The following is a 49,645-nucleotide window of genomic DNA, read 5'->3' as shown; positions in this document are numbered from 1 at the left end:
GCGTGCTGGGGGAGCGATGGCCCAACCGAGACCACGTCTTCACCACCATCCTCAACGCCACCACCGACACCAACGCCAACGTACGGATCACGGCGCTGCGCGTGCTGGGGGAGCGATGGCCCAACCGAGACCACGTCTTCACCACCATCCTCAACGCCACCACCGACACCAACGCCCACGTACGGGAAACTACTGCACGTACTCTCACCTGGCAGTATCAGGAAACAAGTTGTTCTGTCCTCATGGAGTTGGCCGCCGATGAGGTGTCTGATGATCTCCGAGCTGGCCTCGTCAGTATGATCACGCTCGCATGGCCAAATGAGCCCGACATTTCAGCTTTCCTAAGGAACAGAGCCGTCAATGACGCTTCGGAAAAGGTACGCACCTCCGCTGAAAAGGGAATCGCCTTCCTGCACCTGCGCTCGGATCTGGTTGCCGAACAGGAAGTCCCAACGGCTGGCTGACGTTTCTTGATCCGTTCCGCGCGAATACGTGTAAAATTGTTCTTTATGGTCTGATCCGGTCCCGTTCGATGATGCTCTCGGGACGCCGGACGGTTTTGCCGACGTCGTAGCGGGTGGCTGGCTGCTGGTTCTTCGAGCCGAGGGGTCTGCCGGGGCCCGGGTGCGATGGTTTCGGCGCACGGGCCGGGCAAGGCAAGGCTGGGCGGAGGTTTCTGAACCCTCGGCGGACCCGGGCCTGGGTGAGCTTGTTCGGTTTCACCGGTGGCTCCCAGGGGCGGCGGAAGTCCTCGGCAAAACGGTGGCCTATCGAAAACTGGCAGGGGGCTGCAACACCCACAGCGGCAAATCCGAAATACTCTACCGGATGGACCCGCAGATCGCCGAGTGGTGGCTCATCCTGGTCGACTGACGACACAGCGGGCTCCAAGTCGCCGTCAGTGGATGTGTGATCCGCTGGAATCGAATCGCTTCGAGTCAGTGCGCTTCCTGCGGTTCACCGCAGACGGTACATACGTCAGGCTGCATGATTCCGTCGTGGAAGTCGTGGTGGAAGCCGCCCGGCCCCTCGTAGTCGCGCATCGCTTTGCTCGCACAGTCCCGGGTGTCCGCGACCCGGCACCGGCCACAGCAGTCGTGACTCGTGATGAAATTCTTCGCCTTCTTGCTGCACGCATTGTGGCCGCAGCTCCGGTACCCGCCGGAGCCGCTGTTCCAGTGGGTGCCGAAGCTGCCTGGGTCGTCGCGAAATCTGCTGAGGGCCGCCTCGTCCGACTCACCGGCGGCACGCGGCCGTGCGTTTACGACGAATTGACCGACTACTACGGCTACGCCCAGAACGGCCCACGGCCATCTGCTACTCATGTGTTCCCCCTTGTGGTCGGTTCAGCGGCATCGGAATCGGCTGTCGCGCCGGCCGGAACGAGTACCAGGCGCGGCAGGGGCGACCTATGCATTTGGCTTGACCCAACCCACGGGGGCGTTGTCGGCGTACTGCTCGCGGTCGCGTTCGGGCAGCGGTGTGTTCTTCGGCGGGATCAGCGCCCGAGCAGGCTTCTCGGGCTGCGCCTGCACGGCCTTCACCCACGACGAGCGCTCCGGCTTTGGCAGCCGAGGCGGCTCCACCAAACCCGCCATGATGCGGGCCGCATCATGGCGGGCCGCAGCCTTCGCCGCAGCCTTCCGGGCCCGCTTCACTTCCGGTGTCTCCTTCGGCATGGCCACAGGTTATGGGCTCGCGAACCGTGGCGCGGCAGGCTTGGGAGAACCCGCCTGGGCTGTCTCACGGTTGATTTCGGTTCCGACATCGGCCGACATCGGACTCATGTCGAGGACCTGTGGCCAGCTGCTAACCCCGCCGGGTGCTGACCCCCTCGAAGGGCGAGGATCGAGGCGATGCCCCAGGCGGGGTCGGTTACGGCGCAGGCGATGCCGCGGGGGGCGGCCCAGGTGAGGCGGGCTCCGAAGGTGCAGGTGACGAAGGAGATGGTGCGCCGGCGGCCAGCCATGTGGTGTAGAGCGTGTCGGCAATGACGGGGAGCCCTGCGGTGTGGGTGTCCAGATAGGCCAGTACGGGTCCGTCGATGACCGCTTCATCCCGTGGCTGTCCCACGTCGTGTCCTGGATGGCGTGCTGGAGGCTGGTCCCGAGGCTTCCCAGGAGGGCGATCGTGAAGAGTACGGCGGGCAGTACGAAGAGGATTTTGCCCCAGATCACTGCCGCCCCCGCCCCTGTGCCAGTGCGGTGCTGAGTTCCTGCCTGCGGTCGTACGCCCGGCCGGGATCGGACAGTGCGATCAGCTGGGTTGGTTCCGTTCGGCCGGGGCGGGGCGGGGACGCGGAGAAGTCGGCAGCGAGGTTGCCAATGGCCTGTTGCACCGCTGCCGTCACGTGGCCGTCCTGGCCGACCACCGTGTACACGCCGACGGCACTGGTGAGGGGGACCAGCAGCACCAGCCACCACGTGCCTGCTGCCTGGGTGCTGAGGCCCATGCCGGTGGCGGTCAGCAGCGCCCCCAGGCAGCGTCCGCCGCGCACGGCCTGAGCCCGGGAGCTGATGGTCAATGTCTCGCCGAAGTCGCTTTGCTGGATCAGGGAGCGCGCGAACCCCCACAGTTTCGCCAGCGGCTCCCAGGGGTCTGCCACCAGCAGCAGTCCTGCCAGAGCCAGCAGCGTCGGCAGGGCGCGTTGATCCAGCGCCACCCAGCCCACCGCCGCGCCATAGCCAGATAGTCCAAACTACCGATACAAGCGGCAGCTGCCATCGGCGTGCCCTCGCACCCGATCCCCTTCCGTTCCTTCCGTGCCTGAGCTCTTTGAACCCGGTCAGCTCCGCTTGCTGAAGCGGGTGGCGCGCAGGTCTTCACGTAGGGCCGTGCGGAGCTGCGGGAGCGTGGTGCGGGCGCCCAGCGTGGTTAGGAATTCGGGGACGCTCCAGCGGATCAGGGTGCCTTGCCGGGCGAGGTAGAAGCCGATGTCGTGGATGTCGTATTGGTTGTCGTAGTCCAGGAGGAGGTAGCCGGCGAGCTGCTGTACTTCTTCTCTGCCCAGGCGGTGGGGTCGGGTGACGGCCTTGCAGTCGATGAGAAAGCCGCCGGTGATGAAGTCGGCGTCGGCGTGGACGTCGGTGCTGCCGGTGAACGTCGGTCCGCATACACGTTGGTGGGCGGGGAGGTCGCGCAGGGGTGCGAAGGACTTCTCGGCGAGGTTCATCTGCTCGTCGATGTCTTCGAGGACGTAGGCCGGTACAGCGCGGGTCAGGCCGTTAATGGTGGTGTGCTCGTCGACCAGGGTGAGGAGGTTGCGTTTGCGGGGGAAGGTGCCGTTGCGGTAGATCGCTTCAAAGAAGCTGGTAACGAAGCAGAGCCTGGTCAGTTCGTCGTCGTCGAGTCGGCGGCTGGCGTCTGACAGGTGGGCGCGGAGGCGTCCCAGAATGCTGCTGCCGATCATGTAGAGGTTCTGGCGTACCGCGGTGCTGGGTGCTCCGTCGATGGGATGGCTGCTGCCGATGATGTCGACGCCGGCCTGCGCGGCGGGCCCCGGGTCGGAGCCGAGGACCAGGCGCAGCCGGTAGTCGATGGTGTGGCCGAGGGCGGCGTAGTCGGGGCGGCGTTCGTTCAGGGGCTGAACGGGGTGCGGGAGGCCTTGGATGTGCTGGAGGTAGGAAGCGATGAGGCGTTCAGGGTGGGGCAGGTGCCGGGCCAGAAACGAGGACATCGGGGAGCGCGGGTATTTGAGCTGGCCGGTCAGGGGCAGGCGTGCCAGCGGAAGGCCTTCGGGGGTGGTGTGGGCTGTCGCGGTGGTGAAGCGGGTCTGCAGCCGTTTGATGCCGACGGTGTCGAGTTGGGTGCGGGCCCGGGTGACGGCCACGTAGACGAGGCGTGCGAGGGCAGGGTGCACGGCCCCGGTGTCGTCGGGCGGGGTGAAGCCGGGGCCGATGCGGACGCGGTTCCATTCGCGGCCCTTGGCCTTGTGGACGGTGGAGACGACGACGCGGGCTTGTTCCTCGTCGCTCATCTGCTGGACCGTGCGGATGATCTGGTGGGGGCCGTAGGTGTCGACGATGTCGACGATCGCTTTGAGGTCTGCGGCGGCGGAGTCGTGCTCGGCGTACTCCTGGACCTCGCCCCAGGAGGAGAAGAGGGCGAGGTCGTGGTGCGAGGTGCGGCGCCCGGCCTGCAGGTCGATGGCCGCCTTCGCGATGCTCAGCAGGGGCTTTCCGCCGCCGACCAGGGCGACGGGCACCTTCCGGTCCAGGAAGCGCAGGACTTCCGCGAGGGCGTCGGCGTTGCCCCGGCACAGGACCGCGTCGGGGACGTCCACCTCGGTCAGCTCGGACGGTTCCGCGGCGTGACCGGTGAGCTGCATGCTCGAGGTGGCCGCGCGGAGCCAGTGGTTGGCGACATCTGCGATGGGCGGGCCGAAGCGGAAGGACTGGGTGAGCTCCATCCTCGTGCCGGGGAAGCTGCTCATGATGTCCTTGGCGTGACGCCATTCGTAGATCTGCTGGGAGGGGTCCCCGACGCAGACGCGCTGGGCCTGTTGCGCGAGGAAGATCTCTTCGAGGACCGGGTTGGTGTCCTGTGCCTCGTCCAGCAGGATGTAGTCGGCGCGCAGCCGGGGGCGGGTGAGCGCCCACATCTTCAGGTAGTGATCATGCTTGAAGGGCAGGGTGCCGTTCGGGGAGCAGATGTCGTCCCAGGCCCACCGGGCCCGGGGCAGTAGTCCTTGCACGACGTATTGCTGGCCCGCCTCGTCGAGCCCGTGGACCGTGCCCAGGTGGCGGGCGGTGACCTGTTCGTCGGTGGAGTAGCAGAAGTGCTTGACCATCTCCATCACGAGGTGGGCCAAGGTCGTGACTTTCAGACGGCGGCTGCCGACGGCCAGGTCCCGGTCCAAGTTGAGGAGCTGCGCCGTGCGCCACAAGGGCATGTGCCGTGTGGCTTCCAGGCGGGCCTGGAAGCGGCTTCCGACCGCACGGTAGGCCAGTGCGTGCGAGGTGCTGCAGTGGACGTTGGACCCGAACCGGGCCTTGGCCTCCAGCGCGATGGGCTTGTTGAACGCGATGTACATGCCGCGCCGGGGTGACGCGGCACCCATCATCACCAGCGTCGACGTCTTCCCCGTACCCGCGCCTGCCACCAGAGCGAGATCATGGCCGGCGGTAAAGGCGTCTCGTGCTGCCGCCTGCTCCTCGGTCGCCTTCACTTTCGTCCCCTTCGCGCGTTTGCTACCCGCTCACTCCGCCAGCCAGCACAGGCCGCCCGGGCAGAGTCTGGTCAGGCGCAGCATGACCGAAGGCACTGACAACCTGCAGCTAGATGGGGAATGACTGTTTGGAAACGCAAACAGATGACCGAAATATGGCCTGTCGCCGGGCCGCCCCGGCGCACGGACACGGCGGTCGGGGCGGTCTCGGTGGCCACGCCCAAGCGCCTGGCCGGCACCGGTCTGAACGGATCAGGGACCCACTGAAGAAAGCTTTTTGACCCACTCAGGGAACTTCCTCAGGCGCCTGCCCCCAACGCTGATGAACGGCACGACGGCGGCGCAGGATCTTCTCGCACTGCCAGCACAGCCACCCTTTCTGCGGGGAGAGGACGGACGTGTTCGTACAGGACGGGCTCGCGCACTTCGTGCGTTCGCCCGGCCCGTCGTGGATGACGAGGGGGGTGTCCTCGGTGTTCAGGTCGTAGCCGGTGGGCCGCTCAGTCAGGACGAACGCGTCGTGACGCAGCGGGTGGAAGGGAACGAACTCGTTTTCGGTGTGGTCCGGCTGGGCGGAGTTGAAGTGATCGTGGCAACGCTGGTTCCACCAGCGGAGGGAGACGTTGAAGTCGGGCAGATGCCACACCCAGATGCTGCCCCCGGTGAGGTTGAGGACCATTTGGCCCAGGCGGCCGGTGGCCTGCTCCTGGTTGATGGCGACCCGTTCCCAGCGTCCTTCGCTCAGATCGGCGACGCCACCCTCGCACCGGCGCCCAGTGTGCTCGTCCCTTGCGATGCATTGCAGGTCATCGATCGCGCACGGGCCGATCCGCAGCAGGCTGTGATAGCCGACCACGTGGCGCACCTGGCGCACCTCCTCTGGCCCGGGGCTCTCGACCTCTTCCTCTGCCACCGGCTCCTCCGGCTCGACAAAGGGTTCGAACTCGCCCCGCTCGATCGCCGTGCGCATCCGGACTCCGAGTCGGCGGACGAGGTCCAGAATGGGGGGCGGGAGGTCGGGATGGTCGACTGCGGGGCAAATGGCGGGGTGAGGGATCCGGCAGTACCCGTTGGACGCGTCAGTGCCCGGGTAGGCCACCCCGCGGTTGATGTGCCAGCGCAGACTCGCCGGCACGCGGCGACTGGGGAACTCGTTGGTCAGCGGGATCCGCAAGGCGTCGTAGCGCTGGAACCACTCGACGGGTGTGCCGCAGTACTTGCAGAGGGAGGCTCCAGACCGCCGAAGGATCTGCGTCTGGTTCGAGCGGTGGAGATGCATGGACATGGGTGCGCTGCGCTCCCGGCTCGCCGTTGTGCCTGCATCACGACAACGAGGTCTGCTGATGCAGGACACGGCAAGAAGGAAGCGGGGTGAGCGCTGGCCGGGCAGCGCCTCCGGAGTCAGAGAGAGGTCAGGCGCCAGGCCCGTACGGACGGGCTCTCAGGAACTGCTTCCTCTGCCAGTTGCAGCGGGCCGTGAGGCTTGGACACCCGCTCGGCAAGCCACGCCTCCAGATGCTCCGCGTGCGGCCTCTCCCCGAACCGGGTTCGGGGTACATACGGCATAAGCACTGAGGTCGCCAGGAGCTCGGCTGCGGTAGCCGGCTCTGTGAGAGCGCGGTGGTCTTTCCACTCCTGAAAGAAGACAGTCCACACATGGTCGGGGTTGACGTCGTGTTCCTCTCCCACCGGATCTGGCGAAGGCGCTGCCGGATCCGGTGCCTTGGGACAGTTGAGGCTATTGCGTTCATCGCGCCAGGCCCACGACTCCTCTGAGCCGTGGGCGTCCAAGCGCTTCTCGAGGTACACGCCGCAGTAACGGCACAGCCGAGCACGAAGGACCTGTGGGCTGCACCGCGGACAGTCCTTCTGGTCGATCCGCCGCCTTCCGGGGCTGTGACACTTCCCGCACCAGTCTGCCGGCCGAGGCTGGTGGTCCCCGGGATAGATCGGATCCGCCTGCCGGGCGGTCACGGCCGCCCGGGCGGTGGCGATGCTGGCGTAAGCCACAGCCGCAGAAAACCGACCGGCTTCAGCATGCTGCTCGGCTACGTCGAGGAACTCCTCCGGTGCCACCTGTGCCTCCTGGCAATAATCAGCGGCCGCTCAGTCGTTGGCGGCACACGAGTAACTGATCGACCGGGCTACAGGTTCTTCCGCCGACAGAAACTGTCCAGGACACCGCGCGTCTTCGCTGCCATTCCCGTGTACACGCACTGTTCTCGCCGAGTCCTGCGACGTTGGAAAGCGCCTGGTCGCCCGGAAGCTGGGGCGCCGGTCCGCTCTAACCCTCCCGGTGGCGCTGTCCCCGGTTTCAGCTGACGTCGCGTGAGTCCGACGGCAGGAGCGGTCGTGCGACACCAGTCGGAACCCCTGTGGCTGCACGATCGGACACGCGGGTCTCTCGCTGACGATCTCCACCCCTAGCAGCCCGGAGGAACTGCGGGGTGGAGATCGTCAGCGAGAGACCCCTTTAAGGGCCTTGTGGACCGGTGAGCGGATGTCCCTCAGGCCAGCTGCATGTCAAGGAAGCGGCTGTAGTGCAGCTGAGCGGCTGCGGAGACCGTAGCCCGAGGTCCGAACCGGTTCTTCTCAATCACGAGATCGACCTCGCCGGCGCGCGGGGATTCGGGTTCGTCCATGTCGGGGCGCTCGACTTTGATCATGACGGATGCGTCGTTCTTGATGGCCCGTGATTCGCGGACCATGCCGTCGTCGTTGAGCTGGGAGAGGGCGATGACGTGGCAGTCGAGGTCGACCGAGAGGTTTTTGAGGCCGCGTGAGACGGCTGCGACGGCTTGTTCGCGGGTGTTGTTGCGGTTCTGTTCGACTTCGACGAGCTGGAGGTAGTCGACGACCAGGACGTCGAGGCCGTCCTTGCGTGCGCAGGCGCGGGCGGCGGACTCGATGTCGCGCAGGGAGGCGTGGTCGGGGCGGTGGATGCGCAGCGGCAGCGTCCGGAACAGCTCGCGGCCGAGGCGTTCCACTTTCTTCCAGTCTTCGGGGGTGAGGGCGTCCATGCGGGTCAGGTGGTGCAGGGGGAGCGTGCCCTCGGCGGCGACGATCTTGTGCATGAGTTCCGTGCTGCTCATCTCGAGGGAGGAGAACATCACGGTGGCGCCGTTCTTGGCGGCGGCGACGGCGGCGTTCAGGGCGAGGGTGGATTTGCCGACGCCGGACTGGGCGGCGATGACGGTGACGTTCTGGGGGTGCATGCCGGAGGTCATGGCGTCCAGGTCGGTGATGCCGTAGGACAGGCCGAGCTGCCGTCCGTTCTGGATCTCTTCGAGTTCGGCGACGTAGTCGAGGTAGAGGTCGTCGACGAGTGGCGGGGCGTCCCGGAGGCCGGGGGTGCCGGCGACGATCGCGGTCAGTTCCTGCTCGACGAGGCTGCGGACGTTGTCTTCGTCGCCTTCCTCGCTGTAGGCGTACTGCAGGATCTTGTGGGCCGACTCGATCGCGGCCCGGCGGTAGGCCTTGGCCCGGACGATCTCCGCGTAGCGGGGCCCGTTCGCGGCCGTGGGGACAGCCTGGATGCAGGCGTGCAGGTACGGGGCCCCGCCGACCTTGGCGAGTTCCCCGCGTTCTGCGAGTTCCGCGGCGACGGTGAGGACGTCGACGGGCTCTCCGGCCTGGTGCAGGTCGCAGATCGCGCGGTGGATCACCGTGTGGGCCGGCTTGTAGTACTCCTGCGCGACGATGCCCGTCTCCAGGGTCTCCGCGAAGTAGCGCTCGGAGGCGCCCATGCTGGTCATCAGGGTGCCGAGGGTCGCCTGCTCGGCTTCCAGGCTCTGCGGGGGCGTGCGGAGGAATCCGGCCTGGTCGGTGTGCGGGCGGGGTTCGTCGGCGTGGGCGGCGGGGCGCTGTGCGGGCAGGTCATGGGTGCTGGACACTGGTGGTCTCCTGTTCGGTCAAGCGTTCAGGGGATTCGCGGGCCGCTCCCATGCCGGGGGGCGGCCCGCACTGCTCGGGTCAGGCCGGCACGGCCATGGCGCAGGGGACGCAACGGCTTCCGGCGCGGTAGCGCGGGTGCTTGGGGCACATGTCGCCCGGACCGGGCTTCGCGGTGTTGCGGGTGCGGTCGGGCAGGGTCGCGATCCGGCGGTTCTCCAGCAGCCACTCGTAGTTCTGGCCGCCGCCCGGGTTCGACATCAGCTGCTTGCGCAGCCGCTCGTCGAATGCCCAGCCGCGCTCGGCCGCCCTCGCCGCGAGCAGCGGGGCCAGGCGTTCGGCGGCTTCAGGCCCCAGCGCCCAGGGCCCGGTCAGCGTCAGCAGGAAACCGCGGGCCTGCTCGGTCTGCTCGGGCGTCACGTCCGGCACCTGGTGGGCCGCCGCGTCAGCGCGGTCGTGCCGGGCGTCCTCGAGGGCGAGCTGCTGCCCCGGCACCCGCCCGACCGCCGTCTTGGCCCGTTCCTGCTCCAGGGCCTTGCGGGCGGCCTGGTAGCGGGGCAGGTCCTCGATCCGGTCCGCCAGCACCGCCTGCGTACTGCGCCGGGCCTGGGACCGCCGCGTCAGTTGCTGGACGAGATCCGCACCCAGCTCCCACCCCTGCTCGGTCACCGCCTCTACGAGCAGCGGAGCCAGCGACGCCGCGGTCTTGCGCCCGCACGCCCACCGCCCCGGGAGCTCCGCGAGGAACTCGGCAGCGGCCGTGACCGCTGCTGCGTCTGTTGCGGGAGCGCCCGCCGCGACGGCGGTGACGGAGGAGGACTTACGGGAGGAGGAATCCTCCTCCTCCCTACGGGGGGGAGTGGGGGGGGCGACGTTTCCGCTTGGCCTGTCAGGAGAAGCGGTCTGACCTGCGGAAACGTGCTGGTTTCCGCTTGGCCTGTCAGCGCGTGCCCTGTCAGCGCGTGCCCTGACAGGAGAAGCGGTGTGACCTGCGGAAACGTGGTTACTGTTCAGTAGGTTCGCTACCGCTTCGCCTGACAGGCCAAGCGGATCAATAGAGGTCGATTCGGACAGGCTCGGGGGCGTCCAGTTCGGGTTCGAGGAAGGGAACTCGTAGAAGGTGTAGGACACCCTGCCGAAGTTGCCGCCGTTCTCCTGGGTGCGGTGCAGGAAGCCGACGTCCCGCAGCCGCGCAACCGACTGGTAGACCGCTTTGCTCCCGATCAGGCCCTTGCCGTTGGCCGCGCAAATCCCCTCACCGCGCAGTTCCTCCACCAGGTCGTCGACGCTGAAGCTCTTGCCGTCCTCGCACATGAAGTGGATGTGCGCCAGGACCAGGAAGTCCAGCCCGTGCGTCAGGCCGGTGCCGTACAGCATGTGCCGGTACAGCGGTACGGACGGCCGCAGCGCCGGCGCGCGCCCTTCGATCCGCGCCGCACCCGGCTCCTCTGCCAGGTCCGCGGTCATCGGGCACCATCCGAGGCGAGCGGGGCATCGACGGCCTGGACGAAGGTGCCGGCGGCGGCACTCGTCTGACATCCCGAAGGCGTGAAATTCGTGCGCATCTGCCGACCCTGCACCAGGTCACCTGTGGATAGATTTTGCCCGCCCAGGACGAGCGCTCCCGCGCGATGTGCAGGAACCGTGGTGGGTGCCCCGCGCAGCGGGCGAGGGCCGGCGGGCGCGGCCGGGGCGGTGGTAACAGCGGTATTGGTCTTCACGTCTGCTACAGGTGTCGGCGCGGGCGTCGGTGTGACAGTCCGGCCGGAAAAAGTCTCCGGCGCCGCGGCCGGGGGCCGACGGCGGGGGTGGAACGGGCGGTGCATGTGGGTGGATCTCCCCTGATAGGGGAGCCGTGACCAGCAGATGTGACCTGACAGGGGACTCAGATGGTGGCGATCCGCGAGCGGAAACGCTTAACCTGGGTAGAGGTGACCACGCGGACCGAGAGGTCCACGGGCATCACCCCGGCGAGGTCACCTCACCGGACACGACTCAGAGCTTGGTAGGCCTGCGAGTCGACTCATGAAGCCGTCCCCTCTGCCAGGAGGGGGCGGCTTCGTCGTTAAGGGGCGGTAGCGACGTTCCTCACTACTTGATCCCTTTCTGTTCGTAGGGGGTCTGCGTACCGCACGATGCTCGAAGCTCGCTGTCCGAGCCATCCAGACATGCGATGGGGCGGCGCCTCAGTACGTACGTGCTGGAATCCCTCTGCCAAGTAGAAGTCTTGCAGCTTCGTGTTGGTGCGCCAACAATCCAACCGAATCCACGGCTTCTCTCGCTGTCGGGCTTGGCTCCCGACCCAGTCCAGCAGTCGGCCGCCAAGATTTTTACCTCTGACGGACCGAGCTGTGATGAGTTTTGCGACGTACAGCGCTTCGTCAGGTCGGTCGCTGGCGTTCCAGAAATCCCGATCAGCTGACGCGAGGGTAACTGTGGCGACGGCGAGGCCTTGCTCCTCTACGACCCACGTACGCCCAGCTGCTATGTCCGCCTTCCACTTTTCCAGCGCGGGCCCTCGAGTCTTTGGGTCATGCCACTGATCAATCCCTGCGCTGGCGAGCCATCGTTCAGCCTCGGTTCGCAGCTTCATAAGAGCCTCGGCGTCGAAAGGGTTAGCACGGCGGATCATCATCCGGAGACATCCATTTCATAAACAAGGACATGGCGGTCTCCAGGGGCGATAGTTCGCATCACGCGCACCGGAGCATGCTCGCCATAGCCGATTCGAACGTGCTCTGCCACGGGAGTGCCCGGCGGAAGGTGCAGCTGTTCGGACTCCTCAGGGGTGGGCATTCGGATGCTGATCTCATCCCTGATGCGCTGTTGGGGATGTCCGATGGTCGCCAGGATCCCTCCCGGCACCGCCACGTCTCCCTCTTCTTCCAGAAGCGTCCCGGATGCGATTGATCCCGGGAACCAGCTGGTGCTCAATTGAAGCGGGCGATCATCCACTGTGCGGAGGCGTGTACGCGTGACGACAGCCTCGCCCTGGCGGATCTGAAGCCAGTTGGCGACCTCGGCTGAGGCTGCCTCGGTACTTACGGTGACCTGCTGGGCGGGGACTCGGCCGGCCATTTTGATGGCAGCGGACCAGTCGTCCATAGCTCGCGAGTCACGTCGCTGGCCACGTTCGAAGTGGGTCAAGTTCCAGGTGATTGGCCTGTCTGACCGCACGCGGCGCCGGCCGCCCTGCTCTCCCACGACCAGGCCCTCAAGCTTGAGTAGATCGATGCCGGCGCTCACCGTCTTCGTCGTGACGCCATACACCTCGGAGAGTTCACGGCTGGTCGGGAGAGCGGACCCGGGGGGCAGCTGACCGGTGCGGATCTGTTCTCGCAGGTCATCCGCGATTCCTCTTGCCGTGGCCCGGCGCTCAGTGTTCGGCGTCATAGCGAGCACAGTACCCCTAGACGCGACTTGGGTACACAACTGGGGCCACTTGGGCGTCGTGTCGTCAACTTCCGTACCTAACTATTGACCTGACGGTGGATAAGTGGTGTACCGTCATGCCTGTCGGCCAAAGTTAGGTACCAAAGTCGATGATTTCATAGCGCCTGGAAGGCCCTGGTGAAACGGGGCCGAAGGAAGCGCCTGTTGTTTGAGAACTGCACAGCGTGATCCACCACCGCAGTCCCGGCCATGAGTTCACCGGCCGGGGGTGAGTGGAGACCCGTCGCGAGGCGCCATCACCACGGGTGGTGGCAGCCCACGCGCAGACCCCGGGCGCAGCTTCATCTGCGGCCAGGACGTAACCCGTCCAGGTGCGTATCACCGGTGGTCAATGCGGAGGGTGGGCACCCTCGCGACGCTAAAGAACCGTGGCGGCAGACATCGCCCTGGATGGGTCTTCCAGGAGGCAGGACGCGATTCCGCTCATGTTTGAGATCTGGGGTCATGGCTGGGGAGCCGTGACCGCCGCGCCACCACCCACTACGTGTAGCCCTGCGCTACCTGTGGCCGCCGTCCTTCACCTCGTGTGCGGGACGGCGACTCGCAGGGGGCCAGCAGGGCCCCAACGCGACGAACCCCCGGGGGCCTAATCCCGGGGGTTCGTCTTCGCAGCTCACCCTCTCTCGAAGGGCAAACGCGCATGCACAGGATGACATCCACTCAGGCCCGGCACACGCGCCGGGCCGTACTCCAGACCGCGGTCGACGCCGGCGCACGCTGCGCCACCGCCGACCCGGACCTGTTCTTCCGCGGCGACGACGAGCCGGCCACCGACTGGCAGGCCCGCCGTGCGGACGCGGTCCGGCTGTGCGTCGGCTGCCCCGCCCGGACCGCCTGCATGGAGCTCGCGCTGCGGGACGGCGACGGGCGGGCGACCCGGGACGACATGGTCCGCGCCGGTCTGACCGGCCCGGAACTCGCCGCCGCCCGTGACCGCCAGGCCGTGCGCCTGGCGGCCGCGGTCGACGCGGACCGGGACACCGAGGGCCAGGAGCTCGACCGCCTCGTGGTCAAGCTGAGGGCCGAGGCGATCACCAGCCCGGACAGTGTCCGGTACGGGGCGGTCCGCAGCACCGCGCTGCGGACCGCCGCCCAGACCGACCGCCTGCGCACCCTCGCCGCGCAGATCCGCCAGATCCGCACCGCCCGCCGGGCGCGTGCGGGTTGGGAGGTCGCGGCATGACCATCACCCTCACCTCCCCCGCCCTGGCTCCGCGCGCCGGTGGCTACGGCGACATGGAGCGCGACGACAACGGGCGCGGCTATGAGCGCGACGAGACCGACACCGGCTTCCGCCAGCTCGTCCACCACCTGGTCGCCGACGGCGACGACCGGGCCCGTACCGGCGGGCGCCGCGCGCGCCGCACCCTGGCCGAGATGGCCCCCGGCTACCAGCGTCAGCCGGTCCTACTCCTCACCCGCCCGCTCCCGATGCGGTCGGCGAACGACGCGTGCCCGCTCTGCGGCCGCTGGAACGGGTGCCCCTGCTTCGCCCCGGCCCCGGCCGGGGCGCGGGTGGACCGGTCGGTGTCGATGGCGGCGTGCTCCCAGTGCGGGGGCACCGGCCAGCGGATGGTGACGGTCTGCCACGTCGGCGCGGACGGCACGCCCTACCAGAGTGTCGAGATGCAGCCGTGCAGCACGTGCAGCGGCACCGGCCAGGTGGGCTGACGCCTGCATCCCCCGATACGCCGGGCCCGGGCCACGCAGCACCGCGCGGCCCGGGCCATCACCAGTCTGGGCCTGGCCCACCCACTCACCCTCGTCCTGCTCGCGGCCGCCGCCACGGCGGCCGCAAGGGCGTGGGACGCCGGCCACCCGGTCACCGAGACCCACCCCCGCACCACCAGCGAACGCGACGCCCGCCACCCGACCCGATCGGAGAACAGCCCATGCGCTTGCCCCTGAGCCTCGATCAGTTCCGTACCGACCACGGCGACCCGTCCGGTTGGTGCGCCGCCGAGATCGACGCCTACACCGCGATCGGCGACATGGCCCCGCCGGCCCCGCTCCCCCACACCCATACGGAGATGCAGGCCATCGCCGCCGACCACCTGCGCTCCGCCGCGATGTCGCTCGCGGGCCCGGTCCCGACGACCTGACTTTCGTTCCCGCCCGGCGGGAGCGGCAGACAGTTTCGAGTCCGCCCCGCAGCGCTTCGTCAGACCGGCCGCCCGCCTCCTGGGCGGCCGGCTCTTTCGTGCGCCCGGAGCGGGTAGAGCGGGTGTCCGCTTCGCAAGCAACCACCGCACTGACCGCAGCTTCGGGAACACGCCCCGCGCGTTTCGGGAGCAGCGGCCGCCGTTTCGATCCCGCCCAGAACGCCCCTTCCGGAGGCACCCATGACGATCACCGAAGTGCCGCAGAGCGCGGCCCCCACCCCCCCTGTTTCGCACCCGCCGATCGCGGCTTCGGACGCACCCGGAATGGTTTCGGGAGCGGCCCGGGGCGTTTCGCGACCGGACAAGCGGAAGACGATCAAGCCCACCCGTGACCGGCTGATGACCGCCCTGTCGCTCGTCGCCGCGATCGGCGGCACGCTGGTCGGCGTCATCGGCTTCGCGATGTCCTACAGCACCCTGGCGAAAGTCGCCCTGAGCTGGGGGTTCGGCAAGGAATTGGCCCCCTGGTTCCCGGTCGGCGTGGACGCGTCGATCATCGCGTTCCTCGCGCTGGACCTGTACCTGATCCGCAAGAGCACTCCGTGGCCGCTCCTGCGGGTGGCCGCGCATGCCATGACCGGCGCCACGATCTGGTTCAACGCCAGCTCACAGGGCCAGATCAGCGCCGACCCGGTCAAGGCCGCGTCGCACGGCATCATGCCGGTCCTGTTCGTGATCGGTGTGGAGGCCGCCCGCCGCCTGATCATCCAGAAGGCCAGGCTGGAAGCGGGCACGGCCACCGACCGGATCCCGCTGCACCGCTGGGTCCTCTCCCCGATCGCCACGCCGCGGTTCTACCGCCGGATGCGGCTGCACAACATCAGCTCGTACCCGGAGATGATCCGGCGCCAGCAGGACCTCATCGGCTACGAGCAGTGGCTCAAGCGCAAGTACGACGGCGATCTGAGCAAGGCGACCGAGGACGAGCGGCTGCCGATGAAGATGGCCGCCTACGGCTACACGGTCACCGAGGCCCTGGAGATGCCTGAGCAGCAGGAACGTGACGCTGAGGCCCGCGCGGAGGAAGCCGAGCGCCGGCGCCTGGACGCGGAGACGCGCCAGGAGCTCGCCCGGAAGAAGGCGGAGGCCGACCGGCTGGAGGCAGACGGTCAGCTCGAGGCCGTCCGCGCCCGGGTGGAGGGCGAGACCGGCCAGGCCCGTGCGCACGCCCGAGCCCGGATCAGCGCCGCAGAGCGGGCCGCCGAGCTGGAGGAAGCGGCACTGGAGACGGCCGTCATCGCCGAGGCCCGCGCCCGCGAGGCGGAGGCGGAGCGCAGGGAAGCCCAGGAGCGCCAGGCCAAGGCCGCCGCGGATCTCCGCGCGGCGGAGCTGGAGCGCGAGGCGGCGGAGAACCGGAGGCTCGCGGCGGAGTCCGACAGGGGCGCCGCGGCGGAGGCTCAGGCAATCGAGACGGCAGAGATCGCGGAGGCCCGCCAGCGTGCGGCTGAAGCCGATCGGGCCGCTGCCGAAACCGAGAGGGCCGCTGCCGAAACCCGCCGCCGCGCCGCCGAAGCCGACCGGCTCACGGCGCAGGAGAACGAGCGCAAGGCGACCGCCGACGCCAACGTCCAGGTCGCCCGGAAGCGTGAGGCCGAAACCGAGTACGCCGCTGCCGAAGCCCGACTGGCTGCTGCCGAAGTCGAGCGGCGCGCGGTCGAAATCGAGGACGCCGCGAAGCTCAGCCCCCGCGAGCGGGCGGTCCGTAAGGTCGCCCGGATGCTTCTGGCCGCCGGCGGCGACGCCGACCAGGTGCTGCTCGCCGACATCCAGCGCGAGACGGCGGTGTCCTCCACCGACACCGCCTCGAAGTACCGCCAGGAAGCGGCCGAGCTCCTCGCCGGCGGCTACCGCCCCTGACCCACCGTCCGGCACACACCAGTGAGGGCCAGCCCGCGCGAATCGGGCTGGCCCTCGCTGCGACTGCCGGAAGCAGTCACGCCCACCAGTACAGCAGAACCCGCCGCCTCTGGAGGCCCGCTCGTGAACAGCAACGACCGAACCCCCGCTCCCGCTCCGCTGCGCGACGTGGCGCAGAACGCGGAGGCCACCGCCCGCTACCTCGCCGACATGCAGCGCGTCCTGCTCGACATGGGCGCCAACCTGGAGATCCTCCAGCGCGAGACCCGCGTCCACTGCCGCGGCGTCGGCGTGGAGGGCGACCGCTGGTATCACGCCCGGCTGCGGGCCCTGCCCGTCGAGAAGGCCCTCAAGGACGTCCTGAAGTCCCTGAACGCGCTCACCGACGGCCTGGAAAAGAGCGCCTACAAGCGCCGCTCCCACGACGAAGCGGTCGTGAATACCGGAAAGGCCCGGAGGGAAAAGGAGCTCGAAAAAGCCCGGAAGAGCAACCCGCAGCCGATCCAGGCCGCACCGAATTACGGCGACACCGGTGACACCGGCCGGAATCCCGGCTATGGTGGTCCCACGTCGATTTACGACCTCGGTAGGAAGTCGGCGTGACCAGGCCTCTCCTGAAAGCCGAACTCAAGGCGCAACGGTCCCGAGAATATCTTCTCACTCAGCGGACCGCGTTCATTGAGAAACACGGCGAGGACCTCGGCGCTTTCTACTTCCTCGTCATGCTGGTCCAGACGCACGGCAGGAAAGCGCTCAAGCGCGGCGACACCGCCGCCCTCCGGGCGCTGGCACACGACCTGCACGCCCTGTACCTCAAGCACACCGCGTAACCACCGGACGAGTCCACGAGGGCCGCCGCTCACCGAGCGGCGGCCCTCGGCTCGTCCCCAACGCCCAGGCGCCCACACACCCACACGCCCAGGCGCGCACACGCGTACGCGAGGCAGTCACTCGTTGTCAAGCCCCCGGGAGGGAGCATCTCGTGTCGACCGATGACACCGACGCCCAGCTCATCGCTTTTCCCACCTCGGCCGACGTCCTCAGTCAGCCGCCCGAACTCCCCGACCCCGCCCGCCTTTTCCCTCCGGTCCGGGAGGAGGCCGTAATTCCTCCGGAGTCCCCGGAGGGAACCACCATGGAACTCCCGGCCATCCCCCGCCCCATGGACCCGGAAATGGCGCTCCTGTCCGACGGAATTCCCGCCCCGGAAGTCGGCGATGAATTCACCGGCGGCGGTGAAAGCGAATATGTGCAGCGGCGGTCTCTCGCTGAAAGGCTCGGGGACTGGCTCGAATACCGGATCGCTCTCGGGCATGCACGGCTGGAGAGTGAGGCTCCTTTCCGGGAGGCGGAGATCGCCAGGAAAGTGGGGCTGCTGAATGCGCGAACGGCCCGTGAGGTCGGGCTGCTGGAGCAGCAGAACAAGCTGAGGGCGGCCCAGTTGAAGGCGCGCGCCGACAAGGCGGGTGCCCGCGGCAAGGGCGACGCGGGCGGATCGAAGGCCGGCGGCGGCCGGGGCGGGTCCGGCCTGGGCGCCGACAAGGGCGGCCGCAAGAACCCCTCACCGGGCCCGGCCGGGCCGCGGCAGCAGCCCAAGCCGCAGCAGCACAACAGACAGCAGTCGCCCGCGCCGAAGCAGCCCGCTCCGGCTCCCAAGCCCAGGCCGACGTCTCCCGCGCCCAGGCCCCGAGGGCCGGCGCCCAACAAGCAGCAGCCCAAGCCGCAGGGGCCGGGACCGAAGCAGCCCGTCCAGAACCCGAAGCAGCCGGCGCCCCGGCAGTCCAGGACGGACGACAAGGCCCGGCCGAAGAACGGACCGCTGGACCGGAAGGGGCCGAGCGGCAGGAAGGACGGGCCCGGCGGCCGGAAGGTCGATCTCTCCAAGGGCGACCGGACGAAGAAGACGCCCGGCGGCCCCAGTGGCGGCGGGGGCGGGGGCGGGAAGAGTCCGGCTCCGGGCCCGAAGGGAAAAGCGGACGGCAAGATCCGGTACGACGAGCCGAAGAAGTTTCCCCCCGGGGTGCGGCACGGCAGCGCGAAGGCGTACGACGAGCACCAGTGCCGTTGCCGCCGCTGCGTGGACGCCGCTCACCGGGGCGGGAAGCGCGCCCAGGAGAAGGGTGCGGACACGCCGGGGCCCGGCACCGGGAAGGCCCCTGGGAACGGTCCTCAGCCGCCCTCTGACGCTCCGAAAGCGGGGCCGGGCCCGACGGGTCCGGGCGGCTCCGCGAAGGGCGCTGAACAGCCGTCAGGCGGCCCGAAGAACGGGTCTGGCCCTGGCCCGGGCGGTGCGTCGTCCGGCGGTCCGGGGTGGGCGGGGAACCGCAAGGAGACCCCGCAGTGGCCGCCCGGCTACGACCGCCCGTCGCGCCGTCCCGGCCAGGTCCGCGAGGACATCGTGGACGCCGACATCGTCCCGGACGCCCCGGCGGCCGTGACGACCGGCGTCAAGGGCCTGCCGCCCGCCCCGGAGCCGCACACCGACCGTCCCGGCACCACCCGACCCACCGCACAGGAGGACCTCTTGGCATCCGAAGTCAGCAGGCTTGCGTCGCAGGCCGGTATGGCGGCCCAGCACCGCACGGACGTCACGTTCGGCGAGTACCTGACGGAGATCGTGAACATCTGGATCGCCGCCGGGGCCGACCGGGACCGCGCCCAGGAGCTCGCGGCCGCGATCGGGAAGGTCGCCGACGCCCTGCGGGACATGGCGGCCGACCTGGTCGGCGACCACAACATCGACGCCCGGGTCGTCAACCAGATCACGGACCTCGCCGACGCCGCGTCCCGCATGAAGCAGCTCGCCGAACGCTGCGCGTCCGAGTGCGAGATCGCCTCTGAGGCGGCCCTGCTCACCGCCACGGCGGTCGGCTGGACCTACAGCGCGGACATGCAGGCGATGGACGACGCGGGCCTGGCCCACGCCTCCGCCGCCACCCACCACGACTAGACGCAGAGGACCTGCTGATGAGTGACCTCGAACCCACCACCGCCAGGGGCGGTGCCGCCGCCCGGACGGACGGCGACAACCGCTACAAGGCCGTCCAGCACAAGCTCAAGACGCTCGGCGCGGCGATGGACGCGGCCGACACGGAGCTCCAGGCGCTGCTGCGCGGCATGCTCATGAACGCCCAGCGCGCCGAAAGCCTCGCCGTCGACATCGCGAACGCCGAACTCGACAAGAAGTTCGTGGAGATGACCAGCCAGGTGTCCGTCGCCCTGGGCGGCGCCGCCGTCGAGGTGCGCAGGCTCCACGAGACGGCCCAGGAAGTCTCCGGCCTGGCCATGGACGCGCGGCGTACGCACGCGCGGCTGTACGAGGGCCTGGACACCGTCCGCTCCGGCCGCAAGGAGCGCACCCCGAAGCCGGGCTTCTTCGCCCACTGACCCGATCCCGCCGCTGCACCCGATGGGCGGCCCGCCACCGACGGCGGGCCGCCCATCACCACATCCCGAAGGAGAACCCTCGTGTCCGTGCCGCGCAGCGTCGCCCTGGAGCGCACCCTCTACACCCTGTCCGCCCCGGTCCTCGCCGCGGCCCCGAACCTCTTCGCCGACAGCCCCGTCACCACGGTCGTGCAGCTCGCCGGCGCGGCCGGTGTCGGCGGCTGGGTCCTCGCCGCCAAGAACAACGAGCCGGGCGCCGGGCGCAAGATCATGCGCTGGTCGCCGCTGGTGCTCGCGGCCGCCGTCGACATCACGGCGAGGCACACGATCGGCTGGGGCCCGTGGTGCCTGGACGGCATCCTCGCCGCCGGGTGGGCCGCGGCCGGCCTGGTGGTGATGCCCTTCACCCGCCACACCCGCCGCCACCACCGCCCCGCCCTCGCCACCCCCGCACCGCAGCTGCAGCCCGCCCCCGCCCCCGCCCCGGCGCCGTCCCCGGTGCAGCCGGACGACGGCGCCGACCCGTTCACCCGCCAGGTCCGGTGGCTGTGGGAGGCCCGCGGCCTGCCCGGCCGCACCATCGTCGTCACGGCCACCCCGCACGCGGGCATGCCCAACGACCTGACTCTGCTGGTGCGGGCCTCCGAGGCCGGACGGCCGATCTCCGGGCTCACCCCGGAGTCGGTCGCGGCCGCGTTCGGGGTCGATGTCACGGACGTGCGGATCGAGGAGGTGGCCCGGCAGTACGGGCGCGAGGGCGGCCCCGGCTGGCGGGAAGTCCACGTCACCCCGGACATGACCGAGCGTCGCCGCAAGGCCCCCACCACCCGCGAGTGGTGGGCCGACCGGATCGGCGCCGACACCGGACCGGTGCCCGGCTCGCAGTTCGTGAAGAAGGTCCGCGACGGAGAGCGGAAGGTGACCCACTACATCGCCCAGGTCCCCGACGAACTGGGCGAACCGCGCGTCAACCAGCACACGCTGGCCGCCGCGCTGAAGACCAAGTACGACGAGGGCCGGCTGTTCGTCACCGTCGACGGCACCCAGGTCCTGGTCTCCCTGTGGGACTCCAGCCCGCTGGCGCAGGTCTTCCCCGCCACCAGGGAGCTGCTGACGCCGGACAAGGACGGCCGGTGGGTGACCGGCTACCTCGGCAACGGCCAGCCCGCCAGGAACAGGGTCTACACCGACCGGGGCGCCGCGCACGGCCTGTTCGTCGCCCCGTCCGGCGGCGGCAAGACCCAGCTGATGGGCCTGCACGTCGCCGCCGACGCCCTGTTCGGGGCCGTGGTCATGCTCGCCACCGAGGCCCCGGACGAGAAGACCGCCGCCCTGGGCGAGCACACCGCCCGCTACGGCGTTGGCGCGCTCTACATGATCCGGCTCCTGCGCGTCATGGTCGCGCTGATGGAGATCCGCGGCGAGATGGTGTGGGACGACGGCCGGGTCCACGAGTGGGACCCGAAGCTGCCGGGCTGCCCCTACCGGATGCTGTCCGTCTACCTGGACGAGTTCCTCTCCGCCGCCCGCAACGGCGACTACGGGGCGGAGATCATGGACCTGGCCGAGCTGGTGTCGGTCAAGGGCCGCAAGTACGGGGTCGGCCTCAAAGTCGCCGGCCAGTCCGTCTACGTCCAGGACGGGTTCACGCAGCTGCTCTGCGAGAACTTGCGCGAGAACTGCATCCCCGTCGTGCTGAAGGTCGCGCCGAAGAAGGTCGGCGACATGTTCAAGGCCCTCGGCATCCCGTCCGAACACATCCCCGACCCCCTCCCCCGCAGCTTCTCCCCAGCCGAGGCGGGCCGGATCGAGCGGGTGATGGCCGGCGAGCCCGAACCCCCGGCGGACTCCAACACCGGGGGCGCCGGATGGATCATCGAGGGCACCCAGCCGGACGTCTTGCGCACCCTGTTCATGGACTTCAAGGCCGGTATCAACGGCTTCTTCCCCGACACCGTCACGACCCTGACCGAGTACGAGATCCGCGAACTCGAAGCACGGGACCTGTGGTTCGACTGGACCGAGCCGCCCCGGCCCGGAGAGTTCGGCCCCGAACCCGAGGACGGAGACGACGCCGCTTCGTGGAAGGGCGGCGGCAAGCGCAGCGGCGGCGGGAAGTCCGCCGCGCGCCGCGACACGGTCAGCTCCCCCCGCCAAGCCCTGGACGCCATCAGGAACCTGACCGGCGTCTGACCACCCCCACCACCCACCGCGGGGCCCGGCCACACCGGCCGGGCCCCGCGCATCAGTCGGCGGGCGTCCACGGACCGTAGGGAGTCGTGCTCGTCCCCCCGCACCACCAGCACTCGAACTCCTCGGGGTCCTCGAACCGGTTCCCCCAGAACCCCACCCGCCGGCAGAAGAGCACGCACTCCTCGCCACACCAGCCGCACACGAATAAGAAGTTCACGCCCTCGCCCCTCCTGTCAGACCCGCCTGCCTACAGGCCGCCCACCCCACGAGCGTGACGGCAGCAACGCCTCCCCGTGGGCGAACCGCACATCCCGGCGGCCCCTGACACCCGCGTGCCTGCCCGACGGGTACCGCCCACGCCCTCGCCCCGGTGGCACCCGTTGCCGTGTCCCGCCTGGAGTCCCGATGCCCTCCACCACACCCACCCACGCCCGGGCCACCACGGCCCCCGTGCCGGTGGCGGTGCTCTCCCTCGAAGAACGCCTCGCGTTCGCCACCGCGGCGATGACCGTCCGGCTGGAGGAGGCGGCCGTCGCCTACGAGGTCAACACCGCCCACATCCCCATCGAGCCGGTCGGCCTGGGCGACGTCGTCACCGTTCCGCTCACCCCGACCCTCCAGCCCTCGACCCCGTACCCCACGCCGGTCGCCGCTCTCCTCCAGCGCGCCCACCACCGGCTGCTCACCGGCGGCTGGTGCTCCGGCGCCCTCGCCGACGAGGACGGCGCCCGCTGCATGCTCGGAGCCATCCGGATCGAGGCCCGCGGCGACCGCGGCCTGGAAGCCGACGCGGTCACCGTGCTCATGGAGACGATCCGCCGCCAGTTCGGCGACCACATCGACTCCGTGCCGTCCTTCAACGACGGCTTCGCCTCCGGCCGCATCCCGATGCGGATGCTCGACCAGGCCGCCGGCCTCGCCGACGCCCGCGGCCTCTGACCCCAGCCTCCGGACCACCTGCCCCGCACCCGAACCCTCACGGGGTCGGGCGCGGGACAGGCCGCCCGGCCTACCCCACCCCGCACACAGAGAAGAGGGGCGCGCCTCGACCTCCCCAGGTCCTGGCGCGCCCCTCCCTCACCCCTGCTCGTTCTGCTCAGAGGAGTGATCGTCATGGTTCCTGCCCCGCGCCCCTCCAAGCACACCGACCGCCCCCGGCCGATCCTCCCCGGCCCCCGCCACCCGCTCCCGCCCCACCGCCGCCTCCCCGGCACCCGGGACGCGGCATGAGCACGGCGACCCGCCCGACCATGGCGCTGGTCGACGTCGACCCGTACGCGAAGACGCCGACGGCGACGATCGAAACGTTCGACTGGCAGGCCTCCCCGGCCGGGCTGGCCACCCGCCGCCAACTGCGCGCGCTCGGCCTGCGCCCCGGCGGCCAGGACCCCGTCGCCCAGCTCCGCTGCCGCGCCTGCCTGACCAAGCCCGCCCGCCCCTGCACCCGCCTGGCCTACCTCTACCGGATCGACCTCGCCCTGCCCGTCCGGCCCATGACCCTCGCCAAGGAGCTCGCCCTGGACCGGGCCATGGCCCGCCGCAGCACGTGCCCGGCCTGCCGCCGCCGCTACCACCACTGCCTGCCGCTGCGCACGATCGGGTCGTGCCTGGAGTGCCACGACGGCACCCCCGCCGACCCGCACAGCTACATCGCCCCGGAGCCCGACACCGCAGTGCCGCGCGCCGCCTGACCGGACTGACGGCTGCCTGATCCACCCGCCCCGCACGTCGGAGGGGCGGGTGGTGACGGGGAGCCGGACAGCCCGGCCACACCCGGGGGAGCACCCGTGACCACCACTGCGCTCGCGTAACCACCCCCGCCCAGCCCCAGTCACAACCGAAAGGTCGCCATGACCGACACCAAGCCCGAGACGATCCGCTACACCGCCGACGTGGTAGCCCTGACCCCCGACGGCCAAGTGCTGCTGATCGAGCGTGACTGGCCGCCGTACGAGGGCGCCTGGGCCCTGCCCGGCGGCCACGTCGACCCCGGCGAGACCAGCCGCGCCGCGGCCGCCCGCGAGCTGGCCGAAGAGACCGGCGTGCACGTCCTCGCCGACGACCTGGTCCAGATCGGTGTGTGGGACGCCCCGGACCGCGACCCGCGCGGCCGGTACGTCACCGTCGCCTACACGGCCGTCGTCCCCGCCGGCACCCCGGTCACCGCGGGGGACGACGCCCGCACCGCCCGCTGGTGGCCCCTGGCCAACCTGCCGGACCGGCTGGCGTTCGACCACGCCGACATCCTCACCAAGGCCCACACCCAGGCCCTCTGAGCCGACGTACCACCGCGAGACGCCGGAGCACCGCACCCTCCAGGAGGGGCGCGGCGCTCCGGCGTTCGCGCGCCGATCCGGCCCTGAACGCATGAATGCCCGGGCCCGCCTTGCACCGGCGGGCCCGGGCTGTCCCTGCCCGTGGTGAAGACGAGACGAAGGACACCATCAGTATGCCCACCACCGCGTTACCGAAGACCCTCCACCTCACCGCCCTGGCCGTCCCACTGGCCGGGTGGACCCTCCACACCACCGTCCTGCGCCGCCGCCTCACCCAGGCGCAGCGCGACCCCCTCACCGGATGCTGGCGCCGCGAAGCGTTCACCGACCGCGCCCAGCAACTCCTGGAGCGCCACCCTGATGGGCTGCTTCTGGTCCTCGCGGACGCCGACCACTTCAAGCAGCTCAACGACCGGTTCGGGCACGCGGCGGGGGACACGGCGCTCGCCGCGATCGGTGCCCGTCTCACCGAGTGGGCCGGGCACCGCGGACTCGCCGGCCGCCTCGGAGGCGACGAGTTCGCCGCCCTGGCCCGCATCGAGCCCCGGCACCACAAGCTGCGCCTGGAGCACCTCGCCCGCCTCATGAACCGGCCCGTCCCCTACGGCGACGGCCTGCTGCCCCTGACGGTCTCCGCCGGCGCGGCCACCCCGCACGCCGTCGCCACCAGCGAGCTGCCGGTCTTGATGAGGGCCGCGGACGCGGCGATGTACGAGGGCAAGCACCAGGGAATCATCGTCCAGGCCCACCCCGGCCACGCCGACGTGCCGAGCGTCAACGGCCGCCGCCAAGGCCGCCCCGGCACCGCAGCCCGCACCACACCCCGCCGATGAACCCGGCCGAGCAGCCGCTGCTCGACTGGCGCACCGGCCTCCACTTCCGCCGCGACGCCCCCTGCACCCTCTGCCACAAACCCACACCCCTGCGCTCCCACGCCGGGGAACCGGTCCACAAGGTCTGCGCCGAAGACTGGAACGCCCGCCACCCCGGCGAGATGCGCTTCGTGTCCGACACCCAGCCGCGGCGCCGCACGCACGGCGACGACCACGCCTGAGCACCCACCGAACTGCTCTTGCCGCCATCGACCCACGGGGCGCAGCCCCGCAAGAGGAGAGCCATGCCCACCTTGCTGATCACCCGTGAAGACTTCCCCACCAGCCCGCTCGCCCTGCGCACCGCGGACCCCGGCCGGCAGGCGCAGGTCCGAGCCTTCGCCGACCGGCAGGCCGAGGCCGCCACCACCGCCCGCGACCGGCTCGCCAGCCTCTGGGCCGCCGCCACGACCCGCACCGACCGGATCACCGCGCTTCGCACCGTCCACACCGAGCTGGTGAACTGGCGGTACATCTTGGCGGTGGAGGCGGGCGGCCGTCTCGGGCAGAGCATCGCCTACGACCCGTCCCGGTTCCGTATGCCGATCCGCCCCGGGAACACCAACTACGACAGGCTCGGCCGCGTCGGCCGGCTCCGCGACGGCGCGCAGTGGGAACCCGTCTCCCGCACCTACACCGGCGGCCTCCCCACCCCCGCCTACGAGGCCATGCTCCGCTACGGCCGCCTCGCCCAGCAGCGGTTCGAAGACGAGGCCGTCGAAGGAGACATCCTCACGACCTGGCTGACCCTGCCGAACGGCCGGCACTCCCCCGGCATCCGCATCATCCGCGGACGCACCGCCCAAGGCATCGCCCGCGAGCTGACCGCCCGGGTCGCCGCCCGGGGCATCGACGCCTCCCGCATGGAGACCGGCGGCAACCCCGTTTACACCGCCACCCCGGACCCCCGCGACAGCGCGGCGGTCCACACGGCCGCTCTTGGCCTGCTGGCCGACCCCGGCCTGACCCCCGAGAGCTACCTGACGGCCCGGTACCTCCTGTTTCAGAGCCCTCAGACGAAGAAGGGCAGCGACGCGGTGACGAGGACGTTCACCGTCGCGGTCGGCGCACTCGCCCTGGGCAACGAGACGCCCGCCCTCCCCGCTGACATCGACCTCCGCTGCTACGTCCTCAGCCAGAGTGAAGCCCTCACCTCGGCAGCCTGACAGCCGAAAGCTCGACTCCTCACATGGGAACCCGGGGCGGGTGTTCCGTCACCGGTGCCACACACCAGCCACCCGTCCCGGGCGTCGCCACCCTGCCACAAGCGACGGCACCCGTGTTCCCCACCCCGGATCCGCAGAGGAAAGGGCCCCGGCTCCCGCCTTCAACGGCGGGCGCCGGGGCCTTTTCCTTGTGCGCGAGCAGCGCGGGGAGTCAACGACCTCAGGCCAGTGCGTCTCGGTCGAGCGCTCGCTCCGGGTGCCGGTACCGGTGGCGTTCGCTGGCGCTCCCGGCCGTCTCGGTTCTCAGCACCTCGTCCCAGAGCGCATCCGTGGGGACGACGGTCATGACGTCGGGAACCGTCTTCGCCGTGGTGTTCGCGGTGCTTCTCGCCCCTCAGGCCCCGGGCCCCTATCGACAGGAAGACAGGCAGCTTCTGCGGCCAAGTCCGTCTTGTCGTGGACCGGTTGTCAGTGGCCTGCGGCATGATGCGGGGCGTGTGACGGCCCGTCTAACCGAGGGTTTCGAGGCCGCCCGCTGTAAGGGGAGGGGTGCCGTGCGTAGGCCGGTCACGGGCGAGGTGCACGTTCACTACGGTCAGATCTACGTGGAGAGCGACCCGGACGAGGCGAACCCAGGCCTCTCCGAGGCGTTCGCCGGCCAGAGTGGAGGGCTGTGCGGGGCGGCGGTCCCGGGTGCGCTCTTTCTGGTCACCGGGCTGCACACGGGCAGCGTCGGTTTCGTCGTGGAGGTCCACGGCGAGGATCCTCTGTTGGACCCGGTCTGGGAGGACGTGGTCGAGGTGTCCTTCCGCCCTGTGTCGGAGCGCACCAGGCTGGTGCAGTGGGCGGGCGAGGCCGCGTGGGATCTGGATCTCGCCCGAACCGATTACCGGGTGCGGTACTGCGCGCAGGGGATGGACGAGGGGCGGAAGCTCGACACCAGGGTGCCGGGGGAGCCACAGGTGGAAAGCTACCTCCTGCAGTTCTGGCCCGCGCCGCCCCGCGCGGACCGCGTGGTCCGCCAGACCTCACAGATCGCCGCCTACTGGCACCGTCACGCGCGCGAACTTCCACCACCGCCCACCCCGGAGCAGCGCGCCGAGACCGAACGCCTGGCCCGTGAGGCGGAGGAACGGGCCGCCGAGGAGCGGCGGCTGCACCACGAGCGATGGGAGTGGGGCGGTCGGCTGCCAAGCGAGGGGCTGCGCGGCGTCGGCGGCAATGTCCGCGGTCTGCTCCGCTTTGACAGCGGTCTGGTGCACGCGCTTGATACTGCGGGTTCCGAGGTCCAGCGCGCGGTGGCATCGTTGGCCGCCCGGCGGGCCTGCGAGGCGGCGGGCCTGATCGGCGTTTCGTGGGTCACCCAGGCGCTCACCGCGTTGACGGAGAGACGTCCGCTGCCGCCGCCGTTCGATGACCCGGACCGGATGTGGGAGACCCTGCGCTCCGATCCGCAGGTCTCGAGGCGGTCGGTGCTCATGGCGGTACCTCCTGAGCGGCCGCCATACCGTCCACTGACGCCCCAGGCGGCGGCTGGGTGGACGTGGCTCCCGGCCGCGGAGTCGGGGGACAACGGGCGGAGGCGGCGGGGCCTCGGCCGGGCGTTGGGTGCGTTCGTACCGACGGTGCCCGCCGGCGACAGGCCGATACCGACCGGGGGTGTGGGGCACGGCGTGGCGGCGGTGCACGCCTCCGGCACTCCGCGCGGCCCCGAGCGGATCTCACAGCCGCACTTCGCTCTTCCCGCCGTGCTCGCCGCCACCGAGCCCGACCCGCTCAAGGCGGCGCTGGAAGCGGTGTGGCACGCGGTGAACACGTACGGCGAGCACTACCCAGAGCTGCTGGAGGAGCTCCGGTCGACGTGCGCCGCCGTGCGCGACGGCCGCCACGGACCCTCGCGCCCTTAACCGGGTTAAGGGCCGCAGCACCAGTTCTTCTCAACGCCGAAGGCCTCACCATCCTGGCGAGGCCTTCCACGTGCTACCCCTTAACCGGGTTAAGGGCATGGCCGTCAGCCGTCGGCCATGAGCAGCAGCACCAGTTCCTCCCGATGCTCGGGCGACATGTGCGCCCGCAGCTGGGTGTCGAACCACCCGGGGTCCCCCCAGGGAAGCGCCGGGACGGCAGCGGTCTCGTGCTCGCCCTTAACCGGGTTAACGCTCTCCGGGGTCGGCACCACAGGTGCGGCCGTTCCGGAATTCTGCGGAGGGATCGGGGACGCCGCCGGCTCTTCCCCCGAACCAGCAACGCTCTTGATCCTGGCCTTGCGGGGGGCCTTAACCCGGTTAAGGGCTGCGGCGGCCTCGCTCTGCTGCTGCTCTGCAGGGAGCCGGCCGATCCGGCGCCCGTCCTTGACCTTGAGCTCGCCGGCCTCGACCTTCTCCTGCAAGTCCTCGGACAGCCCGAGCAGTGCCAGCCGCTGCGACACCCACGCCCCGGACTTCCCGAGCCGCTTGGCCACCTTCTCCTGGCTCCCGTGCTTGCCGAGCAGCTCCTGGATGGCCTTCGCCTGATCCAGCGGCGGGACGTCGACCCGGTGCACGTTCGCGATCAACGCGCTCTCGAGCAGATCCTCCGCGCTCGCAGCCAGGTCGTCGTTGACATCGATCCGGAGCTCCGGCAGTCCCGCGGCACTGGCGGCCGCCAGACGCCGATTGCCGTCGATGACCACGTACTCGGCCTCACCGATCTCACCGTCCCGGCCGGGGTGAACAGCCAGGAACGCCGCCCGCCGGACGACCGCGACGGGCTGGAGCTGACCCCGCTCCTTCAACGAGTCCGCGGTCTCAGCGATGTCGGTGAGCTCATCACGCGGGTTGAACGGATTGTGCGCAAGCTCCGCAAGAGGAACGGAAGCCGGCGGCCGCTTGCCCTCACCGTTGATGATCTGCTGGCGCGTCCGGACCCGGCGAGGAGCGGGCTTCCCGGACTCGTGACCGTCCTCGTCCATGCTGAATCCGCGGGTGACCCGCGGCTGAGGGGGAGTCATACGGCGAGCTCCTTCGCGAGGTCGCGCATCGCTTGCGCGTGTTCACTGTTGGGTGCGTACTCCAGCAACGGGATCTCGCCGTCGGCCGCCTCGCGCCCCTCCTTGAGGTCACCGATCACGGCCAGGACACCGGGGGAGCTGCTCAGCTCCCACTGGTCCTTGTTCTCCTGGACGAGCTTGCCGCGCCGACTGTCGTAGGCGTTGACGACGAGACCGAGGTAGTCCACCTGGATCCGGCCCTTGCGGCAGAGATCCTCCTTCTGGCTCTTCAGCAACCGGAAGGCCCGGTGCGACGCCTTGTTCGCCCACACCGGGGTGATGACCCCCGACCGGTCGGCGAGTTCGCCCTCACGCCGGCGCACGTAGTACAAGGCCGTGTCCATGTTCAGGCCGAGACTGGGCGGACCGTCGATGATGATGACGTCGTAGTCCGCCTCCAGCGGCTCCAGCGCCCGCTCCAACGCCGCCTCGCTGAACGACACCTTCGACAGCGCGACATCCCGGAGGAACGCGTCGTCGGACGCCGGCAGGAGATGCAGCCGCTCACCGAACCGCTCCTGGTCCAGGGCGACCAGGAGCTCGCCGATGTGACCCTTCGCGGTGCCGTCCATGTGCATGAGGAGGGTTTCGACGTCGTCCTCGTACATGACGTCCTCGAAACCGAGCTCCGCGGTGAGGTGCCCCTGGGGGTCGTAGTCCACGATCAGAACCCGGTGGCCGGCCTCCGCGAGTGCCTGCGCGATCCCGGACGAGATGAACGTCTTGCCCACGCCGCCCTTCTGGTTCGCCACTATCACCCGCACCACCGGCTGAGCCACCAAAGGGCTGCTGGGGGAAGGATGGTTGTCGAGCCACAGCGTCAGCGCCTGCGCCAGGCCCTGGACGTAGGTGACGCCGCGTTCCGAGCAGGCGGCCTTGAACCGGTCCGGGCCCCCGACGGGCAGGAAGGTGCCCCAGGTCTTCGCTCCGTCAGTCTTGATCTCCGGCAGGTTGTCAGCCGAGTACCAGGCGTTGATGGCGTGCTCGGTCGCGTCCTGGATGTCCATTCCGTGCTCGAAAGCACGGATCTTGAGGTGTCTGCGCAGCTGGGGGGTGAGAGCGGTAATTAGCTTCTCTCGCTCTCCCCTCGGGGTTGGAATGCTCATGAGGCCGAACATTACTAGGTCACACTCCCTCTGCGATGCATCTGCCTGACGACTCGCCCGGCGGCACCCGTATGCAAGTGCGGTGGGAGCCCTCGCCCGACGGCGCCGAACCCCAGGCCTCTACTTCAGCGGGGTGAACTGGGCTGCGCTCTCGGCATGCCCCTCCAGTCGCGCTGTCCGCGCTCACCAGTTCGTACCGGTGTGGCGGTGCCGACGACGGGTCGCTGGCACGCCACACCAGGGCATGACCGTCCTGGGCAACTGGGCGGCCGTAAAGCGCCCTTGCGTACGAAAGGCCGGCGCCGCGGGAGGGCGGCGTCGGCCTTAGGTGAGCCCGCGCGGCAACGCGGGACTCGAATGTCCCTGTTGATCAATGGATGGAGCCAGTAGCCATCAGGGTCGTACGGCGTCCGTACGGCCCGGATCGTGACAGCCCCACGTACGCGGTGCAAGGAAGATTGGGGCAGTCACGCATCAATTCGCTCTAGCACCGCTCACGGACAGCGATATCTCCCCCCAGACAAACCGCAGTTCAGCAAGGTGAGCCATCCAGGCTCTCACTCTTTCGGAGCAGCGAACATGTCGATCTGGGTGACACGGCCAGGGGGACAGCCACGCATCAATACCCGCCAGTAGCGCAAGAACGGCACAGGCAGTCGATTTCGGGGTGCCACCATCTTCACCACGCGCACCACGCTGGGGACGGCGGCAACTGTCCCGTGGTGCGGAGCCAGATGGAGCCAGTGCGGCGTCCGGTAACCCGGGCGCCGTACGTAACGGTCAGGAAGTCCCCCATGCCTAAGCACCCTCCCTCCGCCAGTTCCTGCGTCGAGCACGGAACACCCGCCAGTGCCCGCCGTCTCAATGGGGCCGAGGCCATCGTGATCATCGTCATCATCGGAGTCACCGTCGGACTCGTCAGGTTCGCCGGCGTGCCTGTCGTCGATGTCCTTCTGCTGATCGCGGGTTCCGGTCTCGTTGCCGGAGCCATCATCGCGCTCAGCACCCGTCTCTCTCTCCGTGTCGTCAGGACGGTGCTCAAGGCCGCCCTGACGACCGCATGACGGAGTCACCATGGGTCGGTCCGAGAAGGAGATCGACACGGCCAGCGCGGCGCTGCGCGACCTCGCCCAGTGGTTGCGCAACCAACGCGCCCGCGCTGGTCTGACATACCGTGAACTCGCTGATCGGGCGGGGATGCACGCGACGACCCTTCAACGGGTAGCGTCCGGCAACTCGGTCCCCAGACTCGTGGCCGTGCTGGCGTACGCGCGAGGATGCGACGCGTCGCCAGCGGAAGCCCGCAGGCTGTGGCAGGTAGCAAGGCGCCAGCACGTCCGTTCCGCTGCCGGGGCAGGCCGCGACCGGCGACCCGTGCCGCCTGCTCGGCTGGTGCGCGACTTCGCAGACCTCAGTGCAGCCCTGCAATGGATGTACGAGGAAGCATGTGCTCCCCCGCTTCGGATCATGGAGCAGCGTGCTGGTCAGTTCGGGGCTCTCCCCCGTAGTTCCGCGCATCGCATCGTGACCCGGCAGACGGTGCCGCACAGCTTGGAACAGTTCCTGGCGTTCCTGCGGGCCTGCGAGATTCCCGTGTCTCGATGGAAGGACTGGGAAGAGGCCTGGAGCCGGGCTTGGCGCTTCGAGAAGCAGGAAGACGCCGGCCTGGGCGAGGCGTGGTTCGCCCCTGCGAGCCAGCCCCGTCCCCGGATCTCGTACGACCCGTCGTACGAAGACCCCCCACTTCGGATCCGAAGGGCCCGGTACCAACGCCCGATGGCGCCCCGCCAACGCACTCGGCCTCCAGAACCGATGTTTCCCCGTGAGACGGAGCGCGTGGGGGAGCTGAGCCTTCGCCTCGCTGTCCTCCGAGGGAAGGCGACCATGTCCAGTCAGCCGACGCCACATGCGCTCACGGGAGTGGAGGGCAAGCCCGTCGAGGATCCGAGCGTTCTCTTCTGACACGAACGGCCCGCCACAGTTATCGCAGCAGGTTCTCCACCGTGGTTGGTTGGTCCCGTGGTTCGAACGGGACCAAGCAGCTCACTGACGCGATGGGTTGGTGCATAACGGCGTCCGCCGCTTCCGCGGGCGCGCGTTGGACCGTTCGCCCGTTCCTGCGCCGGTAGGGCTGGACGGTCGGCGACGCGCGGCGACGGCGGCGGTCGGGCACCACCCATCAGCTTGCTGCTGGCGAAGTGCACAGACGCCGACGGCCTGGCACACGGTGGCAGCCCCTTGGGCGGCCGGCAGCCGAGGAGCAGACCAGGGTTTTGGCGTCCGTAGCGGCACTGTCAGTGGGGAGTGCCACGATGGCCCGGCGCGCAGGTCCAGGAAATTTCGGGTCCGCTCCGGTTCACCCTTTCCCCGCGCCCACTAGTGATCGCGCCGGTTTGCTGTGGGGAACACGGTTCCGCTCTCGCCCGGCCTTCAAGGCAGGCCGGGCGAGAGCGGTCCTGCCCGCTCTAGAACTGCTCGGCACAAGAGCGGGCCCTTCCGGATGGGAAGGCCGACACACGAGGTGCCCTGAAACCATTGGTGGGGTCCGGGGCCGGCTTTGCAAGGAAAACCCGGAACTTCTACCCGCAGGCGTGGCCAATGTGCGATACGCCGGAAACGCCCCTGCTCCGGCGTACGCCCGGCGCTCCGGCGGGGCTCTCATTGTTCCGTGAATCAGTGATCACGTGGCGTAACAACTCATCATGTGGCCATGCTGATTGACCTCCCCGGGGACCGGACGGCACACCGTTCCACGAGGAGGTTTCCAAGGCGTTTCCGGATGGGGCGTCAGGTAATCGGTCGACAGGAGTTCACGAGATGCAAGGGAAGCAGGTCGCTCTGCTCGCGGCCACCGCGACGATCATGGGATGGAGTGTGGTGATGGCGACGCTCGGACGTGAGGATGCCGTGGCCGCCCTCGCTCCCGCCCTCGCCGTCGTCGCACAGCAGATCGCCCCTCCGAGCCGGTCGCACACCGAGCCTTCCTCCGGACACCGCGTCGCGGCCGTTCCGGACAAGGAGGACTGCGCCCCGTGATCACGCCCCCCGACTCGTCGGAACCTTCGACCCGCCCCGCAGGAGCGCGCCGCGGACGCAAGTTCGGCCCCCCGGCGCTCGGACTCAGCACCGCGCACCGTGCCTGGCTGGATCCGATGCGGGAAAAGTACCAGGCCAGCGAGCTAACCCTCAGCGAACTCGGCACGCGCGTCAACCTCTCGAAATCGAAGCTCTCCGAGCTTCTGCGCGGCATCGGCCTCTACCCCCGCTGGGAGAACGTGCTCGGTATCGCCAAGGTCCTGGGGCTCCCTCAGTGGCCCCTGCTGCACCTATGGCAGCAGGGAGCGCTCGACGCGAACAAGAGCCTGCGGTGGATCGAACTTTCCGGCGGGGAGCCGGTCGTGTTGACCCCCAGTGCGCAGTCCGTGGAACACGGAGTCCTCCAGGAACTCGTCCTGCCGCCCAATGTCCCTCTCAGGGCGATCGAGGCCTTTCAGGACCTGGTCGAGGACGACTACTGCCGCTACGCCCAGACCTTCCTCGATGACCAGCAGAGCGACAAGGCCATCTCAGAAACCTTCGACGTTCTGTGGCAGTCCTGGCCCGACGCCCTCGCCAGCCCCGACACCCGCCACTACGCCTGGCAGGTCCTGCGAAGCTGCATCATGTCCCTCGCGCCTCACGTGGACGGCCGACCCTCACTCACCTCCGCCGCGTTCCACACCACGGCCCTGGCCGAGCTCACCACCGAAACCGACCGCAACGCCCAGATCGAGGAAACCCGTAGCCTCTTCGCCGCAATCAGCCGGCTGCCCGACCGGCAGCTCGACGTCATGGTCCTGAGCCACCTGCACGGAATGGAAGCCGAACACGTCTCCCACCTCCTCGGCGCTTCTCTGGCCACCGTTCGGTCCGAAGAGCGCTACGCGATCCGGTACCTGAACCACGTCCTCAGCCCGCCGACCGAGACCCAAGGGACCACCCCATGACCCGAATCGCAGCACTGCTCGCCCGGACCCGCCTCACCCGCGACCGCACTCCACCCAGCGGTACAGTCCCCCCTCACCACACACCCCTTCCAGACAGCCCGCTCCCCGCAGATCCGGCAACCGCCACCGCGGCAGCGGAGGACCTCCGCGTCCTGTGTGAAGCCCTCGTCACCCACACCCCCGCCGCAGCCGTCGCGGACTTCGTCACCAACCAAGTTCCCGCTCCCCGCAGCGCCCTCGTCCTCGCCTGCGTCCTCCAGCTCACCGACACCGACGACGGCGCCCGCTTCTGGTGGCAGTACGCCGCCGGCGCCGACCAGTCCACCGCCGCCTACTGCCTCTACCTCCACCACCTCGCCCTAGGAGACCGCAGCACCGCCGACTGGTGGCACCGCCAAACCGACGACGCCGAACACACCCAGCCACCACAATCCGCCCCCGCCCCCCACCATTTCGACCCCAACCCCAGCACCTCCACATTCCTGCGCATGCTGCGACTGCTCACCAGACATACCCAGCGGCCTCGCTCCACGAAGACCATCGAACTCATGACCTGCCTCTCCACCGCGGTCACCGCGGGCTACCTCCGCGAGCCGGACATGGACCTGCCTTTGCCAGGGGACGACTTCGCCGACCGGATCCGCACCCTGCTGACCACCCCCCCGCAGCCGGCCCCTCCGAACGACCTCCCCACCCGTCCCCGCCCAGACACCGCCAGTACCGGCCACCCATCGAGCAACCGCCACCCCCAAACCAAACGCGCGTCTCCTACGAGCACGGGAACAGGCCGGTACTGGCCCTCCTCCGCAGCGCCGCGATGGGCTGCTCCGCGCCGCGCGTACGGGGGATGAGACAGGTGAGTGCGGCACGGGACCTTCCCGGTCGGTGTCTTCGACGGCAGCCCGAGTCGTCTGAGCGCCGGGCTTCCTGCCGAGGTAGTTGTGGCTGCCTTTTTTGGATGCCGACGGAACTTGGCTGGCTGGAGGCGGGGGTGAGGGCTGGAGAGCGGTGTCAGCGGTGCTGTCCCAGCGGCCTCGTCTCTGGTTGCCGTATGGAGTGCGAGGGGCAGTCCAGGCCAACGGTCGTCCTGCTTTCGGACAACTTCATGGCCCGGAATGCTGATGGAATGACTACTCAAAGTGACAGAGTGTGAGTATCGGGGCTATTGATGCTCGGCCTGGTGGTTTGCCGCTTCTGGTGGGGGAGTGCAGGGAGCGCTGGGAGGGGTGCGTGGGGCGGAATGCGGTCCCCGCGTGATGCGCGCCCGTGGGCTTCCGATTTCTTGCCCGTCGGCATATGCCTGCGGACCGAAGTCGTTGAGCCTGTCGCGGCGAAGCGGAGTGTTGGGAGACGGGTCGGAACCGGCCGGGGGCCATTGGCGGCTGCCCGGATCACGGCGACGCGTCCCCTGGCTACTGGTTACGGACGGTGTACTCGCGGTTTCCCACCTAATCGAACACGCGTATGTGTGTGGGCGTTGGGCTGCACTACGGTCACGGGGCGATTTGGTGAACGACGTCGATACGCATCCGGCTGACTGCGGGGTGCGATGAGGGGGATCTATGCGTACGTCTCGGATAGCAGCCGTTGCGGCGAGCGCCGTGGCCATCGGAGTGCTGGGAGCCGCGCCGGCGTTCGCGCAGGGCGGCTACACCAGCTACATCTACAACTGGCTGCCGGGGAAGGAGTCGAGCCACTGGACGGACGGCAACACCGACAGTGTCTCGACCAGCGTGCAGTTCTCCGGCTGCTCCGTGACTTCCGGCAGTTTCAGCTACGCAGGCTTGCAGCTGAAGAAGGAGGTCAACAACCTGCCTGACACCGTCGTCAACAGGGACAACAACTACTGCGACACGTCAAGCTTCGGCGACAAGGCCGCAGGCAAGTACTACTTCAACTACTCGAGCCTGAACGGGCAGGACACGGTGAGCGCCGCGTTCAGCGTCTCCACGGTCACTGTGCGGTACTGACCGGTTCGCGGAGGGGTGGGGGAAGCGGTTGCAACCGCTTCCCCCACCCCTCCGTCTGGACCTGTAGTCATCACTCACCCTGGGGATTTGCGTGCCACTGCACTACAACGACTGCTCCTTCGCTTACCGGGCCGGTACCCCGGTGCTCGACCGCCTGACGATGGAACTCCCGCGGGGGTGCACCGTCCTGCTCGGCCCGAACGGTGCGGGGAAGTCGACGCTGCTCTCGCTGGGGGCGTCCTCGCTCACCCCGGTGTCGGGCCGCGTCACTCTGGGCGGCCTGGACAGTGTCCGGCGCAAGGACCGGCGGGCGTTCCGGCAGAAGGTGGGCTGGCTGCCGCAGGAAGTGAAGGCGATCCCGGCCCTGACGGTCCGGGAGCAGGCCGCCTATGTGGGCTGGCTGAAGGGGCTGTCCAAGCGTGAGGCATGGGACCGCTCCGCCGGTGCGCTGGAGCGCGTGCGGCTCACCGAACTGGGCGGCCGCAAGAGCCATGAACTGTCCGGGGGCCAGATGCGGCGCCTCGGGATCGCGCAGACGCTCGTCCACCAGGCCGAGGTCGTGCTCCTGGACGAGCCGACCGCCGGCCTCGATCCCGTCCAGCGCGGCGTCTTCCGGGACTTGCTGGCCGAACTGAGCGAAGCGGTGCACTTCGTCGTCTCCACCCACCAGACCGAGGACCTCGCCGACATCTACGAGACCGTCATCGTGTTCGACCGGGGCCGCCCCGTGTTCCGGGGGCCGGTGAACGAGTTCTTCGCCACCGCCCCCGCCGGAACCCCGTACGAACGACGCGCGGAGAGCGCCTACCGCGGCCTGGTCCGAGGGGAGGCCTGAACCATGCGCCTCGCGACACTCCTGCGCTCGGGTCCCGCCGCGTGGACCGCCCTCGTCCTCGTACCCGTCCTGGCGTGGTTCAGCTCCCGCAACACCGCCTCGACCATCGCCTACTGGCCCTCCATCAGCTCCCAGACCACGATCGTCGTTGGCTTCATCAGCGCCGCGTGCGGCGCGGGAGCCGCCTGGGAATCAGCCCGCCTCAAGCAGGGCGGCATCACCGCCCTGGCCCCGGCCCGCGGAACACGCAGCCTCGCACTTTTGCACCTCGGCCCCGTCGCCGTACTGGGCCTGGTCGCGATGACCGCACCGTTCGTGGTCATCCTGACCTCAGTGTCGTCCCCGTCCGGCCTCCCGAACCCGGCCATCCTCGCCGTCTCCTACAGCGTGGTCCTGGCCCACATCGCTCTGGGCTGGTTCGTCGGCGCCCGCATGCCCCGGCTCCTCGGCACCGCCACCATGCTGATCTTCGGATATTTGTGGGGGTTCTGGCCGGCCGCGATCGGCGCCCTGCCCTGGCTGCGCCACCTGAACGGACAGGGCGTCACCGAGTGCTGCGGCCTCGACCAGGAGCCGTCCGTCCGCAGCCTGGCCGCTACCCTCACCTTCTCCCTCGCCATCGTCACGGCCGTCGTCCTCACCTCGGCCCTGCGAAACCGCCGCCGGCGCCGCCTCATCTCCCTGGCAGCGTTCGCCGCGGCCACCGCGGTCGCGCTGACCCTGGCCGTCCCGCTCGAATTCCAAGGGACCCAGGCCCGCGACACGACGCTGCGCACCTGCGCCGGGCAGACGCCGCAGATCTGCCTGTGGCCGGAGCAGAACACCCGCAGGACGGACATCACCCACTGGGCCGAGGAGACCACCGCCCGCCTGGCAACCGTCGGCGTCACCCCGGCCCGGCGGGTGGAGTTCGGCACCCCCCGGCCCGACAAGGCCGACGTCGCCTCGAACATCGCCACCAGCCCACTGCCCAACGAGGTACCCGCCTGCGCCCTGCGCCAGGGCGCCGCCTACCCCGGCGGCGAAGCGACGATTGCCCTCTACGCCTGGCTCGCCCTCACCGGCGGCGTCCCCAAGAGCGACCTCGCACAGCGCTGGCCCATCGAAGCGATCACCCTCGCCGAACACATCCGCACCCTCCCTGCACAAGCCCAGCACGCCTGGTACGAACGCAACATGCGCTCCGTCCACGACTGCGCCGTCCTTCCCGATCTCGACCCCGCCTCCTACACCAGGGCGGCCACACAGTGAACTGGTGGCACCGCGCACACACCACACCCCTCACGGCAGCAGTCCTCACCGCCACCATGCTCCTCGTCCCGCTCCTCGCGGGCTCCACCCTGCCGATCCCCTCGCTCCTCACCGGAGCGAGCGCGACCATCCCCATCCCCCTCGTGCTCCCCGCCATCCCCGCCGCGCTCACGCTCTACGCCCTGAACCGGGTGCCCCGCGTCTACGACACCACCGCCGTTCGCCCCGTAGCCCAGTACCGGGCAGCCACTCTCGCGGCAGCCGGCCTGCTCGCCACCGCCCTCGCACTCGCCACCGCCTACGCCACGGACACCTCCACACCGCTCGCCGCGGCGAGGAACCTCCTCGGGTACTTGGGCACCGGGCTACTCGTCCAGTACCTCGCCGGCCATCTGTACGGACCCCTCGCCATCGCCGTCGTGCCCGTACTCTGCGCACTCGTCGGCCTCGGCCCCGGCGGACGCCCCTACCCGTGGACCTGGCCCCTGCACCAAGCCAGCTCCCCGCTAGCCGCCGCCACCGCACTGCTCCTGCTCACCGCCGGCATCGCTGCCACGACTCTCTTGGCACCGCGCCGCCACGCTTCGCGTCCTGCTGCTGTCTGACGAGCCGCGCACTTCATGCCCTTCCCGCAACCTGCCCGCCGCCGATCCAGCAGGAAAATGCCGCACAGAGCAGCCGTGCCGGGTCTGATCTTGCGGGTTTGCCACAAGCCCTGGGCTGGTGGGGGACGATAGCCCTCGGCAGCCGTGAACGGAGGCGCCTGTGCCTGTATGCGAGGAGGTCTGGATGCGGTTAGAGGTGCGTTTGGAGTCGGGTGCGGGGGAGTTGCGGTCGTTGCAGGGATGGCTGCGCTCGGATCCGGATGTGCGTAGGTCCGCGGAGACTGAGGTGCGCGGGAGCACGCCGCAGCCGGGGGAGATGGGCACGGCACTCGACGTGCTGCAGCTGGTCACCGGGAACGGGTGGAGCGCGGCATCGTTCGTACTGGCGCTGGCTGCGTGGCGGCAGACCCGGCCGCAGCGACCGCGGGTGGAGATCCGCCACGGTGACACGGTCGTCATCCTTACCAACTGTTCGCCCGAGGAGATCGAGCGGGCGACCACAGCACTGAACGCTGCAGTCGGCGAGGACCGTGACGCGTGAGCGTCTTGCCTGACCCTGGGGCCTCCAGGGCAGTCCTCATCGGCACGAGCCGCTACGAGCACCTCGAGCAACTCCCGGCCGCCTCGAATAACCTGACCGCCCTCGCCGACCTTCTGAGCGGCCCGCTGTCCCTGCGCTTGCCTACCCCGCACGTGACCGTCGTCGAGAACCCGCCCGACCACGCCGCCGTGTTGGAGCCACTGCGCCAGGCGGCGGCGGAGGCCACCGACACTCTGATCGTCTACTACGCCGGCCACGGCCTCATCAATGCCCACGACGCGCTCACGCTGGCCATGCCGCACACACAGCCGAACCGGATCGAAACCAGCCTGGACTACGACTGGCTGCGCCAGATTCTCTTGAACTCCCAGGCGCAGCGGCACATCGTCTTCCTCGACTGCTGCTACAGCGGGCTCGCCCTCGGCAGGATGAGCGCCCCGCGGGGACTCGCCGACCACGCCGCTGTGGAAGGCACCTTCCTGCTCGCAGCCTCCGCCGAGACTCGCACCGCCCTGGCCCCGATAGGCGACACGCACACTGCCTTCACCGGCGCCCTCCTCGAGACGCTGCGTGAAGGTATCCCCGGCGGCCCACCTGTGCTCGATCTGGAGACCGTCTACCACCACCTGCGCCTGACCCTGGAAGCGCGCGGGCATCCCGTTCCCCAGGCCAGGAACCGCAACAGCGGCGCTCAAGTGGCACTCGTGCAAAACCACGCAAACCTCCCTGCCGGCGGCCCGGCCCCCGCTGGCAGGAACCCCGAGCCCGGCCATCGACCATGGCCCGACCCAACTTCGATCCGCACAGTCACGGGCTTCTTGACGAGCCTCGCGGGTGCGCGAGAGACAAGCGGTCTGACTCAACAGGAGGTCAGCCGCCGCTCAGACGGGCGCCTCTCCACGGGAACCATCAGCAAACTGGTCAACCGCGACACGCTTCCCGCCACCTGGAGCACCACAGCCGCCTACCTATCCGCGTGCGGCGTCCCTAACTACCAGATCGAGCAATGGCACAGCACCTGGCAAGAACTGCGCCGCAGCGCAGCCACAATCCATGAGACAGGCACCCAAAAGCCCGACGAAAACAAGCCTGCGTCTGGGAAGGCACGGCGTCGGCTCTCCGGATTTTGGCGCGGCCGTAGTCACTGACCAGGGCTAGCCGAAGCCGAAACCCCAGAGGTGTGGGGCCGAGGTGCTTTCTGTGTGTCATCGGAGTCGTTTCCGACAAGAGTGTTCCACCCAGCGATGGCCACAACGCCGACCACCAGGACCGCGCCTGCCGACGGCTTCTTCCACCGGCTCGAGGACGAGGAGGGCTTCACGTAGTGAGCTGCCCGGTAATACCCCTTGCGCTCCTTTGCCACAGCTCCACATCCCCCGAATCGACTGGCTGACTGACGCAGCAACTCTTTCAGCGGCGCTCCTGCTTTCGGTTCAGAACGGCCGAGCACGTCCGAATTTGATGCTTCCCCAATGCTGCCCCGCCCCGGAGGGAGCCTGCATGATTCTGCTTTCCTGTCTGAGAACCGATCAGGCCCCAGGGCAGCAGCGCCGGCCCAACGGTTCTTCCTACAGGTCTCCCTACGGTTGCCCCTACACTCTTCCCTACAGTGATCATGGCCGGGCGGGCCGGTTGCGGTGCAGGTCAGCGTCCGTTTCAGGGCCTGCCGGTGACGCCGACGACCCTCTTTGACCGCTGAAGTTTGTGGTGAAAGGGGGCCGGCCGGTCGTCGGGGTGCGGGCCGCGGGCAGCCGCCCGGGCCGCGTGGCCGTGCCGGTGCCGCCGGGTGCCGGTGGTGGGGGAGAGGGAGTTGGCGGTATGGGTGGGGCGAGTGCGTGGCCGTACAAGTCGACGGGGAAGAGCCGGGGCCTGGTGCTGCTGGCGCTGGGGATTGTGAAGGTCGCGACGGCGGAGCAGTTGCGGCAGCTGGTGCTGCCGGGAACCGTGGATGTGCAGACGGTCCGTAACGCGTGCAAGGACCTGCGGTCGGCCGGTCTTGTGGAGTCGGTGGGCCGGACGTCGTTTCTGGCGGCGTCGGGGCGGCCGGTGTGGCGGGACGTGTGGAACCTGACCCCGGCCGGGCTGGCGTCGGCGGCGTCGGAGGTGGGGCGTCCGGTGCGGGAGATGGGCGGCACCGCGAGGGAGGCGGCGATGGCCGGGGCCCCGCACGCGCTGGCGGTGACGGACACGATCGACGCGTTCCGCCAGTCCCCGCCCCTGCCGACGAAGCCCGTCGCCCGCCGCACCACCACCACCGGTGCGGTGCCCGCCCCGGCCCGGATCCTGCCGGCCCGGCCCCCGGGGCTGGGGCATCTGCGGGGCTGGGAGACCGAGGTGCCGTTGCCGGTGTCGGGGACGTTCACGACACCGGCGCGGGGGAGCCTGCGCGCGGACGCGGTGCTGCGGGCGCCGGAGGACGGGGTCCCGGTGATGTTCGTGGAGGTCGACAACCACACCGAACCGTCCGCGGTCGTCGCCCGGAAGATCGACGGCTACCGCCGCTTCTTCCGGCGCACCGCCAAGGACCACCAGGGCCGTGAGGTGCCGTTCTGGTCGACGCTGTGGGACGACTCCCACCACGACGGCTACCCGCCCCTGGCCCTCGTCTTCGCCAAGGACGTCAGCCCCGAGGTCGTCATGAACCGCATGACCGCGATCCGCGACCTGTCCACCGACTGCTGGCAGGGCACCTGGACCGGCGGCAGCAGCCACGACCGCACCGCCAGGGACGGCTACCGCGACTACACCGCGACGATTCCCGTCCTCACGACCACCCTGGCCCGCCTCCGGCAGCACGGCCCCCACGGGCCGGTCTGGTGGCGCTACGGACACCCTGCCTGGCAGACCCTCGAAACCGCCCTCGACAACCCCGACGACCACCGCGCTTTCCACACCCGCGAAGAACAGCGCCGCACCGAGCACCACGCCCGGGAGGAGCGCGAGCGCCAGGAGCGGGAGGCCGTCCGGGCCCGGGAGAAGGCGGCGGCGTGGGCGTGCCCGACCTGCGGCCGTGAAGTCCGGGCCGGCGACGGCTGGGAGACCGCACCCTCGGGGCCCCCGGGTGGTGACTGCGGTGTCTGCACCAGCGCCAAGAACCGTGCACGGGAGGCCGTAGAGGTTCGCGCCGCCGGGGAGCCACAGGGGCGGGAGGAAGCCGGGAGGAACGGTCTCTTCGGCTTCCTGCGCTGATCCCCGGATTCAAGCCGTTCAGTGAGGCGCAGGCGCCCGGTGCGGAAGCCGGCTGCGGCTGGCGGCCGTGGCCGCGCTTGCTCCGGCCGCGTGCGGGCCCAGGCGGCCCGCCCGGGCTGTGTCGGGTGGTGGAGGCATGGTGGGTCAGTGGCCGCAGGTGGGTGTGGGGTAGTCGAGGTATTTCCAGGTGGCGGGTCCGACTTTGCCGTCGGCGGTGATGCCGGAGCACCGCTGGATCGCTTTGACGCCGGATTCGGTGCCGGTGCCGAACTTGCCGTCCTCGGTGAGGTTGTAGTCGTAGTTGTGGTTGAGGAGGCACTGGACCTGGGCGACGTTGGTGCCGACCATGCCCTTGGCCAGGATCACGCGGCGGTTGGGCTTGTAGTGGGCGCAGGCGGTGCGCCCGGCGGTACCGAGCGAGGCGTCTGTCGTCGCGGTGGTCGGGTCCGGGGAGGCTGGGGGCGCTTCGTCTTCCTGGGGCGTCTGGCCTGCCCGGGGAGCGGGGTTTTGACTGCCGGACGGGGCCCCGGGCTCTGGGGGTCCGTCGGGGCCGGTGGTGGGGAGGTCCTGCGGTGTGTTGTCTCTTCCCGCTGTCGGCTCGCCGGAGGGCCGGGGAGTGTCCTGGGGCTTCTCGTCTCCCACGTCCCCGCCGTCCGCCCCTTCGTCGGCGTTCCCGGTGGTGTCGGGCAGGGGTTCGCCGGTGGTGCCGGGCAGCGAGGTGCCGGGTGTGGCGGAGTTGTGCTTGCCGGTGTCGGGCATGGCGGCCCACCGGCCGACGAGCAGGACCACCAGGAGCGCCAGGAAGAGGATCGCCAGCTTCGCGGCCCTGCTTGTCCTGGCCGCGGGCGTGTGCGTGGAGGTGGGTGCGGCGGACCGCCGGCTGGCGGCCCTGCTTTCGGTACCGCGTTCCGGAGCGGGGCCGGCGGGTGCGTCCACCGGCGCGGCCGTCTTGGTGCCCGGTTCGCCTTCGGATGCCGGCGGGGTGTCCTGAGGCTGGGCGTCCGGTCGGGCCGGTACGGGCTGCTGGTCCGTTGCCGCGGTGGGTGGAACGGACCGCGGAGCGGATGGTGGAACGTCTTCGGAGCCCGTCCCGGCCCGTGCGCCGGCGGCAGTGTCCTGTTCGTGGCCGGCCGCAGCCGGCGGAGCAGCGTTCCTGCCGGTCCTGGCCGCCGCACTGGTTTCCGGACGGGCCTGTCCGCCAGGTGCCGGAACGCCCCCGCCCAAGACGCCGGCCGCCGCCGCGGCCTTGGGAGCGGTGGCACCGGTTGATGGTGCCTGGACGGCGCCCGCCGCGGCCGGCGGCCCCGGGGCGGTGTCGCCGTCGGCCGGGATCGGCGGTACCCCGCCCCCCGTGGCGGCGGCCTTCTTGATGGCCGCGTCGGCGGCCTCCCACAGCCCCACCAGATGCTGCGCGTCGAACCGGGGTCTTCTGCTGAGCCGTTCGATCTCCTTGCGGGGCGGGAACGACTCGCCTCTCAGCACCCGGTTCCACGTCGACCGTGAGATATGGCTGTCGTGGGCCAGCGCGGTCAGGGAGAGGCCTCTCTCCTGTCTGAGCCGTACCAGCGCGGCCCGCAGGGCCTCGACCTCCGGCAGATTCCCGCTCCGGCGTCCCTCGTCCTTGGACAGCACGCGTCCCCCTCGACACGATCATGGAAAACCGCGTGTTCCAGCATCCTTTGTTTCCGCAGGTCAGAGAGCCTTTTGGAACGTGTGGAACAGGCGGAACGGCATGGAATGTGGATCAGGCTACCGATGGAACGCCGGTACCCCGAACCTTCCTCTCGTCAGCGCCGCCCGGCCGGGCGGCGCAACCGCTCCCATGCCTCCCCCACCAGTAGGGGGCGTGGTCACGTGATCGAGGGACGAACATGCGAAAGAACGTCAGGAACCTTCTCCTGCAGGGCCTCGCGGCCGCTCTCCTCGCCGGCGGCGCGCTCGGCGCGGTCAACGCCACCGGCGACGAGGCCAACGCATCCAGCAAGCCCGGCTCCTACGGCACCCCCGCCTCGCCGACCGGGTTCCAGGGCGTGTGGCCGGTACTGAAGACCGGCTCCCGCGGCACCGACGTCGTGACCGTGCAGCACCTGCTCACGGCCCGCGGCCACGCCGTGAACCCGGACGGCGCCTACGGCAAGAAGACCCGGGCCGCCGTCGCGGCCTTCCAGCAGCGGACCCGCCTGAAGGCCGATGGGGCCGTCGGACCGAAGACCTGGAGCAAGCTGACCGCCTTCACCCTGCGCACCGGCGCCAAGGGGTCCGCGGTCAAGGCACTCCAGGTCCAGCTCGGCCTCAAGGCCGACGGCATCTACGGCAAGAAGACCGCCGCCGCCGTCCGCACCCTCCAGACCAGGAAGAACCTCCCGGCGACCGGCACCGCCGACGCCAGGACGTGGAACGCCCTCATCACCGGCTCCTTCGCCAAGCCGGCCATCAAGGGCTACTCCCTCCAGTTCCAGAAGAACAGGAAGTACCCCACCTACTCCAAGCTCTCCCTCGTGCGCGACGGCAAGACGCTCAAGTCCTGGCGCGCCGGCTCCGGGAAGAACACGGACGAGTGCGCCTCCGGGCTGGGCTGGCTGCCCAGCGGCTCGTACAAGGTGCAGGCCCACTTCACCAACCGCGACGGCAACGCCATCGACGGCTACGCCATCCAGCTCCCGAACAAGCCCTGCAGGACCGGCAACGTCACCCGGACCGACCTGTTCATCCACAGCGAGATGACCCGCAACGGAGGCCAGGGCAAGGACACCCCCCACCACGACGACTCCGACCGCTGGGACGGCGCCAACGACTACAAGTCCCTCGGCTGCATCAAGCTCACGCCGGGCGACATCAAGGACCTCTTCAAGCGCCTCGACCAGGCCCGCTGGCCCAAGAACCTCACGCTTTACGTCAGCTGACCCGCTCTCACCCCGACCGCCCCCGGCAGCACCTGCCGGGGGCGGTCGCCGTTTCCCGCACCGCTACGAGCCCACCCCCACTCCCGCCCAGACCCCCGGTCCGGAGCGGACCTCCAGCCCGACGCCCGGCGCATCACCCGCTGACCGTCGCGTTCCACCGTTCCAGCAGCCCGCCGTTCTCCCAGTTCACAGGCCTGCGCAACACGACGCCCGGAACACCGGAACAGACGGAACGCCTGGAACACGGACCGGGCTTCCAACGGAACAGCGGTACGCCGACTCTTCACCTCGTCACCGCCGCCCAGCAGGCCGGCGAAACACCCCACGCCGCCGCCGTACGCGGCCGGCCACCCCACACGAACAAGGACACCCACATGCGCAAGAACCTCAGGAACCCGCTGCTGCAGGGCCTCGCGGCCGCCCTCCTCGCCGGCGCCGCGCTCGGCGCGGTCAGTACGACCGGCGACCAGGCCAGCGCCTCGACCAACGCCTCGACGAGGGAGGGCGCCCACGCAGCGACCAACGCCGCCAGGCTCCCCGCCTGGCCAGTCCTGAAGACCGGCTCCCGGGGCACGGACGTCCTGACGCTCCAGCACCTGCTCGCTGCCCGCGGCCACGCCGTGAAGGCCGACGGGGCCTTCGGCAAGAAGACGGCGGCCGCGGTCCGCAGCTTCCAGCAGCGCGCCGGCCTGAAGACCGACGGGGCCGTCGGACCGAACACCTGGAGCAAGCTGACCGCCCCCACCCTGCGCACCGGCGCGAAGGGATCCGCCGTCAAGGCCGCCCAGGTCCAACTCGGCGTAAAGACCGACGGCGTCTTCGGAGAGAACACCAGGAGCGCGGTCCGCAGCTTCCAGACAGGGGCACGGCTGAAGGCCGACGGCATCGTCGGCCCGAAGACGTGGAACGCCCTGATCAACAGGGCCGCCCCGGCCAAGCCCGCCACCGGCAAGCCGGCCGGCACATCCGTCGCGCTGGCCCGCCAGCTCCTGAACACGCGCGGCATCACCTACGCGCGCACCCACTCCGAGACCGTCGACTCCCGCTCCACCGCCTACCGGAACATCCACGACATGGCGAAGGGCATCGGCGCCGCCACCAGCGGGAACAGCCACGTCGGCTACAAGCGCGTACAACTCGACCCCCGCATGCTCCACGCCCTGATCACCCTGCACGACAAGTACGGCTACACCCTGCAGATCTCCGAGTTCGTCGGCGGCGTCCACAGCAAGGGCTCCCACCACTACCGGGGCCTCTCCTTCGACGCCAACTTCATCAACGGCATCCACGTAGGCAGCGGCGCCCCCCACAAGAAGGTCATGACGCTCTGCACCGCCCTCGGCGCCACCCAGGTCCTCGGCCCCGGCGACCCCGGCCACAGCACCCACATCCACTGCGCCTGGAGGTAACGCGTTCCACCCCGCTGCGGCCGCACCCCTTCCCGGGCGCGGCCGCAGCCGTGTGCCAGGCGGTACGAAGCGCCCACGCCGGCACAGGACCACCTGTGGCGGCAGCGGCGACTGAACTGGGGCGCTGGTGGTTACGGCTGTTCTTCCGTGATGACGGTGAAGGGCCCGGTGGCGGGGGCCACGCACAGGGTGGCGTCCGTGGTTTCGCCTGCCGCCGCGCCTGTGAGGCAGAGCTGGCCGCCGTTTTCGCGGAGGTCGAGGTGGAAGCGGGTGGTGGCGCCGTCCTGCTTGAGGCCGTGGATGTGGTTGTCGGTGTAGCCGAGGCGGTTCAGGGTTTCGCGGACCTTGGCGGGGGTGGGGTCCGGGACTTTCAGTAGTGCCTCGATGGTGCGTTGTTCGTGGTGGCCGCCGGTGCACCAGTCGCGGGCGCTGAGCTCGGCTGCGGGCCCGGTGACGGGGCCGGGCTCGATCGGGTCGGCCGGGGGAGTCTCCCCGGGCGCGAGGCTCAGTGTCGGTACTGGGCCGGTCGGTTTCTCGCCGGCGGGTACCAGCGGGGTTCCGTCGGCCGGAGGGCAGTCCCGCGCGTACGTGGCGAGCAGCGCGGCGAACGCGGCCTGCTCGGGGGAGCACGGTGCGGGAGTCGCCGCGGACACGACGGCCCCGGCAGGCTCTCCCTGCGCACCGCTGCCGCTGAGCTCGCTTCCGCAGCCGGTGAGCGCGAGAGCGGCGAGCGTGACAGCGGTAAGTGAGCCCTCTTCGTGTCGCCAATGCTGTGAACGTCGAGTGGACGACCGTCGAGTGCGATCAAATGGACTGCATGACAGGGGAGATACCGCGCCCGGGATTACGTGGCAGTCAACTGCGACGGATCGCAGCCAGAGCAAGGCGGCAGGCGCCCGCGCGCATACGCCCCCCGCTGGGAGCACGACAGGTCGGACAGCGCCGTCGGGCAGTGCAACGGAGCCGCACGGATATCAGGGTCGGCGACGCCCGGGCCATCCAGGATTCTGGTGCGACGGAAACCGGCGGCCGAGGATGGGCCTCATGGCTGGAACGGAGTGTCAGCCTTCTGGCTTCCTTGGCCACGCTCGCCGTCGTCGCCTTCACCTGGATTTCCATCAGGCAGGTGAACAGCGATCAGGCAATAACCCGCCAGGGCCAGATAGCCGATCGATATAGTTCGGCTGTCGGAAATCTCGGAGAAGACTCCCAGGATGTCCGAATTGGTGGAATTTACGCACTCCAGCATATTATGCGGGATTCTCCCGGAGATCGCACGGCCATCACGAACGTGCTCTCGTCCTACGTTCGGGCACACGCCTTGAAGCCGAAGGAAAGGGGCATCGCGTGGCGGGCGCCGGCGGACATCGAATCCGCACTTTCCGTCATGGAGGACGGCAACAGAAAGGGAGAGCTGGGCGACGCGGTCATCGATCTCACATACGTATACCTGCGGGGAGCGTGGCTGGAGGGCGCCTACATGCGTGGGGTCGTCCTTGGGTCTGCAAACCTGGAAAGCGCGCGAATGGACGGCATCGACCTGGGCGGCTCGGACTTGTCCAACGCGATCATGAAGGGCGCATCCATGCCCGAAGCGAACCTGAAGGGGGCGGACCTGACTATGGCTCTCCTGGGGGGCGCGTTCATGGACGGGGCGGATTTGCGCAATGCCAATCTGTATGGCGCGTGGGTAAATAGAACCCGATTGAATGGTGCAGACCTACGCGGGGCGAACCTGACGGGCCTGGTGACCAAGTGTGAAAATTTCACCTGCACGGATTTGAGTGAGGCCGATTTGCGGGGCGCGGACCTCGGTGGCGCAGATTTGAGAGGGGCCGTACTGAAAGGCGCTGACCTGCGCGGCGCAGACCTGCGCAAAGACCCGTTTGCGGGAGACATACGTATCGACGTCAAAATGCTCTTGCAGGCGCGACTCGACCGAACCACCAAGCTGCCCCTGAAATTGGCACAGAACCCGCTCGTACGAAGAGCCCTGGAAGCGGAGCCCTCCAGCGCGTGACCAGAAGGGCGTGCTCTCCACGCGAGCGGAGGTGGGCCGGACGCCCTGCGCCCGCGTCGGCGGACGTCGGCGTGCTCTCCGCGTGAGCGGAGGTGGGTTGAGGGTCATCGGCTCGGGCCGCTGCTCCTCGGCCCCGTGAGCGCGCTTCTGCCGCCCTGGGGCTCCCGTGGGTCCGGGGGGCGTGGGCCGCCAGACCGCCGCGCAGCGGCTCCTGGGGCGGTCTGGTCCGCTTCCCGGACCGCCTCTCGGCTTGACCTCCCAGGTGTCCGGGTTGTCTGTTTTTCTCAGCGGGGAGCGGCGCCCGCCCGCTGCCCCGCGCGCGCCCGCCCGCGTCCGCCCGCTGCCCCGCGCGCGCCCGCCCGCGTCCGCCCGCTGCCC

At 69.7% G+C, this 49,645-nt stretch carries 48 protein-coding genes and 1 pseudogene; 32 read left to right on the top strand and 17 right to left on the bottom strand.

All coding sequences use genetic code 11. The features are described from left to right. On the top strand, window positions 1-464 hold a 464-nt coding region (locus tag Q0994_RS31915; protein WP_299541803.1), incomplete at its 5' end, for a HEAT repeat domain-containing protein. A 43-nt stretch (window positions 465-507) separates the two neighbouring features. Here the strand turns inward: Q0994_RS31915 and Q0994_RS31910 are convergent. The 11 genes and pseudogenes from Q0994_RS31910 to Q0994_RS31860 all read right to left on the bottom strand — a co-directional run. Continuing rightward, window positions 508-756 (bottom strand): annotated as a pseudogene (locus Q0994_RS31910) (transposase); the annotation flags it as partial. A gap of 182 nt (window positions 757-938) precedes the next feature. Beyond that, window positions 939-1,325 carry a hypothetical protein gene (locus Q0994_RS31905; protein WP_299541801.1) on the bottom strand — a complete coding sequence of 129 codons (387 nt, stop codon included), beginning with the start codon at window positions 1,323-1,325 and terminating at the stop codon, window positions 939-941. An 84-nt stretch (window positions 1,326-1,409) separates the two neighbouring features. Continuing rightward, window positions 1,410-1,679, bottom strand: a complete 270-nt coding sequence (locus tag Q0994_RS31900) for a hypothetical protein (RefSeq protein ID WP_299541799.1) — start codon at window positions 1,677-1,679, stop codon at window positions 1,410-1,412. Between the two features lie 494 nt (window positions 1,680-2,173). Further along, window positions 2,174-2,662 (bottom strand): hypothetical protein, encoded by a 489-nt coding sequence (locus Q0994_RS31895; protein ID WP_299541797.1) that lies wholly within the window; start codon window positions 2,660-2,662, stop codon window positions 2,174-2,176. A gap of 123 nt (window positions 2,663-2,785) precedes the next feature. Continuing rightward, complete coding sequence (locus Q0994_RS34225) at window positions 2,786-5,167, bottom strand: UvrD-helicase domain-containing protein (protein ID WP_363325594.1); 2,382 nt, start codon at window positions 5,165-5,167, stop codon at window positions 2,786-2,788. Window positions 5,168-5,453: 286 nt separating this feature from the next. Continuing rightward, entirely contained in the window at window positions 5,454-6,452 is a 999-nt protein-coding gene (locus Q0994_RS31885; RefSeq protein WP_299541795.1) for a DUF6083 domain-containing protein, read from the bottom strand. 116 nt (window positions 6,453-6,568) lie between these two features. Then, window positions 6,569-7,243, bottom strand: coding sequence for a hypothetical protein (locus Q0994_RS31880; protein WP_299541793.1), 675 nt, complete (start codon window positions 7,241-7,243; stop codon window positions 6,569-6,571). 431 nt (window positions 7,244-7,674) lie between these two features. After that, complete coding sequence (locus tag Q0994_RS31875; RefSeq protein ID WP_299541791.1) at window positions 7,675-9,060, bottom strand: DnaB-like helicase C-terminal domain-containing protein; 1,386 nt, start codon at window positions 9,058-9,060, stop codon at window positions 7,675-7,677. A 79-nt stretch (window positions 9,061-9,139) separates the two neighbouring features. After that, on the bottom strand, window positions 9,140-10,525 hold the full coding sequence (locus tag Q0994_RS31870) for a hypothetical protein (protein WP_299541788.1): 1,386 nt from the start codon (window positions 10,523-10,525) through the stop codon (window positions 9,140-9,142). A gap of 598 nt (window positions 10,526-11,123) precedes the next feature. Further along, complete coding sequence (locus tag Q0994_RS31865) at window positions 11,124-11,651, bottom strand: GNAT family N-acetyltransferase (RefSeq protein ID WP_299541805.1); 528 nt, start codon at window positions 11,649-11,651, stop codon at window positions 11,124-11,126. A 38-nt stretch (window positions 11,652-11,689) separates the two neighbouring features. Beyond that, the gene (locus Q0994_RS31860; RefSeq protein ID WP_299541786.1) at window positions 11,690-12,451 is read right to left on the bottom strand and encodes a GntR family transcriptional regulator; all 762 of its coding nucleotides are present in this window, start codon (window positions 12,449-12,451) and stop codon (window positions 11,690-11,692) included. A 709-nt stretch (window positions 12,452-13,160) separates the two neighbouring features. On the opposite strand from Q0994_RS31860, the gene Q0994_RS31855 reads away from it, so the two are divergent. The 9 genes from Q0994_RS31855 to Q0994_RS31815 all read left to right on the top strand — a co-directional run bounded on the left by Q0994_RS31855 (window position 13,161) and on the right by Q0994_RS31815 (window position 22,110). Further along, the gene (locus Q0994_RS31855) at window positions 13,161-13,694 is read left to right on the top strand and encodes a WhiB family transcriptional regulator (protein WP_299541784.1); all 534 of its coding nucleotides are present in this window, start codon (window positions 13,161-13,163) and stop codon (window positions 13,692-13,694) included. Continuing rightward, on the top strand, window positions 13,691-14,182 hold the full coding sequence (locus Q0994_RS31850; protein ID WP_299541782.1) for a hypothetical protein: 492 nt from the start codon (window positions 13,691-13,693) through the stop codon (window positions 14,180-14,182). The genes Q0994_RS31855 and Q0994_RS31850 overlap by 4 nt, the downstream gene beginning before the upstream one ends. Before the next feature lie 221 nt (window positions 14,183-14,403). After that, on the top strand, window positions 14,404-14,613 hold the full coding sequence (locus Q0994_RS31845; RefSeq protein WP_299541780.1) for a hypothetical protein: 210 nt from the start codon (window positions 14,404-14,406) through the stop codon (window positions 14,611-14,613). A gap of 240 nt (window positions 14,614-14,853) precedes the next feature. Beyond that, on the top strand, window positions 14,854-16,530 hold the full coding sequence (locus Q0994_RS31840) for a DUF2637 domain-containing protein (protein ID WP_299541778.1): 1,677 nt from the start codon (window positions 14,854-14,856) through the stop codon (window positions 16,528-16,530). A 123-nt stretch (window positions 16,531-16,653) separates the two neighbouring features. Continuing rightward, window positions 16,654-17,133: a hypothetical protein gene (locus Q0994_RS31835; RefSeq protein ID WP_299541776.1), complete on the top strand. Its 480-nt coding sequence runs from the start codon at window positions 16,654-16,656 to the stop codon at window positions 17,131-17,133. Beyond that, window positions 17,130-17,360, top strand: a complete 231-nt coding sequence (locus tag Q0994_RS31830; protein ID WP_299541774.1) for a carbohydrate ABC transporter — start codon at window positions 17,130-17,132, stop codon at window positions 17,358-17,360. Before Q0994_RS31835 ends, Q0994_RS31830 begins: the two co-directional genes overlap by 4 nt. A 152-nt stretch (window positions 17,361-17,512) precedes the next feature. Further along, complete coding sequence (locus tag Q0994_RS31825) at window positions 17,513-19,480, top strand: ATP/GTP-binding protein (RefSeq protein WP_299541772.1); 1,968 nt, start codon at window positions 17,513-17,515, stop codon at window positions 19,478-19,480. Between the two features lie 17 nt (window positions 19,481-19,497). Continuing rightward, window positions 19,498-19,917, top strand: coding sequence for a conjugal transfer protein TraB (locus Q0994_RS31820; RefSeq protein ID WP_299541770.1), 420 nt, complete (start codon window positions 19,498-19,500; stop codon window positions 19,915-19,917). 81 nt (window positions 19,918-19,998) lie between these two features. Then, entirely contained in the window at window positions 19,999-22,110 is a 2,112-nt protein-coding gene (locus Q0994_RS31815) for a chromosome segregation protein ParM (RefSeq protein WP_299541768.1), read from the top strand. A gap of 52 nt (window positions 22,111-22,162) precedes the next feature. On the opposite strand, the gene Q0994_RS31810 is transcribed toward Q0994_RS31815, so the two are convergent. Continuing rightward, entirely contained in the window at window positions 22,163-22,327 is a 165-nt protein-coding gene (locus tag Q0994_RS31810) for a hypothetical protein (RefSeq protein WP_299541767.1), read from the bottom strand. Window positions 22,328-22,515: 188 nt separating this feature from the next. Here Q0994_RS31810 and Q0994_RS31805 point away from each other — a divergent pair, with 188 nt between their 5' ends. The 6 genes from Q0994_RS31805 to Q0994_RS31780 all read left to right on the top strand — a co-directional run bounded on the left by Q0994_RS31805 (window position 22,516) and on the right by Q0994_RS31780 (window position 26,424). Then, window positions 22,516-23,049: a hypothetical protein gene (locus Q0994_RS31805; protein ID WP_299541765.1), complete on the top strand. Its 534-nt coding sequence runs from the start codon at window positions 22,516-22,518 to the stop codon at window positions 23,047-23,049. A 287-nt stretch (window positions 23,050-23,336) separates the two neighbouring features. Further along, window positions 23,337-23,801, top strand: coding sequence for an RRQRL motif-containing zinc-binding protein (locus Q0994_RS31800; RefSeq protein ID WP_299541763.1), 465 nt, complete (start codon window positions 23,337-23,339; stop codon window positions 23,799-23,801). Between the two features lie 159 nt (window positions 23,802-23,960). After that, a complete protein-coding gene (locus Q0994_RS31795; protein WP_299541761.1) occupies window positions 23,961-24,386 on the top strand; it encodes an NUDIX hydrolase in 426 nt (141 codons plus the stop codon). A gap of 173 nt (window positions 24,387-24,559) precedes the next feature. Then, a complete protein-coding gene (locus Q0994_RS31790; RefSeq protein ID WP_299541759.1) occupies window positions 24,560-25,219 on the top strand; it encodes a GGDEF domain-containing protein in 660 nt (219 codons plus the stop codon). Next, a complete protein-coding gene (locus tag Q0994_RS31785; RefSeq protein ID WP_299541757.1) occupies window positions 25,216-25,440 on the top strand; it encodes a hypothetical protein in 225 nt (74 codons plus the stop codon). The genes Q0994_RS31790 and Q0994_RS31785 overlap by 4 nt, the downstream gene beginning before the upstream one ends. Window positions 25,441-25,503: 63 nt before the next feature. Beyond that, the gene (locus Q0994_RS31780; protein ID WP_299541755.1) at window positions 25,504-26,424 is read left to right on the top strand and encodes a hypothetical protein; all 921 of its coding nucleotides are present in this window, start codon (window positions 25,504-25,506) and stop codon (window positions 26,422-26,424) included. 220 nt (window positions 26,425-26,644) lie between these two features. Here the strand turns inward: Q0994_RS31780 and Q0994_RS31775 are convergent, their stop codons facing one another. Then, window positions 26,645-26,770, bottom strand: a complete 126-nt coding sequence (locus Q0994_RS31775) for a hypothetical protein (protein ID WP_299541753.1) — start codon at window positions 26,768-26,770, stop codon at window positions 26,645-26,647. A gap of 208 nt (window positions 26,771-26,978) precedes the next feature. Here Q0994_RS31775 and Q0994_RS31770 point away from each other — a divergent pair, with 208 nt between their 5' ends. Further along, on the top strand, window positions 26,979-28,331 hold the full coding sequence (locus Q0994_RS31770; RefSeq protein WP_299541751.1) for a hypothetical protein: 1,353 nt from the start codon (window positions 26,979-26,981) through the stop codon (window positions 28,329-28,331). Between the two features lie 104 nt (window positions 28,332-28,435). On the opposite strand, the gene Q0994_RS31765 is transcribed toward Q0994_RS31770, so the two are convergent. Continuing rightward, window positions 28,436-29,374 (bottom strand): ParB/RepB/Spo0J family partition protein, encoded by a 939-nt coding sequence (locus Q0994_RS31765; protein ID WP_299541749.1) that lies wholly within the window; start codon window positions 29,372-29,374, stop codon window positions 28,436-28,438. A 35-nt stretch (window positions 29,375-29,409) separates the two neighbouring features. Then, complete coding sequence (locus Q0994_RS31760) at window positions 29,410-30,558, bottom strand: ParA family protein (RefSeq protein ID WP_299541746.1); 1,149 nt, start codon at window positions 30,556-30,558, stop codon at window positions 29,410-29,412. Between the two features lie 794 nt (window positions 30,559-31,352). Between Q0994_RS31760 and Q0994_RS31755 the strand changes: the two genes are divergently transcribed. The 12 genes from Q0994_RS31755 to Q0994_RS31705 all read left to right on the top strand — a co-directional run bounded on the left by Q0994_RS31755 (window position 31,353) and on the right by Q0994_RS31705 (window position 42,935). Further along, window positions 31,353-31,622, top strand: a complete 270-nt coding sequence (locus Q0994_RS31755; RefSeq protein ID WP_299541744.1) for a hypothetical protein — start codon at window positions 31,353-31,355, stop codon at window positions 31,620-31,622. Window positions 31,623-31,632: 10 nt separating this feature from the next. Continuing rightward, entirely contained in the window at window positions 31,633-32,520 is an 888-nt protein-coding gene (locus tag Q0994_RS34220) for a helix-turn-helix transcriptional regulator (RefSeq protein WP_363325593.1), read from the top strand. 855 nt (window positions 32,521-33,375) lie between these two features. After that, window positions 33,376-33,594, top strand: coding sequence for a hypothetical protein (locus Q0994_RS31750; protein WP_299541742.1), 219 nt, complete (start codon window positions 33,376-33,378; stop codon window positions 33,592-33,594). 116 nt (window positions 33,595-33,710) lie between these two features. Beyond that, window positions 33,711-34,544: a sigma factor-like helix-turn-helix DNA-binding protein gene (locus tag Q0994_RS31745; protein ID WP_299541740.1), complete on the top strand. Its 834-nt coding sequence runs from the start codon at window positions 33,711-33,713 to the stop codon at window positions 34,542-34,544. After that, window positions 34,541-35,395 carry a hypothetical protein gene (locus Q0994_RS31740; RefSeq protein WP_299541738.1) on the top strand — a complete coding sequence of 285 codons (855 nt, stop codon included), beginning with the start codon at window positions 34,541-34,543 and terminating at the stop codon, window positions 35,393-35,395. Before Q0994_RS31745 ends, Q0994_RS31740 begins: the two co-directional genes overlap by 4 nt. Window positions 35,396-36,145: 750 nt before the next feature. After that, complete coding sequence (locus Q0994_RS31735; protein ID WP_299541736.1) at window positions 36,146-36,514, top strand: hypothetical protein; 369 nt, start codon at window positions 36,146-36,148, stop codon at window positions 36,512-36,514. A 91-nt stretch (window positions 36,515-36,605) separates the two neighbouring features. Next, window positions 36,606-37,349 carry an ATP-binding cassette domain-containing protein gene (locus Q0994_RS31730; RefSeq protein WP_299541734.1) on the top strand — a complete coding sequence of 248 codons (744 nt, stop codon included), beginning with the start codon at window positions 36,606-36,608 and terminating at the stop codon, window positions 37,347-37,349. A 3-nt stretch (window positions 37,350-37,352) separates the two neighbouring features. Further along, a complete protein-coding gene (locus Q0994_RS31725) occupies window positions 37,353-38,600 on the top strand; it encodes a hypothetical protein (protein ID WP_299541732.1) in 1,248 nt (415 codons plus the stop codon). Further along, a complete protein-coding gene (locus tag Q0994_RS31720) occupies window positions 38,597-39,205 on the top strand; it encodes a hypothetical protein (RefSeq protein WP_299541730.1) in 609 nt (202 codons plus the stop codon). Before Q0994_RS31725 ends, Q0994_RS31720 begins: the two co-directional genes overlap by 4 nt. A 184-nt stretch (window positions 39,206-39,389) precedes the next feature. Next, complete coding sequence (locus tag Q0994_RS31715; RefSeq protein WP_299541728.1) at window positions 39,390-39,746, top strand: effector-associated constant component EACC1; 357 nt, start codon at window positions 39,390-39,392, stop codon at window positions 39,744-39,746. After that, window positions 39,743-40,894: a caspase, EACC1-associated type gene (locus tag Q0994_RS31710; RefSeq protein ID WP_299541726.1), complete on the top strand. Its 1,152-nt coding sequence runs from the start codon at window positions 39,743-39,745 to the stop codon at window positions 40,892-40,894. Before Q0994_RS31715 ends, Q0994_RS31710 begins: the two co-directional genes overlap by 4 nt. Before the next feature lie 670 nt (window positions 40,895-41,564). After that, window positions 41,565-42,935 carry a replication-relaxation family protein gene (locus tag Q0994_RS31705; RefSeq protein ID WP_299541724.1) on the top strand — a complete coding sequence of 457 codons (1,371 nt, stop codon included), beginning with the start codon at window positions 41,565-41,567 and terminating at the stop codon, window positions 42,933-42,935. Window positions 42,936-43,079: 144 nt separating this feature from the next. On the opposite strand, the gene Q0994_RS31700 is transcribed toward Q0994_RS31705, so the two are convergent. Further along, entirely contained in the window at window positions 43,080-44,567 is a 1,488-nt protein-coding gene (locus Q0994_RS31700) for a peptidoglycan-binding protein (RefSeq protein ID WP_299541722.1), read from the bottom strand. A gap of 239 nt (window positions 44,568-44,806) precedes the next feature. On the opposite strand from Q0994_RS31700, the gene Q0994_RS31695 reads away from it, so the two are divergent. Continuing rightward, window positions 44,807-45,838 carry a peptidoglycan-binding protein gene (locus Q0994_RS31695; protein WP_299541720.1) on the top strand — a complete coding sequence of 344 codons (1,032 nt, stop codon included), beginning with the start codon at window positions 44,807-44,809 and terminating at the stop codon, window positions 45,836-45,838. Window positions 45,839-46,212: 374 nt separating this feature from the next. After that, window positions 46,213-47,247 carry a peptidoglycan-binding protein gene (locus Q0994_RS31690; RefSeq protein ID WP_299541718.1) on the top strand — a complete coding sequence of 345 codons (1,035 nt, stop codon included), beginning with the start codon at window positions 46,213-46,215 and terminating at the stop codon, window positions 47,245-47,247. A gap of 131 nt (window positions 47,248-47,378) precedes the next feature. On the opposite strand, the gene Q0994_RS31685 is transcribed toward Q0994_RS31690, so the two are convergent. Beyond that, a complete protein-coding gene (locus Q0994_RS31685; RefSeq protein ID WP_299541716.1) occupies window positions 47,379-47,900 on the bottom strand; it encodes a hypothetical protein in 522 nt (173 codons plus the stop codon). 425 nt (window positions 47,901-48,325) lie between these two features. On the opposite strand from Q0994_RS31685, the gene Q0994_RS31680 reads away from it, so the two are divergent. Further along, a complete protein-coding gene (locus Q0994_RS31680; protein WP_299541714.1) occupies window positions 48,326-49,267 on the top strand; it encodes a pentapeptide repeat-containing protein in 942 nt (313 codons plus the stop codon). Window positions 49,268-49,645 lie beyond the last annotated feature (378 nt).

Source organism: uncultured Streptomyces sp., from assembly GCF_947488945.1.
Lineage (GTDB): Bacteria > Actinomycetota > Actinomycetes > Streptomycetales > Streptomycetaceae > Streptomyces.
Note: the sequence above shows the minus strand (reverse complement) of the source record. Positions and strands in the feature narration are given on the sequence as shown.

Bases quoted from the DNA above. Each gene is read 5' to 3' on its own strand.
- Q0994_RS31715 (WP_299541728.1), top strand. From the start codon at position 39,390: ATGCGGTTAGAGGTGCGTTTGGAGTCGGGTGCGGGGGAGTTGCGGTCG.
- Q0994_RS31850 (WP_299541782.1), top strand. From the start codon at position 13,691: ATGACCATCACCCTCACCTCCCCCGCCCTGGCTCCGCGCGCCGGTGGC.
- Q0994_RS31725 (WP_299541732.1), top strand. From the start codon at position 37,353: ATGCGCCTCGCGACACTCCTGCGCTCGGGTCCCGCCGCGTGGACCGCC.
- Q0994_RS31690 (WP_299541718.1), top strand. From the start codon at position 46,213: ATGCGCAAGAACCTCAGGAACCCGCTGCTGCAGGGCCTCGCGGCCGCC.
- Q0994_RS31750 (WP_299541742.1), top strand. From the start codon at position 33,376: ATGCAAGGGAAGCAGGTCGCTCTGCTCGCGGCCACCGCGACGATCATG.
- Q0994_RS31755 (WP_299541744.1), top strand. From the start codon at position 31,353: ATGCCTAAGCACCCTCCCTCCGCCAGTTCCTGCGTCGAGCACGGAACA.
- Q0994_RS31775 (WP_299541753.1), bottom strand. From the start codon at position 26,770: ATGACCGTCGTCCCCACGGATGCGCTCTGGGACGAGGTGCTGAGAACC.
- Q0994_RS34220 (WP_363325593.1), top strand. From the start codon at position 31,633: ATGGGTCGGTCCGAGAAGGAGATCGACACGGCCAGCGCGGCGCTGCGC.
- Q0994_RS31705 (WP_299541724.1), top strand. From the start codon at position 41,565: ATGGGTGGGGCGAGTGCGTGGCCGTACAAGTCGACGGGGAAGAGCCGG.
- Q0994_RS31900 (WP_299541799.1), bottom strand. From the start codon at position 1,679: ATGCCGAAGGAGACACCGGAAGTGAAGCGGGCCCGGAAGGCTGCGGCG.
- Q0994_RS31760 (WP_299541746.1), bottom strand. From the start codon at position 30,558: ATGAGCATTCCAACCCCGAGGGGAGAGCGAGAGAAGCTAATTACCGCT.
- Q0994_RS31790 (WP_299541759.1), top strand. From the start codon at position 24,560: ATGCCCACCACCGCGTTACCGAAGACCCTCCACCTCACCGCCCTGGCC.
- Q0994_RS31870 (WP_299541788.1), bottom strand. From the start codon at position 10,525: ATGACCGCGGACCTGGCAGAGGAGCCGGGTGCGGCGCGGATCGAAGGG.
- Q0994_RS31795 (WP_299541761.1), top strand. From the start codon at position 23,961: ATGACCGACACCAAGCCCGAGACGATCCGCTACACCGCCGACGTGGTA.
- Q0994_RS31780 (WP_299541755.1), top strand. From the start codon at position 25,504: ATGCCCACCTTGCTGATCACCCGTGAAGACTTCCCCACCAGCCCGCTC.
- Q0994_RS31860 (WP_299541786.1), bottom strand. From the start codon at position 12,451: ATGACGCCGAACACTGAGCGCCGGGCCACGGCAAGAGGAATCGCGGAT.
- Q0994_RS31745 (WP_299541740.1), top strand. From the start codon at position 33,711: ATGCGGGAAAAGTACCAGGCCAGCGAGCTAACCCTCAGCGAACTCGGC.
- Q0994_RS31845 (WP_299541780.1), top strand. From the start codon at position 14,404: ATGCGCTTGCCCCTGAGCCTCGATCAGTTCCGTACCGACCACGGCGAC.
- Q0994_RS31740 (WP_299541738.1), top strand. From the start codon at position 34,541: ATGACCCGAATCGCAGCACTGCTCGCCCGGACCCGCCTCACCCGCGAC.
- Q0994_RS31865 (WP_299541805.1), bottom strand. From the start codon at position 11,651: ATGAAGCTGCGAACCGAGGCTGAACGATGGCTCGCCAGCGCAGGGATT.
- Q0994_RS31820 (WP_299541770.1), top strand. From the start codon at position 19,498: ATGAGTGACCTCGAACCCACCACCGCCAGGGGCGGTGCCGCCGCCCGG.
- Q0994_RS31855 (WP_299541784.1), top strand. From the start codon at position 13,161: ATGACATCCACTCAGGCCCGGCACACGCGCCGGGCCGTACTCCAGACC.
- Q0994_RS31905 (WP_299541801.1), bottom strand. From the start codon at position 1,325: ATGAGTAGCAGATGGCCGTGGGCCGTTCTGGGCGTAGCCGTAGTAGTC.
- Q0994_RS31695 (WP_299541720.1), top strand. From the start codon at position 44,807: ATGCGAAAGAACGTCAGGAACCTTCTCCTGCAGGGCCTCGCGGCCGCT.
- Q0994_RS31785 (WP_299541757.1), top strand. From the start codon at position 25,216: ATGAACCCGGCCGAGCAGCCGCTGCTCGACTGGCGCACCGGCCTCCAC.
- Q0994_RS31885 (WP_299541795.1), bottom strand. From the start codon at position 6,452: ATGTCCATGCATCTCCACCGCTCGAACCAGACGCAGATCCTTCGGCGG.
- Q0994_RS31840 (WP_299541778.1), top strand. From the start codon at position 14,854: ATGACGATCACCGAAGTGCCGCAGAGCGCGGCCCCCACCCCCCCTGTT.
- Q0994_RS31800 (WP_299541763.1), top strand. From the start codon at position 23,337: ATGAGCACGGCGACCCGCCCGACCATGGCGCTGGTCGACGTCGACCCG.
- Q0994_RS31765 (WP_299541749.1), bottom strand. From the start codon at position 29,374: ATGGACGAGGACGGTCACGAGTCCGGGAAGCCCGCTCCTCGCCGGGTC.
- Q0994_RS31805 (WP_299541765.1), top strand. From the start codon at position 22,516: ATGCCCTCCACCACACCCACCCACGCCCGGGCCACCACGGCCCCCGTG.